Origin of the sequence: Halomonas sp. AOP27-A1-41 (genome assembly GCF_052378605.1) — a bacterium.
GTDB classification, from domain to species: Bacteria; Pseudomonadota; Gammaproteobacteria; order Pseudomonadales; family Halomonadaceae; genus Vreelandella; species Vreelandella citrativorans.
In genome coordinates this window covers 57,672-115,342 of the sequence record NZ_JBQSXT010000001.1, presented here as the reverse complement: position 1 = coordinate 115,342, position 57,671 = coordinate 57,672, and the positions used below count along the sequence as shown (strand labels likewise).

The 57,671-nt window shown below is 49.9% G+C and carries 42 protein-coding genes and 2 pseudogenes (1 of these 44 only partly in view); 4 read left to right on the top strand and 40 right to left on the bottom strand.

The window, feature by feature from the left end; translation table 11 throughout:
- The first annotated feature begins 79 nt into the window (after positions 1–79).
- The 4 genes from ACT3TC_RS00445 to ACT3TC_RS00430 all read left to right on the top strand — a co-directional run bounded on the left by ACT3TC_RS00445 (position 80) and on the right by ACT3TC_RS00430 (position 5,456).
- Positions 80–1,687 carry a gamma-glutamyltransferase family protein gene (locus ACT3TC_RS00445; protein ID WP_444638715.1) on the top strand — a complete coding sequence of 536 codons (1,608 nt, stop codon included), beginning with the start codon at positions 80–82 and terminating at the stop codon, positions 1,685–1,687.
- Positions 1,688–2,842: 1,155 nt separating this feature from the next.
- Complete coding sequence (gene gdhA / locus ACT3TC_RS00440; protein ID WP_444621966.1) at positions 2,843–4,195, top strand: NADP-specific glutamate dehydrogenase; 1,353 nt, start codon at positions 2,843–2,845, stop codon at positions 4,193–4,195.
- A 151-nt stretch (positions 4,196–4,346) separates the two neighbouring features.
- Positions 4,347–4,760, top strand: coding sequence for a nucleoside diphosphate kinase regulator (gene rnk, locus ACT3TC_RS00435; RefSeq protein ID WP_444638713.1), 414 nt, complete (start codon positions 4,347–4,349; stop codon positions 4,758–4,760).
- 186 nt (positions 4,761–4,946) lie between these two features.
- Complete coding sequence (locus ACT3TC_RS00430) at positions 4,947–5,456, top strand: REP-associated tyrosine transposase (RefSeq protein WP_444638711.1); 510 nt, start codon at positions 4,947–4,949, stop codon at positions 5,454–5,456.
- A 601-nt stretch (positions 5,457–6,057) separates the two neighbouring features.
- Here the strand turns inward: ACT3TC_RS00430 and cysQ are convergent.
- From cysQ to ACT3TC_RS00230, 40 genes and pseudogenes are all read right to left on the bottom strand, one after another.
- Positions 6,058–6,819 carry a 3'(2'),5'-bisphosphate nucleotidase CysQ gene (gene cysQ, locus ACT3TC_RS00425; protein WP_444638709.1) on the bottom strand — a complete coding sequence of 254 codons (762 nt, stop codon included), beginning with the start codon at positions 6,817–6,819 and terminating at the stop codon, positions 6,058–6,060.
- Between the two features lie 98 nt (positions 6,820–6,917).
- On the bottom strand, positions 6,918–7,772 hold the full coding sequence (locus ACT3TC_RS00420; RefSeq protein WP_444638708.1) for a UTP--glucose-1-phosphate uridylyltransferase: 855 nt from the start codon (positions 7,770–7,772) through the stop codon (positions 6,918–6,920).
- A gap of 55 nt (positions 7,773–7,827) precedes the next feature.
- A complete protein-coding gene (gene pgm / locus ACT3TC_RS00415; protein ID WP_444638706.1) occupies positions 7,828–9,399 on the bottom strand; it encodes a phosphoglucomutase (alpha-D-glucose-1,6-bisphosphate-dependent) in 1,572 nt (523 codons plus the stop codon).
- Between the two features lie 22 nt (positions 9,400–9,421).
- Positions 9,422–10,495, bottom strand: coding sequence for a glycosyltransferase family 1 protein (locus tag ACT3TC_RS00410; protein ID WP_444638704.1), 1,074 nt, complete (start codon positions 10,493–10,495; stop codon positions 9,422–9,424).
- Between the two features lie 40 nt (positions 10,496–10,535).
- Positions 10,536–12,767, bottom strand: a complete 2,232-nt coding sequence (locus ACT3TC_RS00405; RefSeq protein WP_444638702.1) for a glycosyltransferase family 2 protein — start codon at positions 12,765–12,767, stop codon at positions 10,536–10,538.
- Positions 12,764–15,127 (bottom strand): glycosyltransferase family 2 protein, encoded by a 2,364-nt coding sequence (locus ACT3TC_RS00400; protein ID WP_444638700.1) that lies wholly within the window; start codon positions 15,125–15,127, stop codon positions 12,764–12,766. Before ACT3TC_RS00400 ends, ACT3TC_RS00405 begins: the two co-directional genes overlap by 4 nt.
- A 14-nt stretch (positions 15,128–15,141) precedes the next feature.
- The gene (locus ACT3TC_RS00395; RefSeq protein ID WP_444638699.1) at positions 15,142–16,641 is read right to left on the bottom strand and encodes a glycosyltransferase family 4 protein; all 1,500 of its coding nucleotides are present in this window, start codon (positions 16,639–16,641) and stop codon (positions 15,142–15,144) included.
- 41 nt (positions 16,642–16,682) lie between these two features.
- Complete coding sequence (locus ACT3TC_RS00390) at positions 16,683–18,671, bottom strand: glycosyltransferase family 2 protein (RefSeq protein ID WP_444638697.1); 1,989 nt, start codon at positions 18,669–18,671, stop codon at positions 16,683–16,685.
- 61 nt (positions 18,672–18,732) lie between these two features.
- Positions 18,733–20,100 (bottom strand): acylphosphatase, encoded by a 1,368-nt coding sequence (locus ACT3TC_RS00385; RefSeq protein WP_444638950.1) that lies wholly within the window; start codon positions 20,098–20,100, stop codon positions 18,733–18,735.
- 30 nt (positions 20,101–20,130) lie between these two features.
- Positions 20,131–21,030, bottom strand: a complete 900-nt coding sequence (locus tag ACT3TC_RS00380) for an ATP-grasp fold amidoligase family protein (RefSeq protein ID WP_444638695.1) — start codon at positions 21,028–21,030, stop codon at positions 20,131–20,133.
- 95 nt (positions 21,031–21,125) lie between these two features.
- On the bottom strand, positions 21,126–21,809 hold the full coding sequence (locus ACT3TC_RS00375) for a M15 family metallopeptidase (RefSeq protein ID WP_444638693.1): 684 nt from the start codon (positions 21,807–21,809) through the stop codon (positions 21,126–21,128).
- Between the two features lie 2 nt (positions 21,810–21,811).
- Positions 21,812–22,720: a D-alanine--D-alanine ligase gene (locus ACT3TC_RS00370; protein WP_444638691.1), complete on the bottom strand. Its 909-nt coding sequence runs from the start codon at positions 22,718–22,720 to the stop codon at positions 21,812–21,814.
- Positions 22,713–24,134, bottom strand: coding sequence for a UDP-N-acetylmuramoyl-tripeptide--D-alanyl-D-alanine ligase (locus tag ACT3TC_RS00365; protein WP_444638690.1), 1,422 nt, complete (start codon positions 24,132–24,134; stop codon positions 22,713–22,715). The genes ACT3TC_RS00370 and ACT3TC_RS00365 overlap by 8 nt, the downstream gene beginning before the upstream one ends.
- 54 nt (positions 24,135–24,188) lie before the next feature.
- A pseudogene (locus tag ACT3TC_RS00360) lies at positions 24,189–25,721 on the bottom strand (IS3 family transposase).
- Positions 25,722–25,792: 71 nt separating this feature from the next.
- A pseudogene (locus tag ACT3TC_RS00355) lies at positions 25,793–26,640 on the bottom strand (DDE-type integrase/transposase/recombinase); the annotation flags it as partial.
- A gap of 49 nt (positions 26,641–26,689) precedes the next feature.
- Positions 26,690–28,483, bottom strand: coding sequence for a hypothetical protein (locus ACT3TC_RS00350; protein WP_444638688.1), 1,794 nt, complete (start codon positions 28,481–28,483; stop codon positions 26,690–26,692).
- Positions 28,476–29,525 carry a CapA family protein gene (locus ACT3TC_RS00345; RefSeq protein WP_444638686.1) on the bottom strand — a complete coding sequence of 350 codons (1,050 nt, stop codon included), beginning with the start codon at positions 29,523–29,525 and terminating at the stop codon, positions 28,476–28,478. The genes ACT3TC_RS00350 and ACT3TC_RS00345 overlap by 8 nt, the downstream gene beginning before the upstream one ends.
- Complete coding sequence (locus ACT3TC_RS00340) at positions 29,526–30,932, bottom strand: ATP-grasp fold amidoligase family protein (RefSeq protein ID WP_444638685.1); 1,407 nt, start codon at positions 30,930–30,932, stop codon at positions 29,526–29,528.
- Between the two features lie 20 nt (positions 30,933–30,952).
- Positions 30,953–32,035 (bottom strand): hypothetical protein, encoded by a 1,083-nt coding sequence (locus ACT3TC_RS00335; RefSeq protein ID WP_444638683.1) that lies wholly within the window; start codon positions 32,033–32,035, stop codon positions 30,953–30,955.
- A gap of 100 nt (positions 32,036–32,135) precedes the next feature.
- Entirely contained in the window at positions 32,136–34,040 is a 1,905-nt protein-coding gene (locus ACT3TC_RS00330) for an acylphosphatase (RefSeq protein WP_444638682.1), read from the bottom strand.
- An 11-nt stretch (positions 34,041–34,051) separates the two neighbouring features.
- Positions 34,052–35,212 carry an enolase C-terminal domain-like protein gene (locus ACT3TC_RS00325; protein ID WP_444638681.1) on the bottom strand — a complete coding sequence of 387 codons (1,161 nt, stop codon included), beginning with the start codon at positions 35,210–35,212 and terminating at the stop codon, positions 34,052–34,054.
- A 292-nt stretch (positions 35,213–35,504) separates the two neighbouring features.
- The gene (locus ACT3TC_RS00320) at positions 35,505–36,698 is read right to left on the bottom strand and encodes a sugar-transfer associated ATP-grasp domain-containing protein (RefSeq protein WP_444638680.1); all 1,194 of its coding nucleotides are present in this window, start codon (positions 36,696–36,698) and stop codon (positions 35,505–35,507) included.
- On the bottom strand, positions 36,695–37,918 hold the full coding sequence (locus ACT3TC_RS00315) for a hypothetical protein (RefSeq protein WP_444638679.1): 1,224 nt from the start codon (positions 37,916–37,918) through the stop codon (positions 36,695–36,697). The genes ACT3TC_RS00320 and ACT3TC_RS00315 overlap by 4 nt, the downstream gene beginning before the upstream one ends.
- A 2-nt stretch (positions 37,919–37,920) precedes the next feature.
- On the bottom strand, positions 37,921–38,976 hold the full coding sequence (locus tag ACT3TC_RS00310) for a sugar-transfer associated ATP-grasp domain-containing protein (RefSeq protein WP_444638678.1): 1,056 nt from the start codon (positions 38,974–38,976) through the stop codon (positions 37,921–37,923).
- Positions 38,977–39,003: 27 nt separating this feature from the next.
- Positions 39,004–39,885, bottom strand: a complete 882-nt coding sequence (locus ACT3TC_RS00305; protein WP_444638677.1) for an ABC transporter ATP-binding protein — start codon at positions 39,883–39,885, stop codon at positions 39,004–39,006.
- Between the two features lie 3 nt (positions 39,886–39,888).
- A complete protein-coding gene (gene rfbC / locus ACT3TC_RS00300) occupies positions 39,889–40,437 on the bottom strand; it encodes a dTDP-4-dehydrorhamnose 3,5-epimerase (protein WP_444638948.1) in 549 nt (182 codons plus the stop codon).
- Between the two features lie 61 nt (positions 40,438–40,498).
- Positions 40,499–41,413, bottom strand: a complete 915-nt coding sequence (gene rfbA / locus ACT3TC_RS00295) for a glucose-1-phosphate thymidylyltransferase RfbA (RefSeq protein ID WP_444638676.1) — start codon at positions 41,411–41,413, stop codon at positions 40,499–40,501.
- 47 nt (positions 41,414–41,460) lie between these two features.
- Complete coding sequence (gene rfbD / locus ACT3TC_RS00290; protein ID WP_444638675.1) at positions 41,461–42,354, bottom strand: dTDP-4-dehydrorhamnose reductase; 894 nt, start codon at positions 42,352–42,354, stop codon at positions 41,461–41,463.
- A gap of 506 nt (positions 42,355–42,860) precedes the next feature.
- A complete protein-coding gene (gene rfbB / locus ACT3TC_RS00285) occupies positions 42,861–43,916 on the bottom strand; it encodes a dTDP-glucose 4,6-dehydratase (protein WP_444638673.1) in 1,056 nt (351 codons plus the stop codon).
- 96 nt (positions 43,917–44,012) lie between these two features.
- Positions 44,013–45,182 carry a nucleotide sugar dehydrogenase gene (locus ACT3TC_RS00280; RefSeq protein WP_444638671.1) on the bottom strand — a complete coding sequence of 390 codons (1,170 nt, stop codon included), beginning with the start codon at positions 45,180–45,182 and terminating at the stop codon, positions 44,013–44,015.
- A 61-nt stretch (positions 45,183–45,243) separates the two neighbouring features.
- On the bottom strand, positions 45,244–46,632 hold the full coding sequence (locus ACT3TC_RS00275; RefSeq protein WP_444638670.1) for an MBL fold metallo-hydrolase: 1,389 nt from the start codon (positions 46,630–46,632) through the stop codon (positions 45,244–45,246).
- Positions 46,633–47,310: 678 nt separating this feature from the next.
- Positions 47,311–47,580 carry a hypothetical protein gene (locus tag ACT3TC_RS00270; RefSeq protein ID WP_444638668.1) on the bottom strand — a complete coding sequence of 90 codons (270 nt, stop codon included), beginning with the start codon at positions 47,578–47,580 and terminating at the stop codon, positions 47,311–47,313.
- An 802-nt stretch (positions 47,581–48,382) separates the two neighbouring features.
- Entirely contained in the window at positions 48,383–49,483 is a 1,101-nt protein-coding gene (locus ACT3TC_RS00265) for a chain-length determining protein (RefSeq protein WP_444638666.1), read from the bottom strand.
- Positions 49,484–49,486: 3 nt separating this feature from the next.
- Positions 49,487–50,296 (bottom strand): ABC transporter permease, encoded by an 810-nt coding sequence (locus ACT3TC_RS00260; RefSeq protein ID WP_444638665.1) that lies wholly within the window; start codon positions 50,294–50,296, stop codon positions 49,487–49,489.
- A gap of 181 nt (positions 50,297–50,477) precedes the next feature.
- A complete protein-coding gene (locus ACT3TC_RS00255) occupies positions 50,478–52,211 on the bottom strand; it encodes a polysaccharide biosynthesis/export family protein (RefSeq protein WP_444638664.1) in 1,734 nt (577 codons plus the stop codon).
- Positions 52,211–52,621, bottom strand: coding sequence for a DVU3141 family protein (locus ACT3TC_RS00250; RefSeq protein WP_444638662.1), 411 nt, complete (start codon positions 52,619–52,621; stop codon positions 52,211–52,213). The genes ACT3TC_RS00255 and ACT3TC_RS00250 overlap by 1 nt, the downstream gene beginning before the upstream one ends.
- 262 nt (positions 52,622–52,883) lie before the next feature.
- Complete coding sequence (locus ACT3TC_RS00245; RefSeq protein WP_444638661.1) at positions 52,884–54,149, bottom strand: O-antigen ligase family protein; 1,266 nt, start codon at positions 54,147–54,149, stop codon at positions 52,884–52,886.
- 219 nt (positions 54,150–54,368) lie between these two features.
- Positions 54,369–55,376: a UDP-glucose 4-epimerase GalE gene (gene galE / locus ACT3TC_RS00240; RefSeq protein WP_444638660.1), complete on the bottom strand. Its 1,008-nt coding sequence runs from the start codon at positions 55,374–55,376 to the stop codon at positions 54,369–54,371.
- Positions 55,377–55,388: 12 nt separating this feature from the next.
- Positions 55,389–56,795, bottom strand: a complete 1,407-nt coding sequence (locus tag ACT3TC_RS00235; protein ID WP_444638659.1) for an undecaprenyl-phosphate glucose phosphotransferase — start codon at positions 56,793–56,795, stop codon at positions 55,389–55,391.
- Positions 56,792–57,671: the 3' portion of an O-antigen ligase family protein gene (locus ACT3TC_RS00230; RefSeq protein WP_444638658.1), read on the bottom strand. It continues 407 nt past the right edge of the window; 880 of the gene's 1,287 nt are visible here — the last part of the coding sequence; its start codon lies off the right edge, out of view; it ends in the stop codon at positions 56,792–56,794. Before ACT3TC_RS00230 ends, ACT3TC_RS00235 begins: the two co-directional genes overlap by 4 nt.

Sequence of the window (57,671 nt, the reverse complement as noted above, 5' to 3'; positions counted from 1 at the left end):
CAGAAGACGTTCATAAGATTATCCTGCTAATGTTGAGCCCTACAGTGGCCTGCTTGGCATATCGTACAAGGATAATTCAATGAACCTCGACCCTCATTACTACCCGGCCGCCTCCCGACGCATGGTGACGTTGGGTAAGCGCGGCATGGTCGCCACCTCCCAAACGCTTGCCGCCCAAGTGGGTGCCGATATTCTGCGTAATGGCGGCAACGCGATTGACGCGGCGATTGCAACAGCCGCCGCACTTACCGTGGTTGAACCCACCTCCAACGGTATTGGCAGCGATGCATTTGCCCTAGTATGGGTGAAGGATACATTACACGGCCTTAATGCCAGCGGCAGAGCCCCAATGGGGATTAGTATTGACGCCGTACGAGAGCTTGGCCTGGATGCAATGCCCGCCCACGGACTAACCCCAGTGACCGTACCCGGCGCCCCCGCTGCCTGGGCCACGCTTTCTGAGCGCTTTGGCACGCTTCCCCTTGCGACACTGCTGGCCCCGGCGATTACCCTGGCCGAAGAGGGCTTTGCGGTTTCTCCCGTGGTGAGTCAGCTATGGCACAAAGCCTTCACCCGTTACAAGCAGTACAACCGCCCTGAGTTTGCCCCCTGGTTTGAGCATTTTACACCACACGGCCATGCCCCAAAAGCGGGCGACATTTGGCATTCACCCGACATGACCAACACGCTACGCGCGATAGCTGAAAGCGGCGCCAATGCGTTCTACGAAGGCGTGCTAGCCGATGCCATGGATGCTTTTTCGCGCCAGCATGGGGGCTTTCTACGCAAGGAAGATCTTGCTGCCTTCACGCCGGAATGGGTTGACCCTATTAGCACTCGCTATCGCGGTCATGATATCTGGGAAACTCCGCCCAACGGCAGCGGTTTAATCGCGCTACAGGCACTCGGCATGCTGGAAGCACTGGGCGATGAGCCACGCGATGCGGTTGAGTCGCTGCATCGCCGCATCGAAGCGACCAAGCTGGGCTATGTGGATGGGCTGCGTTATATCACCGAGCGAGAAGACATGGCACCAAGCGTCGAACAGATGCTCTCACCGGCCTACTTGGCACAGCGCAGTAAGCTGATCGGAAACGAAGCCATTGACCCTGTACACGGCAATCCACTTCTGGGCGGCACGGTGTACCTCGCAACAGCAGATGACGAAGGCAATATGGTCTCGTTTATCCAAAGCAACTTTGAAGGCTTCGGTTCAGGTATTGTCGTGCCAGGCACCGGTATCAGCCTGCAAAACCGAGGCTGGTCATTCTCGCTTAACGAAGAAGACGCTAACGTGTTGCGCCCCGGCAAGCGCACCTACCACACCATTATCCCCGGCTTTATCACCAAGGATAATCAAGCGGTCGGCCCCTTCGGCGTGATGGGCGGTTACATGCAGCCTCAAGGCCACGTACAGGTAGTTACCAGCCTACTGGAAGACAGGCTCAACCCACAGGCGGCACTGGACCTACCGCGCTGGAAATGGGTAGCAGGCAAAACCGTTGCGGTGGAACCCGGCTTTCCCGACCACCTCGCCCAAGCATTAGAACGGCGCGGGCATCACATCGTCAGGACGAACGATGCGCTGACCTTTGGCCGCGGGCAAATCATCCTACGCAACGCCGCCACCGGCACATTCCAGGGCGGCACCGAACCCCGCACAGACGGCGCCGCCCTGCCCATATAGCGCCGGTAAACGCCATTACCGCGCCCGATGGTTAAGCCTCGCCACACCAACATGGCAATTGTAGCGCGCGGTAACGCAGGCGAGGAACGAGCCTGCGGCACCCGCGAAAGGCGGCGCCAGCTGCCCGGGTGTGCCGCCCCGGCCTGGAGCCGCACCCAACCCTAACCCCGGCAGCGCGGGGCGCTGCTTTTGCGGGTGCGCTTCGCTTACCGCGCACTACGATTGAGCCACACCGTGAATCACCACCACGATAATAAATGCCGCGCCCGATGGTTGAATCACGCCACAACAGCATGGCAATTGTAGCGCGCGGTAACGCAGGCGAGGAACGAGCCTGCGGCACCCGCGAAAGGCGGCGCCAGCCGCCCGAATGTGCCACCTAGGCCTGGAACCGCACGCAACCCCGGCAGCGCGGTGCGCTGCTTTGCGCCGGGCCGCCGCTGCGGGTGCGCTTCGCTTACACCGCACTACGGTTACAGCACTCTGCATCGACATACGCAGAATTGTAGCGCGCGGTAACGCAGGCGAGGAACGAGCCTGCGGCACCCGCGAAAGGCGGCGCCAGCCGCCCGGGTGTGCCGCTCAAGCCTGGAACCGCGCCCAACCCTCACCCCGGCAGCGCGATGCGCTGCTTTTGCGGGTGCGCTTCGCTTACACCGCACTACGGTTACAGCACTCTGCATCGATATACGCAGAATTGTAGCGCGTGGTAACGCTGGTGAGGAACGAACCTACGGCACCCGCGAAAGGCGGCGCCAGCCGCCCGGATGCTCCGCCTAGGCTTGAAACCGCCCCCAACCCCGGCAGCGCGGTGCGCTGCTTTGCGGGTGCGCTTCGCTTACACCGCACTACGATCGCGTCATATGAATTACCGCACACAATAACAATGCCGCGCCCGACGGCTGAGTCACGCCTCACCAACATGGCAATGATGGCTGGCGCTACGCACCGCATTACGTTTAAATACCGTTTAACTGACTTTGTTAATATCCTGCTTTTTTAAGCAAAACACTGCGACTTTGGTCTAAATTCCACTATTTTTTTACTCATTCCGAAACGACATAGGGTATGCAAGAAAGCGCATTCCTCGTTTAATGTCCCTCAAATAGCTGACCAGCTAACAACGTCTTTAGTAATTACACATGGTATTTTTTCATGCCCTACGTTCACGATACGCTGTCCCGTTTAAAGCTTAGCAGTCCCGCTCAGGTTGAATTTTATCAAGCGGCAGAAGAAGTATTAGAGTGCTTGCGTCCTCTGTTTGAGCGTCAGCCGCACTACCTACAGCACAGCATTATTGAACGTATGGTCGAACCAGAGCGCCAAATCATGTTCCGCGTTTGCTGGTTAGATGATGCTGGCCGCGTACAGGTCAACAAAGGCTATCGTATTCAGTTCAACTCAGCCCTTGGGCCCTACAAAGGCGGCTTACGCTTTCACCCAAGCGTTACGGCAGGCACCATCAAGTTTTTAGGATTTGAGCAAATTTTCAAAAACGCCTTAACCGGACTGCCTATCGGCGGCGGCAAAGGTGGCTCTGACTTCGACCCCAAGGGTAAGTCAGACAACGAAATAATGCGTTTTTGCCAAGCCTTCATGTCAGAGCTTTACCGCCACATCGGCCCTACCCGCGATGTACCGGCTGGCGACATTGGGGTTGGCGCGCGTGAAATCGGCTATATGTATGGGCAGTACAAACGCCTGACAGGTCGCTATGAAGGCGTATTAACCGGCAAAGGCCTTAATTGGGGCGGCTCGCTTGGCCGTAAAGAAGCCACCGGATACGGCGCTGTTTACTTCGCGCAAAACATGCTGGCGGCACGCGGCGAGACCCTGGAAGGCAAAACCTGCCTGGTATCTGGCGCGGGGAACGTGTCCATTTACACCATCGAAAAACTGTATGAGCTGGGCGCCACCCCCATCACCTGTAGCGACTCACGCGGCACAGTCCACGATCCAAAGGGTATCGACCTTGGGCTTCTTAAGCAGCTTAAAGAAGTTAAACGGGTATCGCTTGAAGAGTACCTAAGCGAGCACCCTGACGCGCACTACATTAGCGCACGGGATTATCCACAAGGTGGGCATGCAGTTTGGCACATTCAGGCAGACGCCGCTTTCCCCTGCGCCACCCAAAACGAGCTAACCGAGCTTGATGCCAAAACGCTTCTCGCCAATCAGATTACCTGCGTGAGCGAAGGCGCCAATATGCCTTCGACCACCGAGGCTGTTGACTGCTTCCTGGCCGCTAAAATTGCCTATGGCCCAGGTAAAGCCGCTAATGCCGGCGGCGTAGCGACAAGCCAGCTGGAGATGGCACAGAACAGCAGCATGGAGCAGTGGCCCATGGAAAAAGTTGACCAAAAACTCAAAGAGATAATGGCCAATATTTACCAGCAGTGCGCCACCACAGCGGAAGAGTTTGGCGACCCCACCAACCTGGTACTGGGCGCTAATATTGCCGGGTTCAGAAAGGTGGCGGATGCCATGATTGAGCAAGGAGTAATGTAATCGCCTTCCTCTGCTAGATCGCTTACACTGGTCATGGTGAACAGTCCTCCCTTTTCGGGGAGGACTGTTTTTATTGACAGCTATAAAATCGTTTATTTACTGTAAAATAAAAGTATCCGATTGATTTCATTGCTTTCCAAGGAGAGTGACCATGGGACAACGTCCTCCCATTATTATTAACCGTCTTGATGCAGAGCGCTTGCAGCGCTTGATTGATAACGCTACGGATAAAGAGCTTGCCGTGGCCACGCTGCTTGAGGAAGAGCTATCCCGCGGGGAAGTGATTGATCCCCAGGAAATCCCCGACAACGTGGTCAGCATGAACAGCCAAATCCGCTTCACCGACTTAACCCGTGGGCGCCAAATGGTGCGTACACTGGTTTACCCCCATGCACTCAGCACGGTTGAGGACGGCATTTCGGTAATGGCACCCATTGGCGCGGGCCTTATCGGTCTTAAAGTAGGCGATATTATTGATTGGCCTTTACCCAATAACTCCGAAGTCCGCCTACGTATCGACGCCATCTTGTGGCAGCCCGAACGCGAAAAGCAGCACCATCGTTAAACGCTCTTACCGCCTTTTGGCACCATCGCGGGCGCGTCCAAAGCCCTGCCGCGCACTACATTCACACCTTGTAATGTGGCGTAAGCGTTAGCGCACCCGCGAGAAAAATGCCCTCAAGATGACATACACCTCATAAGCCATTAACCTTACTTCGTAATATTTATAATATTTTAAAGGAAGACAGTAATGGCAATCTATCGGCGAGCCTACGTGCCCGGAGGCAGCTATTTCTTTACGGTCGTGACCCATTCACGCCAGCCGCTGCTCGCCGATCAACTCAATATTAATGCGCTTGGGAGAGCTTTTCGTCGAGTACGCGAGGAGCAACCTTTTGTGATGGAGGCATTTGTACTTCTCCCCGATCACCTCCACTGCCTTTGGACCCTCCCGGAAGATGATTCTGATTACTCTTCTCGTTGGAGAGATATCAAAAAGTATGCATCGAAAGATTTTCTCCTTCCCTCTGGAAACCCAAACGCTTGGCAACGAGGTTTTTGGGAGCACGTTATTCGGGACGAAAACGACTGGCAGCGGCATATCGATTACATTCACTACAACCCGGTGAAACACGGCTGGAGCAGAGCACCTCGCGATTGGGAGTGGTCAAGCTTCCATCAATACGTAAAAAAAGGATGGTACGAAAGTGATTGGGGTTCAGAACGCATTCCCGACGTTTCCACAATGGACTGGGAATAACAGCCTGTGAGTAGTATCTATTGCCGCACCCAACCCCGGCAGCGCGATGCGCTGCTTTGCGCCGGGCCGCCGCTGCGGGTGCGCTTCGCTTACACCGCACTACATGAACCATTTCGCATCTATATGCGCAGAATCGTAGCGCGCGGTAACGCGGGCGAGGAACGAGCCTGCGGCACCCGCGAAAGGCGGCGCCAGCCGCCCGGGTATGCCTCCTTGGCCTACCCCGGCAGCGCGGAGCGCTGCTTTTGCGGGTGCGCTTCGCTTACACCGCACTACGGTTACAGCACTCGGCATCGATATACGCAGAATTGTAGCGCGTGGTAACGCAGGCGAGGAACGAGCCTGCGGCACCCGCGAAAGGCGGCGCCAGCCGCCCGGATAACCGCACCTAACCCCGGCAGCGCGGTGCGCTGCTTTGCGGGTGCGCTTCGCTCACACCGCACTACGGTTGAAGCATGCGCAGAATCGTAGCGCGTGGTAACGCAGGCGAGGAACGAGCCTGCGGCACCCGCGAAAGGCGGCGCCAGCCGCCCGGGTGTGCCTCCTTGGTCTGGAGCCGCACTACCTCTGCATCATTTACGTGATGGTGGCGTTTTTCTCGCTAATGCCCCCAAACAACAAAATCCGGGTTGAGGGTTTCGTTGGGGTTGGCATAACAAAGCGGGGTGCCGTCCAGGGTCACTATCCGTCCACCCGCTTGTTCGACTACCGCTTGAGCGGCGGCGGTGTCCCATAGGCTGGTGGGGCCGAGGCGTGGATATACATCGGCACTGCCTTCGGCGATGATGCCAAATTTCAACGAACTGCCCATGGGCCTTGTCTCATGAGGGCCTAGCTGCTTTAACCAATCTTCCAAATAGGGGCTGGCATGGGAACGGCTCCCCATTACGCGCCACGGGGTACCTTCTTTTGGCCTACCGGAAACATGAATAGCGACTCGCTGCCCATGCTTATCAATCTTAAACGCCCCCACGCCGCTGGCTGCGATATACGCCACGTTGAATACCGGTGCCAGCACAACGCCCAATACAGGCTTGCCGTTCTCGATGAGAGCGATATTCACCGTGAACTCATCATTACGCTTTACAAACTCTTTCGTGCCATCCAACGGGTCCACCAGCCAATAGCGCCCGCTGGCATCCGGCCCGGTGAACGCCTCGCCCCCTTCTTCTGAAAGGACAGGGATCCCCTCTGGAAGCGCTTTCAACTTGTCTAAAATAACCTGGTTTGCCGCGTTATCGGCGGCGGTGACGGGGCTGTTATCCGATTTAATCGCTACGTCGAACGGTTGAGCGTAAACACGTAAAATAGCATCGCCCGCCTCACGAGCAATCACACATACCTCTGTTAACAAATCATTCATACTGCCCCCTTGTCTGCTACATTGTTTTAACCCGCAGCCTAAAACGTAAAAGCCGCCAAACGTGGCGGCTTACGATGCAAACATATTGGCGTGCTAACTTACAGACCGTAGCCCGCTTCACGGGCAAGCGTGTTATTCGCTTGCAGCCAGCCTTCAATATGGCCGCAATCGAAGGTGCGCCCTTGCATGCGGAACGCCTGGACCTGCTGGCCTTCCTGCATTAAGCGGTCAATGGCGTCAGTCAACTGAATTTCATTACCAGCGCCAGGCGGTTGGTCACGCAAAAGCTCCATAATCCGATACGGCAAAATGTACCGGCCAATGACCGACAACCGTGAAGGCGCGTCTTCGGGCTTGGGTTTCTCGACCACGCCGCGCATATCCGCACTTTCACCGGCGCTGGGCTCATCACAGTCAACAATACCATAACGATAAACGTCTTCCTGGGGCACGGCTTCCACCATAATTTGCCCGGCGTTGCTGGCGTCCCAAAGCTCCACCATACGGCCCAGATCACAGGTATTACTGCTTGGCTGAGGCTTTACCAACACATCCGGCAGAATAACCGCAAACGGCTCATCGTTACCCAGTAAATGCGCAGCACAAAAAACCGCATGCCCCAAGCCCTTGGCGTTTGCCTGACGCACGCTGGTAATTTTAAGCTCTGGCGGGGCAATGGCTTCAAGCGTTGCCAGCAATGCATCTTTTCCTTTGCTAGCCAGTGCATCCTCAAGCTCAACATGGGCATCAAAGTGATCTTCAATCGCCGATTTACCTGAACGTGTCACCAGGATAATTTCATTAATGCCAGCTGCCAATGCTTCCTCTATGACGTGCTGAATTAAGGGGCGATCCACAACAGGCACCATTTCCTTGGGAATTGCCTTGCTAATGGGCAACAACCGCGTACCAAAACCGGCGACGGGAATAATCGCTTTACGCACTTGGGTCATTACTTATTTCCTTGTTTCATTTCGTAACGGGCGCCACCTACTAGCGGGTAACGCGCTATAACATATCCGAAAGCAACGCCCTAGCACTTTCGATCAACTCATCCAGATGCTCAGGGCCTTTGAAGCTTTCAGCATATACCTTGTAGAGCGATTCCGTGCCGCTGGGGCGTGCAGCGAACCAGCCGTTTTCGGTGGTCACCTTAATACCTCCAATACTCGCCCCATTACCGGGTGCTGTCACCAGTACAGCGGTAATCGACTCTCCTGCCAGTGTTTGTGCAGTCACACTCTCACTGTTCAGCTTTTTGAAAGCCGCTTTTTCTTCAGGCGTGCAAGCAGTATCGACCCGTTTGTAGCAAGGCTCACCAAAGCGCTGAGTCAACTCGCGATAATAGGCACTAGGGGCTTTACCAGTGACAGCCAGAATCTCTGCCGCCAGCAAGCATAGCGCAATGCCATCCTTGTCGGTTGACCACGCCGCCCCATCGCGGGTTAGCAGGCTGGCGCCAGCACTTTCTTCGCCACCAAAGGCCAACCAGCCTTCATGTAGTCCATCGACAAACCACTTAAACCCAACCGGCACTTCATAAAGCTCGCGGTTATGAGACGCTACCACCCTATCGATCATGGAAGACGACACCAGCGTTTTACCAATTTTTAGCGACGCCGCCCACTCAGGCCGATGCCCCATCAGGTAGTCGATACATACGGCTAGAAAGTGGTTAGGGTTCATCAAGCCATTAGCATCCACAATGCCGTGACGGTCGGCATCCGGGTCGTTGCCGAAGGCGATATCGAAGCGGTCTTTCATCGTTAACAGATTCGCCATCGCCGCCGTGCTTGAACAATCCATACGGGTTTTACCGTCGTGGTCGGGCGGCATAAACGCAAAGGACTCATCAACCTCCATGTTGACCACTTCTAGCGCCAACTCATAGTGCTTTGAAATCGCCTGCCATACCGGCAACGCGGTCCCACCCATGGGGTCAGCGCCCAAGGTTAACCCCGCCCGCTGGATAGCCTGCATATCCACTACGCTATTAAGGTCAGCCACATAGTGAGCGGTAAAATCGTACTCTTGTGCATGAGCAAGCGCCTCGTCCACAGAGGCAAGCGGCACATCGCCCAGCTCACGCAGCAGATACGCGTTGGCGCGTAGCTCCATCCATGATGTCACTTCTGTATCAGCAGGGCCGCCGTGGGAAGGGTTGTATTTAATACCGCCATCTTCAGGCGGGTTATGTGACGGCGTAATAATCAAACCGTCGGCTAACGCCGTGTTGGATGCATTGTGTTGCAAAATGGCGTGGCTAACCAACGGCGTCGCGGTATAGCCGTGATCTTTTTCGATTAGCACCGGTACGTTATTGGCGGCCAATACACGCAGCGCGCACTCCCAGGCAGGCCGGGAAAGCGCGTGAGTATCGAAGCCTAAAAACAGCGGCCCTTGGTAGCCGACCTCCATACGATAATCCACCACGGCCTGGGTAATCGCCATAATATGGGCTGCGTTAAAAGTACGCTCAGTCGCGCGGCCTCGGTGGCCAGACGTGCCAAAGGCCACCCGCTCTTTGGCCACATTGGCATTCGGTACTTGTTCGTAAAACGCGTTAAAAATAGCTTCCATACGAATAGCTCCCTTTTTAAACTTAATTATTGTCTTGCCGAGTCTGCCAAAACATAACGGCCTGTTGCAGGTCGCCAATACGTTGAGCATCGATCGCCGCCTGTTGGGCCATGTCAGCGGCTGTTTGGGGATTATTTACTAACTGCTGTAAAGCAGCCTGCCACGCGGCAGGAGAATCCTCTACCAACAAGCCATTTTCACCGTGGCGAACGATCTCCGTATAGGGGTAGCGGTTTGAGTAAATACCCACCCCTCCCATCGCGGCAATATCTAAAAACTTGATAAAGGATTTGCCTTGGTTAAACGGGGTTTCCAACAGCGGCGCCACACCAATATGTAACCGACAGTTCGCCTGGTAGTGACGAAATGCCTGCCAAGGCAACGGATCGGGCGTTTGAACGCGCGGCAATCCGGCCAATTGGCTAGGCGTATGTTTACCCAGCATTAGTTCAAGTTGCGTGTCTAACCTGCCCTGCTGAATTGCCCATAATGCAGGCGTTATATGCAGCAGATCAGTAAGATGAGCCCGCGTACCGTGAAAACCAATCTTCCACGGTGCCTGCGCTGAAGGCGATAATGTAAAATGCTCACGGGTTGGTAATGGCGCAATCAGTGGCGGCGTTAATACCGAAACATTTCCATGCTGCGCATAAAAACGCTGAGCAAGCTTTTCGCTACAAGCAACCACTTCATCGCTTAGCATCAGCAAGCGGGGCTGAAGATGAGCAATCCGCCGCATACGCTGGCGGTATGCGGCAGGTAGCATTGGGTCGTTGGCAGCAGCAGCAATATCGTCATCAATCAAATAAGCGATATACCCAAAGGCGCTGCGATGGCGCTCTACCCAGCGTAACCAACCAGGCGGTAGCGAGCGACAAAGCAATAAATTGGCGCCCGCATATTGACGCAGAAACGCCCGGCCATGCACCAGAGCAGCACCTAATGAGCGGGAGGCGGTAACACGCTTCACCTTAGTGCCTTGGCGCTGAAGTGCAGGAGCTGCAGACTCCAGAAAATAGATATCTTCTGTTGGCTGTCCACCATCGCTTAGAACGACCCAGGAAGAGGGCTTTCCAGAAACATAATTAATGGCCATTACCTCTTCTTGCCAAGACCTACGAAATCCTCAAGACCTTTTACCTTAACGAGAAATCTTCGTGCGCTAACGTAAGGTTAGGATTATAGGCTGGGTCTTCATCTAGCAAACTGCCCCATTGCTTACGCATATAACGTGCTTCTTTTAATGCACGAGCCCGCTTTTTAGGTGTGTTATCTGCTCCACGAGAAATGGACTCGTGATGGTAAAGTTCAGCATATGGTGTCCAAAGGTTTCTCAGTCCAAGCCTATGAACCTTTAGACATAGATCCACATCATTATAAGCGACTGCTAAATCTGGTTCATTTAGGCCACCAACTTTCTCAAACACATCACGACGAAGTAATAAGCATGCCGCTGTTACTGCTGTTAAATTCTGAATAAGTTGCAATCGCCCAGTATAACCTTCTTCGTTATGCTGAAAAAAACGATGTGCATGCCCAGCAACGCCACCTATTCCTAACACAACCCCACCATGCTGGACGGTCCCATTGGGGTAGTAAAGCTTTGCTCCTACACAGCCTATTTCTGGCCGGGATGCTTGGCTAACCATCTCTGTCAACCATTCACCATCGATAGGTTCAACATCATTATTAATCAGACCGATGATGTCGCCACTTGAATGCTTAGCACCAAAGTTATTAACCGCAGAATAATTAAACTCGTGATTCCAACGAAGCACCTTCACCCGCGCATCACGCCGCTCTACTTCTTCCATATAAGCCAATGTGTTGGCACAACTGGACTGGTTATCCAGAATCAGTAATTCAAAGTGCCTATAGTCGGTCCGCTCCAAGATAGCATCCACGCACGGCTTAAGTATTTCGACACCATCACGGGTTGGCACCAACAAACTCACCAGAGGCTGCGGTGAGGGTACGGGCCACTTGACCCGCGCAGAATTAACCACACGCCCAGGAACCACCTGAGCAGAGCACTGCATTTCCTGGAGGCTAAGGCGCACTAGCGAAGCATAATCGTCAGCTGGCGACAACGTGAATGGGGACGCTCGATGGAACAGTATCCGGCTTATGCGCTTAACGTTCACAGCCTCGGTTTCAGCCCCCATCGCCAATGCATTAAGTGCCAGCTTAGCCTGCCAATTCCCCACAGCGGTAGAATTTGATAAGCCACCGGCAGGCATTAGTCCTGGTAGCTTATCGCCGCGAACCCATACTGCGCAGCCAATATACGGCTGAGAAAGGAGTAAATCCGGGTTCCATTGGGGTTTGAAAAGCGGCGAGTGACGCATTCCATCCGCGCCTACTTCATCTTCATCACTGTAAATTAATTCAGCGCCCGCACTGTCCGCCAACGAGTAAAGCGCATGGGCTGCAAGCCGGTCGCCAGGGCACAGGATAGACACCCACACCGTTGCAGAAAGTACCGTTTGCTGGGGCTCGTCTTGCAACACTGACAGCGTGATACGTGGATCTTGCGCAACACATGTTTCGATGTGCTGCCGAATGTCCGCCGAACACTCTTCTGCAGGCAACAAGACTGCTTTCCAATTACCCAACGATTGATCTTGAAGGCTTGAAAGCGTAGTAGCAAGAGCGTCCGTAGTATCAGCATCCGCGACAGGAATATAAAAATAGTACACACCTGCTGACTCAACGACGGCCTGACGCGCCTGAATGTCCGCCCTCATCTTCGCAGGATCAGGTGTCTCTTCAAACTGACGCACCCAAAGTCGATAGTTACGCCGCGAACATAAGCTGATATAGGTGGATTCATACTCGCGAATAGCCGTTCTACGCCATGATTCGCCTCGCTCACGAGCACGCTCACGGACAATGGCAGATGCAGCTTGCTGGGTAATATCGCGATAATCCTGATGGATATTGATTAAGCGCTGTAATAAACGATCACGCGCAAACGCGGGCGTTACCCATACAAGACGAAAATGCAGTATCGAAAAATGCCCCTTCGCATTCATTGGCCTGAAAGCGATACGCTTTACGCCCCAGGGCGCATACACCAGCCGCTTACTCAATTTGCCTACGCGTAGCGGCATATCGATATTGAAAGTGTGCTTGCCTGCTTCAAAGCGAAAGCTAGCCGCTACCGAGGTGACCGAGCGGTCTACCAGCAGCTCAATCATATACCAGCCGGGTAAATAGATATTGCGCTGAGTGATAAACTCCATCGACTCGTCTAACGCTTCCCAGCGATGGTGAAAGGCATCCCATACCACGTTATCTTTAGGCTCAAGCACTTGCTGAAATGACAGCTTGCCCAGCACCACTTGCATACTGGCTGTTATCGTCACGCGCTAAACCACCCTTCCGGAAGACAATCATTCCATTTAGCTAATCCCCAGTCCGCTAAGGCAGCTTGGTCAGCGGGCATACGTTGAGCAAACGCAGCGGTGTGTTCTTCCATGCTTACGCCTTCTGTTTTTTCAAGAATGGTATCGTGCAACGACCACGTTAATTGTGGCGCCCTCACCATGAAACGTGCGTTAGTCTGCACCAACACCGTTTGAGTTGAGACGGCTTGAACAAGCGATGCATCAATATTGCCAGCGCTATGCACAAAAACCACGCGCCGGAATATTCGTACTAAAAACGGAAACATCATATAGCTTGAAGAAGCTCCCATCACCAAGCAACACTGATCAAGAAACGCATCGCTATTTTCCCACACAATGACACGCCCAAAGTTGGGCAGGCCATTGTCGTAGCGTTTATGTTCCTGATGGTCAAATGAGCTTAAGCGCGGAGTTGCAGCCATGCGCACGGGATTTAACTTGCTCCCCAAATCTCCACGCACCCGCACAACTTTATACTGATCCTCAGCAAACCAACGCTTGGCATCTTCACGTGCCGCCAACCCTAATCTACTTACCGCCTCGCAGGCCACGTGCATAGCACCCTGCTGCGTCCAATGGGTATCCGTCATGTGGTAAGCGTCATCACCCATTTGTTTCAACAGCGCTTCAGGATACAGACAAAAATCATCCGGCAACGCTTCAACAACCTGGTCAACCGGCGTAACGGCTCCCATTGGGTAAGGGTGATAAGCGTGCATCACCCTCTCTTTGTTCGGTGCAACCACCATCAAAACGTTCGCGTTTACCTGACCAGAAAGCGTCGTGAGTTGCTCTGCATAGGTAACCCAATTATCGATAGCTTCTTGACGTAACGATATATAGCCAAGGTGCTGGTACAGGCTTGCGTTAGTATCCTGATCGAGAAACAGCCAGCCCTGTCGGCCAATCAGAGCACTGGCCTGAAGCTCCTGCGCTGAAGCATCAGGCATCAGCGTTAAACGCTCTAGCGGTATACGCTGCTCGCCTGCTTCAGTGGTTAGCACAGCAGATAACGTTACATTGCCGGCCCGAACCGGCAGCTCAACACGGAAATGAACAGTACCGCTTGTACTGTCGCCATCAGTAAATTCAAAGCGAGTAGCAGGAAACACGCATTCGACGCCCTCGTGCCAACGACAGGCAAGCTTCACATTGCTATTAACAGATGATAAACCGGCAGCACTCACGCTAGCCTGGAGCAGCACCCCTCGCTGGGTAAGCAGCACCCGCGATTGTTGGGGCCACGTTCGTTTCCAGCCAGTAATGGGAAGCTGCAGCGGTACAGCATGAGCGTGCACAAACGCATAACGTGCCCGCTTCCACCACGATAAGGAAGCCGCCAGTATTTCACGCCACCGAGATTGCCGAGGTGCATTAACAGGCACCGCAAAGGTGCTTGTGCTGGGTAGCGACAGTGCCTTTAGGTAGACATGGCTGTCCCATGCCTGGGCGGCATAACACTCGCGAGCATTCCGATCAAAACGGGCGAAGTAATCATCACCTTGCATGGCTGTGAATGTGTTACTAGTGCGCTGCAATACCTGGCCTCGCACAAACTCTTCCACTGACTTAACTGCATAATGGTTAATACGCGCCCCTTGCCAGCATACTCGACGACTGACACCAGGACGCCCTTCAACCCATTGTAACGGAGCCCCCTTACTATTAACGTAATGCCCCGTGTTTAACGTCGCATGGTGTTCATTATCAAAGTGCTGCACCCGCGAAGGCCTAACTATGCTTTTGTAGAGTCGATTGTAACGAAAGGTACGAGAAGAGCGTTGAGTGAAACGCTCAATCACCAAGCCATCACCACGAAAGCGCTCTCCAGAAGACCCAAAACAAGCAGAATTAAGCGCCAAAGCGCTCACCGCGGGATCGCTGAATATATCCCTAAGCCAAGTACGCAACTTGTCAGGGTGCACCATGCTATCAGTAGAGCATTTTGTACTGGTTTCTGAATTCTCCTGAGTACTCTCTTCCTCTAGCGGTAATAAAAACTCGTCCACATTAATGAAGGCAACGATATCTAGCATCGTAGGGCAAGCGGCTAACAGAGACTGGTAAGCAAAAGCCGTACTTGACGCATCGTCCACTTTTGATGGACGACGATGCACTAATGTCACTAAACCAAGGCGTGAAAGTTCGCATAAATACGCATAAGAGCCATCGCTACTACCTGCGTCTGCGATAATAAAATGCTCGACGCCGACAGCTAAATGGAAGGCAACCCACTCTTGCAATGCATCCAGTTCATTTTTAATGACTGCCGCGACACCTAATCGGGGCAACTCCTCCGGCGTTAAAATAGTTCCCAACCCCAACTCACTCCTCATCTACTACCATTCGTTTGATTGACTTCCGTGACAACAGTAGGAAATAGGCGGCTTAATGCGTGCGCCATTGCTGCTTGATGAGCTTTGGTACCAAATAAAGCATCAGCACGCTGGCGACCAGCACGCCCCATAGAGGCAAGCAACGCAGGGTTATTGGCCAATACTTCAATCCAGTGTGCTACCCGTTGCACATCCCCCAAGGGGGCTAAAAAACCCGTTTCTCCATGTACTACCAGTTCAGGTAGCGCGCCCCAATCGTAGGCCACGACTGGCCTTGCGGCCGCCATCGCTTCCAATACAGTACGGCCAAAAGACTCCTGGAAATGGGAGAGGTTCACCACAACATCGAGATTTGACAGCGCATCCTTTGGGTCTTGCACATACCCTTTGTGAAACACGCTGCCTTTGTTACCCGACGCCTTATCCACTTTACGCCGCTGATCGAGTAAAGCGTCTAAATCTGGCGTGTTTTCCCCGTACAAATAACACTCTGCCGCAACGTCTTTACGCACCAAGCTATCGGCAAGCGCGACAAAATCTTCCAACCCTTTTTTATGGATCAAGCTGCCCAGCAGCCCAATCCGAAGTGGCCGCTGTCTATCAGGTTGTAAGACTGGAACCGCCTGCCAACCAGACATATCTATCGTATTTGGCACAATAGCGACTGGCGCACCTGTATATTGAAACGCATTAGCCGTGCACTGAGAATTCACAACCAAAAGATCAGAATGGGTAACTGCATGAGCTACAACCCCCTGCGCCGAGCTGTTTAGTGCATGGCAAAGACCATGATCATACACAGGTAGCTCGCGGACGTGCGTCAACACAGGCAAGCCTAAGCGTCTGGCGACTACCGCTGGCGCCTGAAGTGTTAGCGTATTTACATACACAGCGTTTGCATGGCTCGCTTCAAGCAATGACTGAATTGACGCAAGTGTTACAGGATGGTCTGCTTCTCCTTCTCGCCACCAGCCATACGGCACGACATACACCGAACGGCTAACGTGGCGCAACGCATCCAGGTAGCTTGGGTTGCTAACATTTGGCACGACCACTACGGTGGCAACACCCAGCGATTTCAGAGTGGAAAGCACATCCAACAAGCTACGCTCGGCACCATATAACCGAGTGCCCACACTATGAGCAAATACCGCTAAACAAAGCTGACTGCGGCGGCTCATCAGTGTGTCGGTACCCGCGAAACGGGGTAATGGGCTTAACCCCCTCCAACGCCCCCACCACCAGTAATGTATAACGGCTTGGGAAGGCTTCCACGAAGGATGTCCGCAATAACGATAGCCATAACCACTGATGCTGATATGCGGCGAAAGCTCACGACCTTCTGCCAAGCCATATAACAAGCCATGGGCGAAAGCATTTCCCCCTTCCGCCGCCACATCAGGATTATTCTGTAAGTACCATTGCTTATTAAACAGACGGGCGACTGCCCAACATAAAAAAGGGTAGCGCCAGCTATGCAGTCGCCACCCCTTCATATGTTGTGCCCATCCCAAGCTTCTCACCACCCGCCACGCTCTCATAGCACCACTCGGCCACCACCCGCCAAGTAGGCTATTAGTTCTTCGGTTTGCAAGGTCGGCAATGGTTTACCTGCCAAATCACGCACACCTTCCTGTGTGGTTAGCTGCGGCACACTATCAGGCCAGCTAACCGAAGGAGCAAGCGATTGCACACGTATTTCACCGCAGTGTAATTTGATGCCGCCATGAGCAACCGCAATATCTTCCTCGTGGCAAAGTTCCCACATCTCATCCGCTAACCAGCGCGTATTAAAGTCATCAGGCTTGCTCCAAGGGCAAACCACAATGCGGTAGCCTGCTTGGCACAGTCGTAACAGCGTATTCAATAGCTGTAAAAGCTCTGGGTTACGCGCAGAGGCATCGACTACGACAGCAATGTCATAACGAATACAGGGGTGCGGGTAATTACCAAGCGGCGTGGGAAAAAGCCGCCGATGCCCTTGATTAGACATAACCGGCACCACTTGGCGCTTCCGCCACCATGCTGCCGCTTGATGATACAAATGCCGCAATCCACAGTGAATGGTGCGCACATGGGTTATTTTGCGCTGCGTCAACGAAGCTGCTTGCACTAACGAAAAAGCCAAAGGCACGTCAGTCGCCACTTTAAATAGTGCCTCTGCGCCATAGTACCTTTGTAACCGCTCAACAAACTCATTATCCGCTGCAACCGCGACCTCATCCCACAGCCCCAGCGTATCCAGCACTTCACGACGTACCATGACAGAAGCAGGGTTGGGTTCCAGCCAATCAGAACATAGATGCCATGGGCCTAACGGCTGCAAATGCTCATTTACGCGCACCCAAAAAGACTGGGTAGCCATCACCTCAGCATGGCGCATAAGTGTTAATACCTGGCGTTCAATTTTTTGCGGATGTGACCAGTCATCACTATCATGCACCGTTACAAAGGCCCCCTTAGAGGCCTTCACACCCGTATTTCTAGCACTGTAGGCCCCCTGATTTGTCTCATGCCGAATAAGCGTGAGACGGGGCTCTAGACGCGCACGTTTCTCGACTCGTTTAGCCGTGCCGTCGGTACTGGCATCATCGACTACAATAATTTCAAGGTTGGGCCAGCTCTGCGCTAATAACGATTTCAGCGCCACATTAATGGTGTTTGCAGCGTTATAGGCAGGCACCACCACCGATACCAACGGCACACGCCGACGCACCTTGGCTCTCACTCGGCGTGTCTTTAATCGCCCTAAGCCACTTTTTGACTCTAACGGCAGCAACGGCACCAGCTTACGGCGAGCAAACCACTGATTTAACGGGGCTAACCGTTGCTCCAAGGGTAGATTAATCGACGCTAGTTGCAACATCGCCTCATCCAAGCCATTGCCTGAGACGTGCTGTTTATCACGCAGCGCTTCAGGCTCAGCTTGCTTATCCAAGCGTACATAACATTTCAGCAGCGCCTGTGGTATCCACTGCTGGTACCGTTCAGCATCACCTTCCGCAAGCGTTTGTAAATGCGTCAACGCCTCTTCATAACGGGATTGACCATAATACCAGCCTGCCAAGTACCACAGCGCCGCCGATTGCCCCTGAGCAGCCAGCGCATGCAATTTAGGAATTGCCTCCCCCGCGTGGCCATGCCAAGCCTGGTGATGCAGCCAAACCGCTTGCCCTTGGAAGAGAGGAAAATCACTGATATGGCCTTCAAAGGAAGGCAAGCGCCCTTCATGAATGCCATAACGTAAGAAGTGCAGCAGCGGGTTCACTTTAGCCCGCCCGATATCCGCATAGCGAGAGGTGTACCACTGAGCATCAAACCGAGGGCTCGGGGTTAGCCCCTCACGCCACCCCAAGCGCAAGAAATGCAGTTCAGGCCTTACCCACAGCCACCGCTGCAAGGCTGGCATTTGCTGCTGATAATAGCGCCGCTCGAACACACCGTGCTGTGCTAACAAACCTATGTCGCTGCGCTCTTTGGCGCTGGTAAGCGGTAACAGCGCTTTCAAATAAGAAATAATGGCCACTATTAATCAACAGTTATCGGGTAAGTTGAACACATATTAAGCACACTAATGAACAGCATGGTTAGCGAGTTTTCAATATTCTAAAGCCCGAATAGCTGAGAGCGCGACTATGCGAGGTAACAGACACCTTAGCCACAGATGCCGCCTTCGGGCCAAAATGGAGTTTACCAAGCATACGCTCCACCTTAGCAAGGTCGCCTTTCAATACTGCCTGCACTGAGCCATCAGCGCGATTGCGCACCCATCCTTGGATATTCAGCGCTGCTGCCTCACGACGCAACCACTTACGATACCCCACCCCTTGCACTTTGCCTTCAATCGAAACAAGGCGCTGGCAAGGCTTAGGTAACGATGCTTGAATAGGTGCAATCGAAAACGTACCGGCCAACGCCTTCTGTTTTTCATAAGCGCGTCGCCAGATAGGTGTGGCTAAATCACGTGGTGCACCGCGCATAGGAAAATGGTGGCCACCAATCCCAGGGCCTGTATTTACCTCAATAATGTAGGCGGCCGGTGCAGACTTATCCGATGTATCTACCATCACATCGACGCCTGCCCAATCCAAACCAGGAATAGCTGCAACGGCCTCGATAGCCGCCTGTTTCGCTATTTCAGGAACGCTATCGGTGGCATCAAACGAGTCCGCTCCTAACGAAATATTTGCCTCGTGGCGAAGCACTACTTCCACTCCTTCAACCGGTATGCTTTCCCAGGTTAGTGACTGTTTAGCCAGATTCTGCTCCACCCACTCATCTTTGGGGATCAAGCTGGTCATTAAACGGGGGTTTAAGGCGCGAAGTTCGTTCTTCTCATCCACCAATTCACTTACTGATAACGTACCATCACCCACCACATGGGCAGATTTTTTACCCAAAACAGAAAGCACTTGACCGCCCAGTACAAAAAAACGGTATTCGATACCAGAAACCTGTTCTTCTACCAATACGCCAATGGAGGATTTCGCCTTGTGATAAGCATCGACAATCTCGGACTTATCACTCAATCCTAAACTAACACCGCGACCTCGAGTGCCCTTGATCGGCTTAACCACGACAGGCTTGGCAAGCTTAGTAGCAAAATTAGCGGCACCTTGAGCAGAGTGCACTACTTTATAGCGCGGTTTAGAAACATTGCCCCTATCTAAAAAACGGTGAGTAAACAATTTATGGGTAGCAATTTTGGCACCAACAGCAGCTTCGTTAGAGCGCACGTCCCAAAAAAACACCTGCACGCCGTTGAGCGAAGCTAAAAACATAGCCCGGCTAAACCACGTCACCTCAGCACCTTCACTTTCCGCTACCCGGGCAATTAACCAAGGCCCCAGTAAATGTGTTTCATGGACACTACGAGCGAGATTACTTAGCTCATCGGTATAACTGTTCAGGGATTCATCGCCCGTATAACTAGGCAATACTACAGAATTCTTCATTATCAAGCTCTTAAAGGCATGGCTTGTAGGCTATTTATCAGCGGCCGCGTTGTCCAGCTCAAACATCGCCCCAAGGTAAAGATCGGCCTGTTCACCAAAGGCATGGTAAGTACCAGGCACCGGCGTAAGTTCACCCAGCACCGGTCCTTGGCGGGCTTCATATAAATCTACTCGGCAAAAAGGGGTAGGTAACGCCGCCGACACCCGCTCTGCAACGTACAATAGTGCATCAGGGTCGCGCGGGGGTAGCAGCGCTGGGTCAATTGCATCAGCATACTTACCTGTTTCAACAGGGTGCCAATCACGGTCATACCAACGATAATACTGCCCTTCGGGCTGACGAGCTACTTGTAGGATTAAGCCCACACGACCACGAAACGCATAAAACTTAAAATCATCCACCGGGCGAAGCAATCCAGAAGGCGGCAACAATAGCTCTTCCAACTGCCAGTGGTTGGGGAACTGATGCTCGCGCATTTCCTGATAAAGCCGTTCAAGGATATCTACCAAGCGCAAACGGCAGCGCAACTGCAGGCATTCAAAGGTAATCTCATCCACCCGCTTAAGTGAGAGCACCCCTCGGGAGCTATGAGCTTCTTTTGGTTTAATAACACACGCATCAACGCCTTGTAGCACATCCCGAAGATGCTGCAAAGAAAAGTCATCTTTCAGGATCTGCGCGGTGGGCACACCTAACACCCCCATCTGGCTAGCCACCCAGCCACGGTTTCCCGCCAGTTCTGCAAAACTGGTAACTCTTGGCTGTTGTTCTTCACGCTGGTAGCGACGTACTAGCGCATCTACGGCGGAACGAAAGGAAGGGGGCGCGGGCAAAGTACCTTTACGAGCAGGGTGGGAAGCTTGTATCCAAGCCAATTGTTCTGGCTTCAGAAGAAAATCACAAAAAGAAGGAATAACAAGCTCACTCATCGAAAAAGCCGTGGCAAATAGATACAAGAAGGGGGAAAAGGGCCGATATTAAACCACTAAATAATCGAGAAAAATACAGCCCTAAATATTTACAACTAATGTGTGGCTAATGCAGAATATATTTTGGGAAATTTTTCAAAAAGATTATCAGAATAATTTATCATTGGGTCATTGCTGCGAATAATGTCCAATAACACTTGATCTGACGGATCAATATGTTTTAAGAGCAAAGATCGTGTTGAAAAAATCGCTCTACTTTCAGCACAACCATTAAAACACCAGTGCCATGGTTCAAAAATTACACCAAAGATATTATCTCTTTTATAAGACTCATAAAACCCATACTGATACGCATGCTTCTTAAGCCACTTATAAGAGTCTGAACGAGATAAACGCCGGTCCTCTATCTGCTTTGGAAGACGAATATCAATTGCAAATCCAGTATGATGTTCACTATGACCGGGTAAAGCAACTCTGGTAAGAGTTTTAGCAGTACCCAACTCTTTTTTTACACGATAGTATTCAAAAGTTCTGGTTTGGCGCTCATAAGATCGATAGCCATTCTTAATAATAACAGGTACAACGCCATCCTTATGCATAGCATTGCTCATTTCGAAAAAAGCGAAGGCAGTATGTTTATGTAGCCATAACTCATCGTTTAAACATACAAGGTTTTCAGAAGCCACCTCTTGGTAACGCAGATGACCAAAGCGAATTGAAGAATCATTTTTTTCAAACTGCTCTAGCCCTGTGCTGTCAATAACTGTTGATTGGCTCATAATTAAAGGGCCTTTAAACTCGCAGTTTCAAGAATCGATATAACCAAAGTATCAAAATCTGTACCCGCATGCTTAGCTGCTTGAGGGACCAAACTACGCTCAGTCATACCTGGGCAAGTATTAATCTCAATTAACCATGGCATACCTGAATCATCAATAATAACATCTACACGACCCCAGCCTTCACAGCCTATCATTTCATAGGCTTTCTTAGATAGCGCTTTGAGGCGTTCTTCTGTTGCAGGCTCAAGACCGCAGGGTAAGTTATAAACTGTGCCTGAAGACTGATATTTCGCTTCGTAATCATAGAAGTCATTGGAAGGAACCATGCCAATTACCGGCAGCGCCTCGCCAGAAACTACTGCAACTGTATATTCGTTACCTTTAACAAACTCTTCTACCATTACCAGCTTATCGTATTGCAAAGCATCCTGATAAGCTTCAATCAGCTCATTTTGATCTTTTGCTTTTACAATACCGATGCTAGAACCCTCATGAATTGGCTTCACCATCACAGGAAAGGTAAAAGTACCACAAACTCTATCTAGTTCTTCTTTAGAGTGAAGAAGCGTAGCTTTAGGCGTATACAAACCTCCCATAGACCAAACTTGTTTGGTCTTATACTTATCCATACCAATAGCTGATGCCATAACGCCGCTTCCGGTGTAGGGTTTACCAAGCCACTCTAAAACCCCTTGGATACAGCCATCTTCGCCACCGCGGCCATGTAACGCAACAAACGCAACATCAAACTCAGCATCTAGTAGCTGCTGTACTGCATTTTTTTGTAAATCAATGCCAAAAGCATCAACACCAGAACGGAGCAAAGCATTCAGAATAGCAGTACCACTTTTGAGAGACACTTCTCTTTCAGCGGAGATGCCGCCCATTAAAACAGCAATTTTAGTCATGGCTCTTAGACCCTAATTTCTTAACAAGTGAACTTACTAATTTAGTCAAACCTACGCTGTTAGATGACTTCATTAAAACAGTATCTCCATCTTTCATATCACGTCTTAGGAGAGGGAAAATTTGAGTATATTTTGTAAGGGCGGCACCTCTAACTTCTGGATTAAGCCTGGACCAAAGATCCCCCATAGCATTTCCGACTAAATAAACCTTGTCAACCTCAGAACTATTGATTGAGTCTAATAGCTCATCATGATAATGCTTAGATTTCTCACCTAGTTCTAGCATATCACCTAGCACCATTATCTTTCTCCCCTCAGTACAGTCTAAATTAGAAAAAGCCTCTATAGAAGCTTTCATAGACAAGGGATTAGCATTATAGCAGTCGTCTATCAATTTAAACCTTTTACCATTTAATGATAAATCATGGACAACACCACGACCTTTCACAGGCGTTATTTTTGAAAAAGCATCGCGATAAGACTTAAATGAGTAACCCAATGCTGACATTACCGCAATAGCACCAAGTGCATTTATAGCATTATGCTTACCAGCTAGACCAAGTTTAAACCCAACTTCCTCACCGTATATGGAAGCAAGAACTGTACTTTTCTGTGAATTGTAATCCACTAATTTAATATCAGCAAAGCTATCCTCACCAAAAGTAATTAAATTAACACCACTTGCTAACTTACCTCTTACTTTTTCAAAAAAAGGAATATCACAATTTACAACAGCGGTGCCGCCCGATTTAATGCTAGAAAGTAGCCTTGATTTAATCTCAAAAATATTTTCCATGTTGCCATATTTTTCAAAATGCCCCTCGCCTATCGATGTCAAGACTGCAACATCCGACTTAACGATATCCTCTGAAAAATTTAGCGCGTTAGCAGACACCTCAAAAAGTTTAAAATCAAAGCCAGAAAGCAAATAACTTCTTTTCAAAATTCCATAAGACATATTAGACTTTGAGTGACCAATTGAGCCATTTTTTTCAAGCAAAGTCGATATTATTTTTCTTGTAGAAGTTTTACCAACGGTGCCTGTTACAGCAACTAACTTACATTTCTCCTTTTCTGCATTAAAATTCAACAGGTCAACAACTGACTTAGCTACAGAAGGTACAACAATTCTATTATTAGAGGGAAGTTCATTAAAATCGTAATTTTTATCAATTAAAAACACAACTTTATCTAAAGACAAGGATTTAACATCCTCTGGCAAAACCCCCCTTCTTCCATTAAAAAAACTCTTAACCCCCTTAGGAACCACTAAAAAATAAGAACCATCTTCACCATCAAGAACTAGGCTCTTATCAAAACCAATACCTTTAATTCTTTGATCAGTATCCAAATTATGATACGCAATATCGCCCAACGCATCTTTTAATTCAGAAAAATCATTAAAAGTAAACACAATTAAACCTCACTATATCGGTGGTTTTCAACCCAGTTGTCCAAATAGCTGTCTCTAAGCAGCCTGTTTATTACGCTCGACTTCCTGCAACTTGCCAGGGTTGAGTGATACCGAACCGGATATCTCCCAGTTTCGGGTGTTACCTGACCAGCGCTGTGGATGTCGACGCTTAGCGCTTTCATAAACCGCTTTACGGTACTCAAGACGTTCACGGTCGACACTTTGATGCCGATCAGCGGGCGTCACGTACCGAATGCCACTGTGCAGATGTTGTTCGTTGTAAGCCTGATCTAACGCCAGCATCCAGTCACGTACCGCGTTTAGCGATGCAAAGCCCTTTATGGACCACGCCGGGCAATATTTGACAGTGCGGAACAACGCTTCCGAGTAAGGGTTGTCATTGTTCGCTCTCGGTCGGCTGTAAGAAACCAACATCCCCAGCTCTGTTAACCTTGCTTTAAGCGTATAAGACGTATTGGCGCACCGTTATCCGAGTGCAGCACTGGAGGCTGGTGCCAGCAGCCTTCTCGCAATAAAGCGCGTTCTAGCAGGTGTTTCGCTAACTCACCTGATTCCGCCTAGTGGACTTCCCAGACGATGATTTTGCGACTGTAGATATCCATGATCAGGTAGAGATACCAGTGCTGGCCGCGCACAACGGAAGAACACTAACTAATGTCCTAGCTCCAGACCTGGTTCGACCCTGTCGTCGTAAAACTGGTCGTCGCGGACACTGTGTGGCGTGCTTTCGCACGGCCTCGATGGTGATGCTGACGATACTTATTCAATACACGATAAAACGACGACTCGGAGGCCAGATAGACGCCGTTGTCTACCAGTAAAGGCACGATTTGAAACGGCGGCAAGTCTGATACTCGGGGCTATGACAAAGTGATCAAAATGGTCTGCTCTTCCTCATGCGTCAGCTGATGCGGCTGCCTGCCTTGCCCCGCCTGTGGACGCTGATCGCCAACGTTTTAGTGTGCGCTCGCTTACATCGATAATACCAGCGAAGCGCCACCCACAACCGCTTCGTTAAATAGCGCGATGAGCCTTGCACGTTCGTCGAGAGGCGTTAGTCGTCCTCGCCGCTGTCGAAATCTTTGCTGTACAAGACATCGAACTTTTTTTAGAGCACCAACAATGATGTCGTCTCTGCCAATACCTTGTCTTTGCGCCGCACTTCCACTTTAAGCTGCTTGATGGTCTTACGGTCTTCTTTACGCTGCTTGCGCGCCACTTTTTCCTGATCCTCTTGCCCACACTAGCGCCTTCGAGAAAAGCCGCTTTCCACTGCTGAATTTGCTCGGGATAAAGGGCTTTTTCGCGGCAGTAAGCGTCAAGCGCAGCCTCTGACAGGGTGGCGGTTTCGATGACCCCGGCTAGCTTAGCGTCAGGCGACCATTCGTTGTCGCCTTGGGTGTAACCCGACACAGGCACTCCTTTTACTCGACACTGTTTTAACCAACTATACAGTGTCGCATCAGAGATGCCTTCCTCTGTCGCTATCGATGCCACGCTGTGATTATGGGGTGGTAACAACTTCTTCAGGACGGCTGATTTACGCTCTGCAGAATAACGTGGCACAAGGGCTCCATGCCGCAGATTTAAGCAATATCACTAGCCGGACAACTAGGCTGACAGAGGGGGATATACTATATTTCAATGTTTTCCTGTTTCGCCCAGTTGATCAACTTGCCGCTGATATACTCACTCCAGCCCGTTGTTACAGCGAATGACATTGGGCTTCCCTCGCCACTCGATCAGTTGGGTTAAAGGCCGTATCACGCGTTCTGCTGGCAGGGATAAATCTGCATCAATCATCAGGCCTTCCCGATTGTAATCATCAATCACGTTGAACAGTCGGTACGTTCTGCCACCGGACAGTTGGTCATGCATAAAATCCATGGACCAGCAATCACCCTGTGACTGTGGAACCGCGAGCGGTTCCGGCTTTTCTCGAACGAGGCGCATCTTAGGCTTGAACCGTAGGCTCAGTTCCAGCTCCCGATAAATCCGGTGATGAGCTTATGGTTCTAGGCAAAGCCTGTCACATTGCGCAGGTACAGATAACACATTCCAAAACCCCAGTTGCGATGGTGGTGCGCATCAGTCAATCATCGATGACCGTATTCTCATGGCTCAGCTTGGCCTGGTAGCGATAGCAGGCCTCGCTAATGCCAAAAAACCACACAGGCGAGTCGAATACTGCACCGGCCTGCCTCAACGACATGCTTCGACATCTCTCGGCGTTGAGATGGCTTTACCTCTTTCCCTCAAGGGCCTCATGGCGTAACTCGGATTTGAGTCGTTCCTCGGCGTACATCTTCTTGAGGCGACGGTTTTCGTCTTCCAGTTCCTTGAGGCGCTTCATCATGGAGGTGACCATGCCGCCGTATTTGGCGCGCCATTTGTAGAAGCACTGCTCATGCCGTGCCGGCACACCGGACTCGGCCTGCTTGAGAATCGCCATGAACTGGCTGTCGGTGAAGAGTGGTTTGCGCATGTGAAACTTCCTGTTCATTCAGGTTACAAAATTTCACTACTCTCCACGATTATTTTTCGCGGGGATTGCCGACTTTAGAGAAAATCTCTCCAAAGCTAAAAAAGCCGTTTAAAAAAACCGACAAATCAGGATTGGCATCCAGGCTATCAGGAACAAAAGAGCCATTTTCAAAGATAATAAAAGATATAGAAAAAAGATCAGCCATAGGTATTTTTTTCTGAATAAAGCTAACCATGTCGATCATTTGAAACTTATTTATCTTGGAAAGAATCTCCACCTCAGTATCAGTACTGAAAGAATCAATGGAAAACCCTGATGACAATCCATGAATTGAGAGAATACTGACTCTTCCTAAAACACCTGAGAAGTCATCGACATAGAGTCCTTTTGCAACAGCTTTTTTAACACTTACCTCGCGTTTAATTATATCTCTAAGCCTTAAAACTCCACCCTTGGCGCTAGGTATAATTCTAACATCAGAATTAAATGGATATATAGAGTAAGATCTCAACCTACCCGCATAAGATTTAATTTCACCAATATCTTTTAATGCGAAAGCCTGACCTGTGATAACTGGAAGCTCATTATGAAGCAAAAAATCTCTGAAAAAAAGCTGGTTAGATAGTGCTTTTTTTAACAGACTCGGAGTTGTCCGCTTAGAAGCAAAAGAGAGCGTATGTGATTTTTTTGAACCGTCTACTCCACTATCAGTTTTATTCGAAAGCCCAAAAGAGTCCTCCTTTACTTTTTTATTTTCTTTAAAATCCAGCCCTGATGCCGCATAAGCATACATTTCATTAGTCAAATTCACTTTTTCATAACTAGCACATGCTAAGCTTTCTAAGGCAGCGTCAACTATATTAGGGATTACCCACTTTGGATTACCAAAAGCAGGGCACTGATGACTTCCAAGCCCTGGTTGAGCGTTTATTTCAATAACGATATATTCATCGCTAGTCGTGTCATCAAAGTGGCTACGTGCCATTAAGTCAACGCCAATAACGTCCATGCCTGGAAAAATTGACCCGGCATTTTCTGCTGCTTTTTTTAAATTCGGGTGAACATACTCGGTGATCTCTATCGTTTCGCCACCTGCAGAAATACTTGACATATAATCAATATAAATTTTCGTACCCTTTGAGGGTATGTCATTAATATTAACCCCCTGCTCTTCTAAAATACTTTCTCTATGTGAGTTAATTTTTATCAGCTTTGACTTTAAGCTCGGATTTTCATTTCTAATCGCATTTTTTTCTAGTAACAATTCAGAAATATTTTTAACACCGTCACCAACTACAAATGGCGGCACACGCTTAGTTACTGACAAGCACTTTCCACTTACAACTAAATACCTAGCCTCTTCTCCAAAAAACTCTTCTTCTATAAGGATTTTTCTTGCCCCAATAGACACAACATTTTCCCAAGCACTGTCAAACTGCTTTTCTGTTTTAATACCAACAGATACGCCTTTACCACGTGCACCACTAAGAGGTTTTAGCACAGCAGAGGGCAATGACAGCGCAAAGCTTCGAGCTGCATCAACTTCATGATTAGCGAACACTGAACCTTTTGCAGTATTAACACCGACACTCGTAAGTAGATTCTTTGTAGCTTGCTTATTGTTTATGGCTCTTGAGGCCACGCCATTAAAACAAGAACTAAATGCCTGATTATAGTAAAGAGGAGCTCCATTTATATATGAGCATGCTATTCTTCCTAACTTTTTTGCTGGTATAGATCTAGACTTAAGCTCTTCAATGATAAAGTTAGTTGCTACATGATTACTCCAACCTGGATATTTATTTCCAACTTTCAATACTTCCTTTAGAATATCATCAGACACCTTCAATCTCCAACCAGCCGCCTACTGAATTTTTTAATGAAAGATTTTTAGATAAAGCATCATTTTTTTTATAAAAGTACGTAAAACGTTCTGACGCTGACTTTGGTGTTGTAATAAAGGAGGTCTCCCTATTATTAGTATTTAGAGGTAAAACAAAAACAGTTGGAAGTCCAGAGCTCTTAAACATTGAGAAATCAAGCTTAACAATCACTCCTAACGAAGCCGCTCCTGTTTTGTAAAACTGTCCTTGAGTATTGAACACCATATTACCGATAGAGTGAAATATAAGCGATCCTTTATAGCTCTCTATATTTCCAATGGTATGCGTACCATGTCCAATAATTAAATCGACTCCATTATCAACTCTGTCTCTACAATACTGTGCAATAGCGTCAGTCACATTTCCGTAATCACAGCCCTGCCAATGCGGATAATAAATTATAAAACCGTTGGGGTCTTTTTCCTTTATATTTTTAACAGCCTCATCAATCCTTGAAGCTGTTGATCTAGCCAAACCAGCCTTATTGCCTTTTGCAAAAAAACCATATTCAGAGTACCTTTTAGAAGCCCGTAATGCTCCTAAAACATATACATTCCTACTTTTGTCTGAACCCTCATTAACTGTAATTACTGCAGGTTTTAATGACTGTCTGCGGCTAGTACCAGCACCTATAACCTCCATACCGGCTGATCGGAGATGGACAATGGTTTCTAAAAGCTTTTCGACTCCAAAATCCATAGCATGATTATTTGCTAATGATACCGTTTTAGCGCCAACATAATTAAGGCATTTTATTGTATTTTCAGGATCATCAATCCCACAATATAGCTTGCCTGGGGCTGCAATACCTTCAGTTTCGGAAATAACTGTCTCTAAATTGACCACGAGATGGTCAACCCCTTCTAACGATGGTTTTACCTCACTGAAAAATGAAATCGGGTCATTTTTAACTCGTTCTAAGACAGGTCTCCACTTAGGATTTTGAAAATAACGATAGCCGAGACTTGTATCCCCACCAAAAGCAATTGTTTTAATACCCATTTATTTTTTGCCTTCCATAAGTTCTGAAAATTCAGTAAATTTTTTGCCTTGAATCAAATCTAACAAAATTCTGCTGCGTGCTTTGACATGCTCTTCGCCAAGCCAACGATCATAATCTTCTGAGAATCGATCCCACTGTCCCGGCCTAGGAGTGAACTCTCCAAGTACCATATCACCCTCACTTTTAAGCATATCAATACGCATAAATGGAACAGGGATTTTTAAACTTGCCGCCTCTACGCTTTCTATTTTACTAAGTGAAACGCCCTCCCCGATCCAATCTTCATCAATGTACTGTCCAGTGTCCGCTAAGCGCTTACCATCTCTAGACCAAAAGCAGTGTCTAACCTTTTCGCCTCTTACTATTTCTAAAATAAATACCACTTTTCCGTAGAAAGTGAAAAACTTTAAATCCCGTCCTGGCGTTTTTCTTTCCTTATCTTCTAATATCAACTCTTCTAACATCCACTTATCACGTATACCCTGAAAGTTATCCTCATGTTTTAAAACATATTTTTTAGTATATTCTGAAAACTCTTCCCAGGAAAAAAATTTCTTATTATCCCTTAGCAATACAATATCATTTTCCGAGTAGAAAAAAGCAACGCCTCTAGAGCCTGTTGATTTAACCGGCTTTAAAACCATTGGTTTTGTGGGCTTCTCAATCTCCTCAAATGTATAAGTTTGATTATTACAGTCTGGCCGTCTTAGCCCTATTGAGTCAGCAAAATTATAAGCCTTTGTTTTTTCATCAAGCTGCCACCCCAGTACTGGCGAACCAATACGTCTCTCTTCAGACTCCTGCATCATTATTGTGTGAAATGATAACGCTCTTTTTACTGAAAGTTTTCTCCTTTCAATATGCCTTAGCATAATATGGCTAATCTGGCGGGGGTGCGCCAAAGAGACCAATGTGTTTAATTGATTTGCACTGTAGCCTCTTTGTTTATCAAGATTTTCTCTTGTTATCCGGTACTTGTAGAACTGTTGGCTTTTTTCTTCAATTATATCTGAAATAACTTTAGGCAAATCCAAGCGCAAACCTGCAGCACGAGGGCTTTCATAAAGCTCATCGACGTATTTTAACAATAATGATTTTTTAATCTCCCCATTATTACTAATAGCTCGCATCTTACGAATTTTAAAGCCGTCAGTTACTTTAAGACTCGATTCGTGCCTCTCAATGGAATCAACTTTAAAACCACTAGCTTCTTTCATAACCGCAATGTAAAAACTTTCTATATTATTTTCATTGCCTTTAGCAAGAACCTCAACGCGACCATCGTCTAGATTTCTAGCCCATCCAGATATATTTAATTTATCGGCTTCACTTTTTAAATATTTCCTAAAGCCAACTCCCTGAATCTTGCCACTGACAAATATTTTTCTGATGATTATGTTATACATAGCACTTCCTAAATAAAAAATTATGAAACTGTTACACTTGTGGGCACTTCATTTATGCCCAAGCCATTTGCATAAATCCACGTCAGGCTAGCAAGCGCCCAAGTAGGCCCACTTAGCTCGAAATGGACTCGACCAGTCACTTCATCTAAGTCATCAAGTTTTAATGCAAGTGCTAATACATTAGTAACGTCGGTTAGCTCCTGCTTTAACCGCTGCCCGTTACTCACCCCTGAAAGCTCAACATGTATCGTAGCTTCCTTTGATAAGTCAGGCATTTTACACTCTGCTACCTGCTCTAAAATTGCTTGTGTGGCATCAAAATGATCGCTGATGAGTTTGTAGCATTTAAGGTGTTCAGAAAGTGCGATGACCACATAATTGTCATTGTTTGCAGGTTCGGTAGGGTTATCGACGATTAAGTCGACCCGCAAAAAATCCATTCCCTGCAATACTTTTGCTACCTTTCGGCCAACTGCTTCGTAGCTTTCATGGATATCAGCGCTTTGCTGCCACTGCTTGGCGCCTGCAGGTTTGGTAAGTACCGCGACGACTTTACCAAATGCCACAATAAGACGTAGTTGCTCGCCTTCCTGTTGTTTTTCAACCATATAACGTACGCTTAACGGCAGAAACTTACGGCCGTGCTCGTCTATGTGGTCTTCTGAAAGCCGTGTCATGGCATAAGGCGATGCAGATAAATCACTGGCTTTTTGCTTTTTAAGCTCTCTAGACTGCCTAAAAAGAAACTCCAGTTCAGCATCGTTTTTAATATCTTTTATGTACTCTTCAAATAGCGTGTTACGGATAACGGGCTTGAGTACAACAGGGTAGCCAATTTTCCGCGCGTAACGAATGTGATCGCGTATTGAGCGACCCGAAAAAGATGCGGCTTTTACAACTTTAACCCCGGCACGCTCTAGCCTGGCTCGCCATGCACGAATATCCTGGCAGAAGTTAACTTCAGGTAGCAGATTGCGGCCACTTACACCGCATACATAGCCACTTGGCTTAGCGTTTTCCGCACCTGCTTCAGGATTGGGTATTTGCTGGTAGTAATAGGCCAACTGGCGGGGTAACAGTAATGATTGGGCGCTGGTGGGCATACGCAACGCATGCACTAACAACCCTTCCCGCGTAATGCTAGGCAGCTTGCCAAGTAGATCTATGAAGTTTTCGAGACTTGCATCCATCACGGGTTAGCCTTCAGGGAATGAGAGTGAATTCATCGAAGTGAGCTGATTCGAGATGCGTTGTGCGAACCGAGGTTGGCAGCGCTTCGGATGGCCCACGAATACACGCAGTGGTAAGCGCGGTGATACCTACTAGCGATCCTTGCAACACCGTTTCTACCTCCCTTGGCCCTACATTTTTCACGTGTCCCTTTAGCCCACTACGCTGCGCGTGACGAGCCAGCCACTTACGGTAGCCAACACCGGTTACTTTGCCGCGAATATTTACTTTTACTGCGATGTTATCTTCAGGCAATGGCGTCAATGGTAAATTATGCTTGACCAGCGCTTCTTCAATAGCATCTCTTGGAACGTTTACCGGCTCACCAAACATGGTGTAACACGCGGTTCCAATCGCAGCATGGGCATTAAGTTCGCAAATACCTATATCGGTTTCGCCTACGGGTTTACGGTGGTCTTCGATCAAAAAGTCGATACCACAGTAATCAAGCCCTGGCACAGCTTTAACAGCATCCTCGGCCACTTTAATAATACTTGGATGCATTTCATGTAGGATATTGACGCTGTCCCCGCCTTGGGAGAGATTACATGAACCAGACAGGATAATCTGCTTGCCAGCCGTTGGTACGCTATGAAGTGTTAGCCCCTGTTTATCCAACTGATAACGGGTAGCTTCGCTAAATACAATAGGTCGTGATTTCAGGTGCGGAATGTTTTGGCGGTAGCGGTTTTTGATCAGTATCAATTCGGCAATATTATGTTTTCCATCGCCTGTTACATTCGCGGGTGCCCTTAGCGTTGCAGCACGCACCGTACCGCCAATTACCATAATCCGGTAGTCTTCACCGAATATGTGTTTTTCTACGATAAAGTCGTCATGGCCTAGCTTACTGCTTTCAAGCACATGGAAAGCACTTTTTAATTCTGTATCGCTGGTAATGTTCGGCACAACGCCAATACCTCGAACCCCTGTCGCAGGTTTTACAACAACGGGGTAGCCGATCAGATTGGCAAATTTCGTCGCATTGTCATAATCACCGGCGGGGAACATTCTCCCACGAGGAACAGGAAAGCCGAGTGGCGCTAAAAATTCACGCGTCGCTTCTTTGTGGGTACATAGCGAAATAGCATCAATACTCACCAACGGCGAACGACTTAATTTGAAATAGAATCGCTGGCCGTTGTTATCCGCCGTAAAAACACCTTTACCAGTGCGCAGGACGTTGTAGCCCTGACGTACACACTCACGCTCCATTAAGTGGCTTTTTGCATCCATCGTTCCTAACGGAAGCATAAGCACGGTGTCGTTAGAACTGTTGGGAGATAGCGGTTCTGAAGGGGTCTGAGGCTTACCCTTGATAGTGGGCTGATAGGTATACGTCGGCGGCGCGGCCTCGGGCAGGTACAGAACATTCTGTGCCCGTGAGAACAGTGCTTCTACTAACGCAGCATCTGAAGCAGCCTTTTCGACTGCCTCTTCCTGTGCCAGCGCTTTGAATACCTTGCCAAGTAGCTTGTAGGTACTGGTAACAGCAGACTGTATCTTGCTCCACTGACGTTTATCGAGCGGACCTGCGTTATCAATCAAGCTCTCGGTGGCTTCTACCCACTTTCTAGCGGCAACTGGCATGTTGCCGCTCTGCAGAGATTCAGATGTCAGTTGGCTGCCCATTAGGCGTGACGCCACTGTTTCCAGGTAATCCCAGTAACGGGCAGCCATTGGCTTACCGCGTCGCTGTCCCAGCCCCCCCTCTATAGCAGTTACACGCTCTTCACCCGCACAGTCAACAGCCACTTTAAGGTAAAAATTTACCTGCTGTGCACCACTTGCCTTTACGTTGTGCGCAACAGGCTCATTATATGGCTTGTCATAGGCGATTAGCTCGATGCGTGTAACATAAAAAGGGTCTTGCGACATTTACAACACCATTAATGAGTCGAGTTGAGGGTGGTTTCAAGCGCTTTGTCAGAGTAACTGTAGCGCTCTTGCTCTGCCAGTTCGCGGTCAATAAATCGATCATCATAGACGCTTTCTAACAGTGCCTTACGCATCTCACGCTTATTGGTACGGCCGTCCACGTTAAACGCGTGCAATGCCTGCAAGCGCTTGCGCGCTCCCGAACGGCACAGGTTGGTTGCAAAACCTGGCCCTTCTGGGATTTGTAGCTTGTTATTCTCAAGCGTAACACACGGATACACTAACCGCGTTTTTCCCTCTTTCTTGAATGAAGTTGAGAAATAACGATTAAAGCGCATTGCACTTGCCAACGATACCATAGCGATAGTGTTATGGTTGGTAGTGCCATTAATACCCGCTAGGAAAATGCCTTTGCTGAAGCCGTGTTGCTCTGCTTCTTTTTCAGCTTCCAGCACTTCGTGGTAGCCGCCTGCTTTTTGAGGAGTAATTTTAAGCTCAACATGGGGTAAGTAAGCAGCGAGACGGTTAATGGACTCGCGACCCCATACTGGCTTAGATAGCATAATGCTTACTGGCGTGCCTTCCATTTTGGCGAATGCTTGCTGATAAAAAGCATCAGCGTCTTCGTGGAAAGGATCTTCTACAATAACGTTTATATTTTGCTTAGCTGCCAAGCCAGTAAGGGCAACTTCATCGCAGAAATCGCTCCACTCATCTGTTGACCAACGCTGACCAGCATTAAGGATAATACCGTTAAGATCGTGAGTATGGCCAGATAGTGCGAATAGCAGTGAGTTCACTAGAGCACTGGCATCCTTTCCAGTGATACGCTTACCACGACGAAGCCAGCCACTCACTTGCTTTCCTTTAGCAATAGAGCGCAACAACCGCTCAGGGTTCTTGAGAGGCTCATTGTATACATTGCGCTCAACAGTGACTGGCTCATCTGAGCAGGTTAACTGTGCAACGCTAACGCCCTGCTTTTTAGCAATCAAATCCAGCAGTGCGCATTCAGTTGCAAAACAAACAGAAGGGCTTGGGCGCTGCTGACTTGCGCCATTGCCACTAATACCAAAAATATCACTGATGACGTTTTGGACAACGTCATTCACTTGCTCGGTAGGCGTTTGGGATGTCAGGTCTAGCTGCTTACCGATAAGGCGTCTTGCCATTTTTCGAGCATAGCGCAAGGCGCTGTTCAGCGATTCACCGCTGGCACTTGTTGGTCGCGCTTCACCTAAGCCTATTAAGGAAGCCCCATCATGCTCTCCTGTTATTCTTATGAAAATCGAGTAATCGCTTGGCTCGCGTGCCGGTGTATCTTGTGCGCTTGCCTCGCGTTCAGAACGGCTTAGTGGTTTATTTTTCAAAAGAACCACTTCTGTATTACAAATTTTCATACGTCCACCTCTGGTACAGTTTTAGTTACAAGTTAATAAAGCAAGCAACAAATGCTAATCAAACTTAACACTGTTGAATGATATCATACTTAGCATATAGCTCAGTAACTTTCTCATTGCTAAACAGGGGGTCATGCATTTGAAAAAGTCTCACCTGACTATAGCTGTTTCCCTCTAACACAACAAAATCATCATCTTGAAGTATTAAGTCGAAGCCACAGTACTTTAGGTACGTTAGTTTATTGAATATTGTTATTAATTTATTCTTATATGCATTCCAGTTAGGAATATAAGCACCCATGATTTTCTCACCAGTATCAGGGTGTGTTGTCCATCGCTGCCCGGTAAACCGCCCAGCTGCTGCTACAGCATGGCCTAACTCTCCTGTTTCTTTATTAATATCTATGCTTAACCCGCCTAGCGAAAAGTTATCGATGGGATAAGACTCGCTATTACCTACTCTTAACACTGCCCGTACTAAACAAGGCTCGCCAGTTGTTGCGTTACGAACAACTAAAGCACGCACTGTATTAACCGTAAGTGGATAAAGCCGTTTGGAAAACTCGCCTTGTTGTACATATTCATTAATGATAAACGGCACCCGTTGCCGACTAAACACTTCTCCTAATGCTTCGGCTTTTACACTAAAGCGTGGGTTTGTTGCATCGTTGGTTTCTACTACGGCATGGCGCTTATCTATACGAATAAAGTAAACACTGCCGCCGCCCCCACCGCCCAAGGGTTTGGCGACTAACATTAGCGGGCCTGCTTGGCCTGCCTCGACCTGCTGCCATAGGTCAGTATGAGGGATTACTCTGCCCTGTCGGCATACCGCAACGGTACGTGGTACGTTGCAATATTGGCCGAACACCTGATCAAATAGTATTTTATTATTGAAAACAACACTATAAGGGCCATTGACTAGCCGGGTAAGCCAACGCTGAACATCGCTTAAGTAACGGTCGATGTTGTCGCGGTTGAGCCCATAAAGCCTTGCCTTTTCAGGTAGAAAGCCACGCTCGTAGAAGAATTGAGCGTCTTCTTCACTAAGGCTTGCCAAATCAGGGTCGGCATGAAAATCCAGCGTAAAGCGCTTTAACAGTGTAAGCTGGTCGGTTTCTTTAAGACTTTCCATTAAACGCTTGTGATGATCCTTCGGCAGCACTGTATCGCTCAGTTCTACCGCTTGCGCTTCCCGAGTGTCTGGGGTGGTTTTAGATGAGTGCCTGGGGGCCCAAAAGGTGGTGTCTCGCTTCATATTCCAAACTCACGCATAAAGTCGATAGCTGTTTGGCTTTGCATTAACGGGCCGTGTACCTGGAAATCTTCCACCGTAGGAGCAGCTGCAAGTCGAATCAGCATTGGGTTCGGCGTTGAAATATCGATATCCACTTGAACAAAAGAGTAAAGCGACTCTTTTTGAATAGGAAAAATAATGTCTTTACTGGCTTGTTGCCAAGCAGCTTTGTAGCGGTATTTTTCCCAAGGTACCGGTTTTCTAGGCCCGACGATCGTCCCACTGGTGTTAAAACGTACAACGCTTCGGGTGCGGCCGCTATTGGGCGATAGCTGCATGCTAAGCGCCATACCCACGGTGGCAGCCGTCGCTTTTTTGGTAGCCACGACTGCGAGAGGCACCAGCCCAGCGCCTGCGGGGTCCATGATTAATATAACTTTAAGAACCGGCCCTGTGGGCTGTGCTTGCTTCGTCATTACGGGATTGGCAACCATCGGTATGCGCTGGCTGTAGAGCTGCCACTGGAGTTCTGTGTTTTCCAACAACGGTTGCATTGACCCGTTTGTTTGGGCTAGCAAACTAACCTGAAGGTCGCTGATATAGGCATCTACCCGCGTATCTGGCAGCTTGTAAAAGCGCTTTCGGTTGGGTAGAAAACCACGATTATGTAGGTATTCTGCTTCCTGCTGGGAAAGGCTTCCCTGCTGCCCCCGAAAAGTGTGGCTAAATTCGCGCCAGGTTTGCACGCCCTCAAAGTGCTCTAGTCTTTTGACGCGGCCAACATGGCTTAGGTCTACGCTTCTGCGTGTTTTGTAAATCACGCGATGCTGGTTTGCGCTTCCTTGCTTGTGCATCATGCTTTGCACACCGCCCAGAAAGGGCGTTGGCCTGCGGTCTTCTTCACGGCCAAAACGCAAATAGTGCAGTAACGGGTTCATGGAAGCGTTACGCACATCATCGTACTCTTCCAGATACCACTGGGTATGAAACCCCGGCCCAGGGTTGTGACCTTGCTGTATCCCGCTAGCCAGGTAATAACCTAGTGGGTCTTTTACGGCGCTGGGCTCATTGAGCAACTCGGGGTAATTAGCAAGATACCATTCTGAATGGAAGTAGCCACTTTGCTCTACCTCTGCTCGTATTATAGCCTCTTGATAACCCAACCGCCTTTTTAGGCGCCACTCAAGCGTTTTGAATAGCGTTGACATATAGTGCGTTGGCACGACGTGTTGCGCTTGCATAACTAGCCACTCACCTTGCTCAAGTGATTAGCAATGCTGGCATGTTCAAGTAGTGGTTGATGCATTTGGTGTGCTGCCATAACGTCGGTGTTGGTACCAAAGAAAGATACGCCTGTTTCGGTAATCACAAAGCTTAGACTGCAAACGTGCAAATATGATGACTGATCAAAGAAACGCAGCAGGGCTTTTCTTATCGCTTCCCAGTTAGGCAGGTGTTCGCCGGCAAGGGTTATGGCAGTGTCAGGATGTTGCACATAGGTGTCTATCGTGCCCTGCTGGTTAAGCCCGCGGCATGCTGTTATTAAGCCCGTTTGAGGATTGATACTGGCACTGAGCGCGCCTTCTTCTACCCGCGCGGGTGTGCTGGAGAGGGTTGCTGCACGGCCTATTGTTAAGCTGGCAGCGGCTATTTCAGGTAACCCTTCATCGGGCTCACGTACCAGTAAGACATGCAGCAAATGGTAGCCTTCAGGGCTTACTTTTGTTAGCCAACTATGCTGGACTGGCGCTGTGGAAATGATCAACGCTTCGCTGTGTTCTTGCGCTTCTTCAACCAACTGGTTAATAAATGCTTTTTGAAACACTTGCGAGTCACTGCTCTCAGCCAGCTTTATTTTGCGGTACTGCGCATGGCTATCCGGTGCGAGCGAATGCACGTGCACCTCGCCAGGCGCTGTATTTCCGGTTGTCCACCACGGTGACTCTAACCACTGGGCACCATTCTTGGAAATGATGCAGATGTTTTTTTCAACGTCGAAGTAATTGGCCAACACATGGCCACATAGCACACGGTCGGAGAGGACGGTTTGGTATTTTTGGTTAATCGATTGCAGCCTAAGTGACTGGTAATCACTCAGGTAGGCATTAAGGTCGTTTTCCGTTAAATCGTACAGGCCTGCTCGGCTTCTGTAGAACCCGCTGTGAAATAGCTGGCGGCTTTGCTCTTCTTTTATGGTTGGCGCATTATCTTCCCAGAACCTGAACGTAAAGTCTTTCCAGGCTTGTAGGGAGGCGATGTCGTTGGCGTGCGCAATACTGTCTGTATGTGTTGAGAACATAGTGTTTAATAGCCACCTGTAAAGAATCTATTCGTCGTCGTTGGCTTCTTGAAGCGACTTCAGCTCAGCTTTTTGTTTCCGCCATGTGCGAAGTTTGGCATTCATGTCGCTTTTTAGTTCTACTAACTCTTTTGGTGACACACTGTTGCTATCTTTTGCCTCTTTATAAATAATCTTGGCTTCTCTAAACACTTTTCTTGATGCAGTGACCTCTTGACGCGTTTTTTTGAGCCGCTCAGACTCAACCAGACCATATGCCTTGTGATAAGCATCAATCGCATCGTCGATGCTATCAAACCAGGTGGCTTCGCCTTTGTTAATAAATATACCTGCCTGGCAAAGCTCTCTGAGTATGCCTTCGCTATGCGAGACCATGATAAGACTGGCCTTGCCCGTTTTTTCCCGAAAGGCGGCTTTTGCTTTGGCTTTAAAGTTTTTATCGCCCACGGCGGTTGCTTCATCAGAGATGTAGACATCAAAATCAAATGCGAGCGATAAGCCAAACGAGACACGCGAGCGCATCCCTGAGGAAAAGGTTCTAACAGGTTCGTCGAACGCGGTGCCTATGTCCGCGAAGTTTTCTACATGCTTAATGACTCGCTTTACATCTTCGCTGGAACTACCGTGAACCCGAGCAACGAATTTTACATTTTGTCGTGCTGTCATATTTTGCTGCATACCACCTGACAGCCCTACGGGCCAAGAAACCTTGCTATGACGAATCACTTCGCCTCGTTCAGGTTTATCCATACCCGCAATTAAGCGTAGTAACGTTGACTTGCCCGCACCATTGGCACCTATCAGGCCCACGCTCACCTTGGGGGGAATGGTAAGGTTGATATTTTTCAATACCCAATCGCTACCGTGGTGGTTGTGGTAGCGCTTATAGAGGTTGCGTATCTCAATCATGTGCTACCTGAAATATGGTGCATCAATAAATAATAGGCCCTGCTGATCCTTGCTTGAAAGCTGCGGCGGTTGATTAGTGAGCAGCGGCCATTGAATATCGAGCGCAGGGTCGTCCCAACGTAGCGATACTTCATCCCCCGGAGCGTAGTAGTCCGTACATTTATACTGGAATTCTGCTTTTTCACTAGTCACGTAAAAACCATGAGCAAACCCCGGCGGTACCCACAGCATTTGCTTGTTCTCTTCGCTTAGCATAGCACCTACCCACTGGCCGAATGTGGGCGAGCTTTTGCGCATATCGACGGCCACATCGAACACTTCACCACGAGTGACCCGCACGAGTTTTCCCTGGGGCTGGTGCAACTGGTAATGCAAGCCGCGCAAAATGCCCTGAGCCGATTGGCTATGGTTATCTTGCACAAACTGATAGTTGCCGCAATGGGCTTCAAATTCATTTTGGCGAAAGGTTTCCATAAAGAAACCGCGTTCATCACCGAAAACGTTAGGGGTAAGAAGAACGACATCCGGTATGGCGAGTTTTTCGTAGTGCATAGTTAAACCGTGAGGAGTGAGGGGTAAAATGTGAGGTGTGAAGGGCAAAACGCCTCACTCCTCATGTCTTACTCCTCACTTTTAAAAGACGTTGCAGGTATTGGCCGTATTGGGTTTTAGCCAGCGGTTTGGCGAGTTCTACCAAGCGCTCATCGCTAATCCAGCCATTTTGCCAGGCGATCTCTTCCAGGCAGGCGATTTTGAGGCCTTGGCGATGCTCAATGGTTTGTACGTACTGGCTGGCTTCTAACAGGCTATCGTGGGTGCCTGTGTCCAGCCAGGCAAAACCACGCCCCAAGCGTTCGACGTTTAGGTCACCCCGCTTAAGATACGCGTTATTGATGCTGGTAATTTCAAGTTCGCCGCGCTCAGAGGGTTCAACCGCTTTAGCGATGTCTACTACGTCATTATCGTAAAAATAAAGGCCGGTAACGGCATAGGCAGACTTGGGCTTTTTAGGCTTTTCTTCTATCGAGATTGCCTTGCCCGCCTCGTCAAACTCTACAACGCCAAAGCGTTCAGGGTCTTTTACCAGGTAGCCAAACACTGTGGCGCCGTTAGGCTGCGTACTGGCTCGTTTAAGCTGGTCTGAAAAGTGCTGGCCGTGAAAGATGTTATCGCCCAACACAAGACAAACCGGGCTTTTTCCGATGAATGCTTCGCCAATGATAAAGGCTTGCGCCAGGCCATCGGGCGATGGCTGCTCGGCGTATTCAAATTGCAGGCCGAAGTCTTCGCCGCTGCCAAGAAGGTTTTTATATTGGGGCAGGTCTTCTGGTGTAGAAATAATTAAAATTTCACGTATGCCTGCCAGCATCAGCACCGAGATAGAATAATAAATCATCGGTTTGTCGTAAACAGGCAACAACTGTTTTGAAACACCGCGTGTAATGGGGTGCAGACGCGTACCGGAGCCACCCGCCAGAATAATGCCTTTTCTTTGTGATGGGTGAGGTGTGAGGGGTGAGGTATTCATTCCTGAAATCCTGATTTTATGAGGTGTAATGCTTGGGGTGTGACATCTTACTCCTCACAATACTCCTGCAGTGTTAGGGCAAGCTGGCTTTGCCAGGTAGGCATGATGATGCCTAGTGCATTTTCCAGTTTGTTGAGCGCTAAACGCGAATTAAGCGGGCGCTGAGCGGGCGTAGGGTAATCGCTTGTGGGTATTCCACTTACACGCCCTGACTGAATGGTCAGCTTTTCATTTAACTTGCCCGCTTGCTTGAAAATTTCACAGGCAAAGCCATGCCAGCTGGTTTCACCCCGTGGCGCAAGGTGGTAAACGCCGGATATTACGTGAGGGGTGACGTGTGAAGCGTGAGGAGTAAAAGCCAGTGCTGTTACCTGGGCGATTAGGCGTGCGGGGGTGGGCGCGCCTATTTGGTCATCCACAATGTTGAGCGCATCGCGATCGCGCCCAAGCCGCAACATGGTTTTCATGAAGTTATGGCCGCGCGCGGCGTATACCCAGCTGGTGCGGAAGATGAGGTAGTTGGCGCCGCTTTCAGCGATGGCGTTGTCCCCTTCCAGCTTAGTTTGGCCGTAAACGCTTAATGGGCCAGTGGGGCTATCTTCTTGCCAAGGCTCGGTGCCATTGCCGGGGTATACGTAATCGCTTGAGTAGTGCGCCAGGGGAATATCGTGCTGGGCGGCATAGTGTGCCAGTTGGGCGGGTAATTCAGTGTTTAAGCGCTTTGCCTGCTCTGGCTCACTTTCAGCTTTATCAACGGCGGTATAGGCGGCGGCGTTTAGGATTAATGCGGGCTTGTGCTCGGCAAGAAAAGCATCAACGGCTTGGGCATTGGTTAAATCGAGTTCCTGGCGTGTGGGTGCCAGGATGTTGCCGAAAAGGGCAAATTGACGCTGGAGTTCAAAGCCGACCTGGCCATTGCTGCCGGTGATGAAAATGTTCATGGAAAATCCTTTTTCGCTTTTGGAGCCTTGATTGTTGCCGTGGTGGCCTTCGGCACCGCTGCGCGGTGCTCCTGCGGGTGCGCTGCGCTTACCACGCACTACAAGAATCCCCTAACAGATGGCTGCACACATTGTAGCGCGTGGTAACGCGCCGTGAGGAACGAACGGCAAGGCACCCGCGAATGGCGGCGTCAAGCCGCCCCGGATGCGCCACCGCATTTCAACCCCGGCACCGCTGCGCGGTGCTCCTGCGGGTGCGCTGCGCTTACCACGCACTACAAGAATCCCCTAACAGATGGCTGCACACATTGTAGCGCGTGGTAACGCGCCGTGAGGAACGAACGGCAAGGCACCCGCGAATGGCGGCGTCAAGCCGCCCCGGATGCGCCACCGCATTTCCAACCCCGGCACCGCTGCGCGGTGCTCCCGCGGGTGCGCTGCGCTTACCACGCGCTACAAAATATCGCTACCATGCCTTTATCAACGCATTACAAAACATACTTTTATCATGCCTTACCCAAGCGCTCACCTTGGTAACTGCCATCTTGAACGCGCTTCCACCAGGTTTCGTTGGCGAGGTACCATTCAACGGTTTTGCGCAGGCCAGTTTCAAAGGTTTCTTGCGGTACCCAACCTAACTCACGTTCGATTTTGCTGGCGTCAATGGCGTAGCGCACATCGTGGCCTGGCCGGTCAGTGACGAAGGTAATTAACTCCCGATAGGAAGCATCTTTTGGCACCAGCTCTTGCAGCAAGTCGCAAAGCGTTTCGACTACAGTAAGATTAGCTTTTTCATTGTGGCCGCCGATATTGTAGGTTTCACCTACCTGCCCTTCCATTGCTACCTTGATGAGCGCACGAGCGTGGTCTTCAACAAAAAGCCAGTCGCGGATTTGCTGCCCATCCCCGTATACCGGCAGCGGTTTATCTGCCAAGGCGTTGAGAATCATCAACGGAATCAGTTTTTCCGGAAAGTGATAGGGGCCGTAGTTATTAGAACAGTTGGTTATCAGCGTGGGCAGGCCGTACGTGCGTTGCCAGGCACGTACTAGATGGTCTGAGCTGGCCTTGCTGGCGGAGTAAGGTGAACTGGGCGCGTAAGAAGTTTGTTCGGTAAACAGGTCTCTCGTCCCGTCCAGGTCGCCATACACTTCATCGGTACTGATGTGATGAAAGCGAAAGGCATTGCGACGCTCGCCTTCCAAACTATTCCAGTAACTGCGTGCCGCTTCCAAGAGTACGGCAGTGCCCACGACGTTGGTTTGAATAAATTCGGCGGGGCCGTCGATGGAACGGTCTACATGGCTTTCAGCGGCAAGATGCATCACTATATCAGGCTGGTGCGCTTCAAAGAGTTGCTGCATCGCCGCAGCATCGCAAATATCCGCTTGCACAAATGTATAGCGGGCATTGCCTTCAATGCCGTTGAGCGATTCCAGATTACCTGCATACGTCAGCTTATCAATATTTATCACCTGGTGCGGTGTGTGTTGAATGAGTTCACGCACTACTGCTGAACCAATAAACCCCGCACCGCCGGTAATAAAAAAAACTTTATTCATTTGAATATTTATCCAAAAGCAAAATTGATACTTTTACATGTTCAAGGCTGACAAATGAGTCTTTAAAACCACAACCCGCTTACTTCTAATACTTAGTTAGTCGCTACCAAACAGGTCACGCGTATAAACCTTCGCTATAACATCATCCAAGTCGCTAACAACACGATTACTCAGGATAAGATCCGACTCCTCTTTAAATACTGCCAAATCATTAACAACGCGTGAATTGAAAAAAAATTCTTCTTGTAGTGTGGGTTCAAACACAATGACTTCAATTCCTTTGGCTTTCAATCTCTTCATAACACCTTGCATAGCGCTGGCCCGAAAATTATCAGAGCCTGCCTTCATGATAAGTCGGTACACACCGACCACGTGAGGGTTGCGCTTCAGTATGGACTCAGCAATAAAGTCCTTGCGTGTACGGTTAGCATCCACAATTGCTTGAATCATATTGCTGGGCACATCTTGATAGTTAGCAAGCAGTTGTTTCGTGTCTTTAGGTAGACAGTAGCCGCCGTAGCCAAAACTAGGATTGTTGTAGTGACTGCCTATACGTGGGTCTAACCCTACCCCCTCAATAATCTGCCGCGTATCCAGCCCGTTAGTTTCAGCGTAGGTATCAAGCTCGTTGAAGTAGGCTACACGCATGGCCAAGTAGGTGTTGGCAAACAATTTGATGGCTTCAGCTTCTGTACTGTTAGTCAGTATTACCGGCACTTCTTCTTCAATGGCGCCCTGTTTGAGCAGGTTAGCAAAGTGCTCGGCTCGCTCTGAGCGCTCACCTACAATAATGCGTGAAGGGTGAAGGTTATCGTAAAGGGCTTTACCCTCGCGGAGAAACTCCGGCGAGAAAATCAAATTTTTGGTATTAAAACGTTGACTGGCTTTAACTGTAAAACCTACCGGCACAGTAGATTTAATAATCATTAGCGCACTGGGGTTAACCTTGATAACTTGGCATATCACCGCCTCAACACTTTGAGTATTAAAGGTATGGGTGGTGGGGTCATAGTCGGTTGGCGTAGCAATAATCACAATGTCCGCTGCCGCATAGGCACGTTCGGAGTCGCTCGTTGCGCTAACGTCAAGATCATCGCGTTTAAGAAAGCTGCTAATCTCCGCATCAACAATCGGTGATTGGCGAGCATTAATTTTGTCTACTTTCTCTTTAACAATATCTACCGCTATAACGCTGTTATGCTGGGCCAGCAGCATAGCATTTGAAAGGCCAACGTAACCAGTACCTGCTACCGCTATCTTTTTCATGGTGTCTCAGTATTAACATTGAGATTACTAATTTTTTGATCGTTTAACCTATCTGTGCATTTCAGGAGAAATTTACGATCCTCAAATGCTTGTCTTTACGCCGATAGAGCGCTTCCAGTTCTTTTTTTAACTCAACACGAGCCGCTTGGTCACCATGTACCAAGCGGATGGTGTGGGGCCAGCGGCGCATGCGTTTTACGAAATTGAGCAGGTCTTTTTGGTCGGCATGGGCCGAGTAACCACTGATGGAGGTGACGCCTGCTTTAATGTCGATTCGCTCGCCGTCAATTTCTACCCAGCCGCCTTGGCCGTATTGCTGTATAGCGCGGCCTGGGGTGCCAGCGCCCTGGTAGCCTACGAACAGTACTTGGTGGCGGGCATCACCCAGCATGGCTTTTAGGTAATTCATAATACGCCCGCCTGCACACATGCCGCTGGCGGCGATTACCACGGCGGGCCTGCCGGTTTTGGCTAAATATTCAACCGTTTGCTCGTGTTCGGTGTGGCTTTCTACGGTGTAGAGGCTGGCAAAGTTGAGCGGGTGTCGGCCCCCTTTTAGCCGCTTTTGGGCTTCATCGTCCCAGTAGGGTTTGAGCTCGCGGTATACCTTGGTAAAGCGGGCGGCCAGCGGTGAATCGACGATAATTTCGAGCGTGCTCCACTGGCTGTTTTTGGCTTCATGAATAATGCCTTCCAGCTCGTAGAGCAGCTCTTGGGTGCGGCCTATGCTGAAGGCGGGCACCATCACCGTGCCGCCGTTGGCTAGCGCTTGTTCTATCGCTTTTCTTAAAACAGCACGGCGCTGGCGGCGGTCCGGGTGGGTGCGGTTGCCGTAGGTGCTTTCCAGCACTAGCTGGTCGCAGCCGTGGGGCGATGTAGGCGCGGGTAACAGCGGCGCGTGGGGAGCGCCCAAGTCGCCAGAGAAGACGATACGCTCTTTTTCGCCATTGGCCGCCTGGTGTGCTACTTCAACGTAGCAGGAGCCTAATATGTGCCCTGCCCGTTTGAGCTTGATACGGGTGGTGCCATTTTCATCTTCAACGATGCGGTGCCATGTTTTGTAAGGCACGCTAACAATTTGCTTTTCCAGCTGTTCCTGAAAGCGTTGGATCAGTTGTGTGTTGCGGGTAAAGCCAATTTTTAGCGCGTCTTCAATGACCAAGGGCAGTAGCTTGGCAGAAGGCTCGGAACAGATGATGGGGCCTTTGAAGCCAGCTGCCAGCAAGTAGGGTAAACGGCCTACGTGGTCAATATGTACGTGAGTGATAACAAGCGCCTGTACGGTGCTGATATCAAATTCGATTTGGAGCTGTTCAAAGCTGTCTTCTTCCGCGTCTTCGCCTTGAAAGAGGCCGCAATCGATGAGTAGTGAATGCTCGTTATTCAGTATCAATTGGTGGCAGCTACCGGTTACGCCTGTTGCGCCACCGTGGTGAATAATATCGAGCATGAGGCTCCTTTTTTGGTGTTGCTAGGGGCTTCACCGAAGCCAAGTAGCGGTGCCGGGATTGAACATTGGGGGCACATCCGGGCGTCGTTCCGCCGCCATTCGCGGGTGCCGTTTGCTCGTGCCTCGCAAAGCGTTACCGCGCGCTACACAACCAGCAGGGTAGATATTTCGTAGCGCGTGGTAAGCGCAGCGCACCCGCAGGAGCAGCGCGAATCGGTGCCGGAGTTAGGCATGGGGGCACATCCGGGCGTCGTTCCGCCGCCATTCGCGGGAGCCTTTTGCTCGTGCCTCGCAAGCGTTACCGCGCGCTACACAACCAGCAGGGTAGATATTTCGTAGTGCGTGGTAAGCGCAGCGCACCCGCAGAAGCAGCGCAGAGCGGTGCCGGGGTTAGGCATTGGTGCCACATCCGGGGCGGCGTTTCGCCGCCTTTCGCGGGTGCCTTTCGCTCGTGCCTCGCAAAGCGTTACCGCGCGCTACACAACCAGCAGGGTAGATATTTCGTAGCGCGTGGTAAGCGCAGCGCACCCGCAGGAGCATCGCAAAGCGGTGCCGGGGTTAGGCCTTGGGGCACATCCGGGGCATCGTTCCGCCGCCTTTCGCGGGTGCCTTTTGCTCGTTTCTCGCAAAGCGTTACCGCGCGCTACTCGAAGGTGTGCCTAGCATCTACTAGCGACCCTAGCTTGAATAATTTTTTGATAATAACCGCTTAGTTGTTTCTTTTTCTGCCTTAACGCATCGATTTCGGATCTCGTCAGCGGTTCTAAAGCCGACGAGATAACTTGCTTCGTTGGCGGTGAGGGCTGAGGTTTGTATTCCGAAGATATTTTTGATTTCATCACCAAAGCGCTCCTCCAATAATTGGATATGCTTTTTTACTGCGCGAAAACTTGTTGATCGACCAGCATTTACCAGCAGTATAGACCCAATTGCGTTTCCGCCGTTCATTGAAGAGTACTGCTCAAGGACGTGCATTTTTATGCCGCGAGAGCAGCGCACCCGCGGGAGCAGCGCGAAGCGGTGCCGGGGTTGGGCCTTGGGGCACATCCGGGGCGGCGTTCCGCCGCCTTTCGCGGGTGCCTTTTGCTCGTGTCTCGCAAGCGTTACCGCGCGCTACACAACCAGCAGGGTTGGTATTTTGTAGCGCGTGGTAAGCGAAGCGCACCCGCGGGAGCAGCGCGAAGCGGTGCCGGGGTTAGGCCTTGGGGCACATCCGGGGCGTCGTTCCGCCGCCATTCGCGGGTGCCTTTTGCTCGTTCCTCGCAAAGCGTTACCGCGCGCTACACAACCACCAGGTAGATATTTCGTAGCGCGTGGTAAGCGCAGCGCACCCGCGGGAGCAGCGCGAAGCGGTGCCGGGGTTGGGCATCGAGGCGCATCCGGGGCGTCGTTCCGCCGCCATTCGCGGGTGCCTTTTGCTCGTGCCTCGCAAGCGTTACCGCGCGCTACACAACCACCAGGTAAATATTTTGTAGCGCGTGGTAAGCGCAGCGCACCCGCGGGAGCAGCGCGGAGCGGTGCCGGGGTTGAGCGTTGGGGCGCATCCGGGGCGTCGTTCCGCCGCCTTTCGCGGGTGCCGTTTGCTCGTGCCTCGCAAGCGTTACCGCGCGCTACACGACCAGCAGGGTAGATATTTCGTAGCGCGTGGTAAGCGCAGCGCACCCGCGGGAGCAGCGCGAAGCGGTGCCGGGGTTGGTTTTCACCGTTCGCCGTTCGCCGTTCGCCGTTCGCCGTTCGCCGTTCGCCGTCATCAGTCTCGGTGATCTTTTACGATCATGATGATCATGCTGAGGATGAAGGCGAGGAAAATGGTGATGATGGCAAATACGGTGCTGTTGTATAGCCGCCTGGGTTCGGTTGGGTATTCGGGGTATAGCGGGCTTTGCAGTACGCTTACCTGCTTGAGCTGGCGTGCCGCTTCCAAGCGAGTGTTTTCCAACGCGGCTAAAGCACTAGAGTAAGTCTCTTGAGCAAACTGCGCTTGCAGTTCCAGTGTTTCGTACTCGGCAGAAACGCGGTTGAGTGCGCCACCTGCGGCCTGGGCCAAGCGCTCGCTCTGTTCGCTGATCTGATCTCTTAGTGCCGTAATATTGCGCTCTACCTGGCGTAGTTCAGAAGATTGCGAGCTTTGGAAGCTGGCCATAGCATCGCGTTGGGCTTGCAGGCGGGCCAAGTCCCCTTCCAGCGTGGCAACCACTTGGTTCAAGCTTTCAACGGTGGCGGTGGGAGATACCAGGCCATACTCGTTTTGAAAATCCAACAGCTCCGCACGGGTTTCGCGAAAACGATCCTCTAGCCTTACCATCTGCTGTTCCAGAAACAGCACTTGCTCCTCGGCCAAGCGGTGCCCCATCTGGTTCATGTGATCTTCGCCCGCTTTTAGAAGCAACTCTGTCATGTCGTACGCAAATTCTGGCGTAAATGCTTGTACGCTGATATTCAGTACGCCCGCGTATTCATCCAGCTCAACATCTACGCGGCGCAGGTAATACTTGTGCAGCTCTTCAATGGGCGCATCAGCGTTACGTAGTCGGGCAAAAAAATCACCGTGTTCACTGTAATGCTGACGAATATTCAGCGCTTCATTCAAGTTGCGCAGCATGTCTACCGAGAGCAAGTGCTCACGCAATAACAATAAATCGTGTGTATTACCGCTCCCGCCCCCTCCCATTATGGATGCAAAGCTGATTTCAGGCGCAGCTACCTGGGGGCTTTCCAGCACCACCGTTGCACTGGACACATAGCGAGACTGCGCCCAGACAAACCAATAAAAGGAAACCAGAAGGATAGCAACAAGCGCGGTCGCCCATTGAGGGTGTTGGGTAAAAAAACGGCGTACAGAGCGCTGCATGGATTATTTTGCCTTTAAACGGTCAACAAAACGTAGGTGCATTAATAGACCTACCGACATCAAAGTGAGGGTAAACAACCAAAAATAGAGCATGCTAGTACCGTGGACCACTTGGTATTTATCGAAAAAACCCAGCCGAAGTGTTTCTAATCCATGCGGGATAGGGTTTAGCATCAGGTACTCAAGCAGCCAATGCGGCAAACTATTGAGTGGCAAAATCACCCCGGAAACGATTAACAATGGTAGTGATAACATGCGTATCACTTTACCAACTTCAGGTACTAGTGAAGCGGCCACAGACGTTACCAACCCGGCCCCCAGCCCCAAACACCAAAGCGAGAGCCATGCGTACATCGCCCGTATAGCGTTATCAGGGTACATGTCCAGCCCTAGCATTAACCCGCCGCAGATAAATACCAGAAATACCAGGCTGCGTAGTGCACCTTCTAAAAAATTGCGTACGAGAACAGGATCAACGGGCTGCACTTGGCGATACGCAAATAGAGCACTATTGGCGTCGACAGCCCCCATGCCGCGCAGCATTCCTTCTCGTACCAAGCTAAAACCCAACAAGCCGGCAATCAGCCACGGAATAAACTCCGCGTTGATGACCAACCGGTCACCACGGATAAAGCTGCGCACGCCAACCATAATGCCGACAAACGCAACAGGCTCAAAAATCATCCAGAACCAGCCCATACGATCTGCCATGGTGCGTGAGATTGCCTCGCGCATGAACATGGCATACCACACGCTGCGGGTCACTTGCCAAGGCGTACGGGCACCCCGGGGTGTTGCTTGAGTATCAGCCATGGCGTGTTGCTGCCTTAAGGTACGTGTTGTTTGTCATGAATTTTTGCATGTGCGGGTGCGGCTTCGGGCGGCGGGCGCCGCCTTTCGCGGGTGCCTCGCTGCGCTCGTTACCGCGCGCTACAAGGGCACCCGAGAATCCTTCTACTTACTCCTCACCCCTCACTATTCACCACTCACTTCTCTAGAGATCAAGCGCGACGCGGGTGGTTACGGCGATCTGGAAGAGCATCTGGGTAAGCGTAGAGGCAAGCTGCAAGTTGTGTACCGGAGCCCTGGGCATGACGAGGATTTCATCACCAGGCCGCAACGGTGAGTTTTTGGCATGCTCTACGGCACCGTTTTGGCGTACCAATAGAATCTGATTTTCATTGGCCCGTTCAGTAAAGCCACCGGCGCCATTCACATAGTCGATCACGCTCATACCGGGGCGGTACACCACGGCTTGGGGCACCACGATTTCACCGCTGATCAGGACAGAGTCGCTGATTTCAGGAATGGTAATCACATCGCCATCCTGGAGGCGGATATCTGAAATTTTGCCGTCTTGCGCGACCACCAAACGGCCACTGGGCTCAAGATCCCGTGCGCGCTCGATAAAGCGCTCGATAAGCTCGGCTTCGCGAAGGCGAATTTGCGCTTCTTCGTCGGTGCGTGATGTCGCGCCTAAGTACGTGGTTTCCAGGCGACGCAAGCTATCTTCAAGCGCCTGCTCTTGCTGCTCGCGGACGCTTTCACGATGCAGGGAGACACTCTCGACAGCGGTTAAATTGGGAGGTACGGCAATGGCATCAAGCAGTTCACTTAGGCGAGCATTGCGCGGCAAGGCGTAAAGTGAAGGCCCGAAGTAGCTGCCTTCTATTTCGACCACGATGGTTTCACTGCGCTGGTCGGCGGTGAAAGTGACTTCATCGCCACTGCGAATAGTTTGGCCAGCAAACAGGGCGATAGGGAAATAGTGAGCGATAGGACCATCGGTACGATGACCACGCAGTAGCACGTTGGAGACACCGCTTTTCAACCGCGCCAGGTTTAAAAGCTCGGCGCCGCTAAGCGTGTTACTGGTTAGCTCGTAGCGCATCTCGCTGTGCACGTCTCCAGTAACCGCAATCGCCGGGCCGCGCTCTTCCACAACGATGGTGTCGCCATCCTGGAATTGCGGGCGTGCAATGGTGCCGTTAAGCAAAAAGTCGTAGAGGTCCACCGTTGCAACCAGGCGATCGTTGCGCATTACGCGCACTTGGCGATAGCTGCCCAGGTTTTGTTCGATCCCGCCTGCCTGGTCAAGAAAGTAGAGCAGCGAGTCATCGGGCGTACCGGCATAGCGCCCGGGGTTTTGCACATAACCTGTGACATAAACGGCGACGGGCTGGACGCCTTGCAGGTTGGTGTACACCTCTACATTATCTGGATAGACGGAGGTAATCGCTTGGCGAACGCTGTTGTCAACCTGCTGGCTACTTTGGCCTTCTACATTTAGGGGGCCAGAACCAGGAATAAAAATATTGCCTTGCGCATCAACCGGGAGCACGCGGTCTAGCTCAAAAGCACCCCAGGCACGCACGGTTACCTGGTCGCCCGGCTTGATTCGGTAATCGGCATTCAGTCCATCGCCCATGGCGCCGCGAAAGCCACCTGTGAAGAGGTTATATCCAAAGGGGGGCAGTGCATCCGGGTCGCGGGGCGGTGTGGCAATTGGCCCGTAGGTACCACTGCGCCAATCGGCTCGTGGCATGTCCTCCACTTGCCCTTGGCCCGATGATGACTGCGACTGACCACTTTGCTGGCCTGAGAGCTCATCAGGCAGGCTAAGAATTTGCGCATAGACAGGTGCACTAAACGCGGCGAAACAAGCTAGCGAAACGATGGTCAGCGCTTTCGATAAGTATGTGCGCTTACGTGCGACAAACAGATTCATTAAAGGCGCCCTTCTGCTGTTTGCGTTATGACTCGCTGATTTACCCAATTTTCTGAAACTTTACACACCAAGGCACGTCGTGCCTCACCGCCCATGGCAATAATTTGCAAGCGTCGACATTCGCGACCACTGGCAGCCATATAGGGTTCGTCGGCTACGATCTCAATATTGTCACCCCACGGGCTTGTGGCAGCACTCACGATACCGCCTGCCGGTGCCTGACTTAAAAAGCCATTAATATTTTCATCAAGGATAGGCTTGGCAGCATCACTGCTCAGCACATAGTGGGGCTGTTGAGAAGCGCTGCCGGAAGGATAATTCGTCGCGCATCCACTGACTGCAACGATACCTAGCGCGGCCAGCAGCATGCGAGCCGGTCGCGCTATTAAAAAAATAGAGGTATTTGGCATAGTAATTTCCAAAAAAAGGCACGCTACCGCCCAGGGATTGTAACGGGCGTATTCCCTTGCCCAACGCTGTGCGGATGTAGTTGATTTACATTTACTTCGAAATTTACCAAGAACATTGTAAGGGATTAGGCGGCCTGGCTCTACACCGTCAGCGTACATATAGCTGTTCATTTCTTTTAGCGTTATAACCTAGCGAATAAAATCAAAAAAAACCGACGCTTAACGTCGGCTTTCTGACAGTAGTTCTCCTATTACCCAATGATTACGATACTGCCTCCTGAGGAGTTCTTCGCTTTTGATTCGTATAAACTCCCCACAATACAGCCAGCAAAAATGCATACATCATCACCCCGCTGTTGTGGGTTAAAAACGCCTGAGATAACCCAAAGTCTATATACGTAACAGGTAGCAGCACACCGGCGGTAGCAACCGCCCTCGTTGCCAGGTTTTGTGCTTTTAGCTGCTTGGCAAATAAGCGCATTGGTACAAGAAAGAGCCCTAGCAGAACAATTAAACCTAACAACCCTCGTTTTGCAAATGCATCCATGAATTCATTATGAGCGTGACCATATTGCGTGACTCGCTCGTCAATAACGCCCTGCTCACCCAATTCTTGCATTGCCTTGATGTAGCCTTGCGTACCCCAACCGGTTAGCGGTTTTTCAGCTATTAAATGACTGGCTCCACGCCACATTTCAAACCGAGCGCCCAAGGAGTTAGCGCGGTTCTCGCCCGTTATATAATTGTTAAGATCAATAATGGTATAGGCTACTCGATCTTGCACCCCTGTTTGAGGTATTGAATAGACGCCCACACACGCCAGCAATACCGAGCCAATGATGGCCAGCTTTACCCAGGTAGCCAGATAATTCCCATAGGCACGATAGAGCACAAGCATGACAAACGGAAAACCAATCCAGCCCCCTCGGCTCCCGGAGAAGAGAGACCCCAGCACACCACCGAAGAATCCACCCAGTAGTAGGGCTACCCAAAATGCGCGGTATTGATCTCGACTATACGCCCACCCCAAGCCTGCCAGGCAAAGCACCCCTAACAGCATACTCAGGTTGCCAAACTGGATAACGTGCGTAAATCCCTGCGCTCTTTCAATACCTTCAACCAACTTCTGCCAACTGGCCCAACTGCCCGCTCCTATCCCGCCAATGGCAATACCCACCCACATAACGGATAGCCTGGGCGGGTAGCGCAACACCCACCACAGAGCGGGAACGGCCAGCACAAAACGTATCGGTTTATCTATTCCACTACTGCCCTGCCCATCCCATAGCGCTTCAATTATCTCAACTAGCGCATAGGCGCAAAGCGACGCAACAATCATCCAATCTTCTCGTGTCAGCGTTGGGAGACGCCACCGAACTAATAAATAAGTACCCGCAAGCACCAGGATCAAAGCGCCTAACGAGTAACCGCTAGGCACTATAAGGGCAATACTGGTAAGCAGAAAAACGGCGATATCGCTCAGGATGAGAGGAAAGGCAGGTGACGCATGGGGTACATGCGTATTCATGACAGGCTTCAAGACAGGCATCCTTCGTTAAGCGCTGCGACAAGTGGCAACAGAAAGAGCGAGAATGCTACCACAGCTAAAACCCGAACCAGAAAGAGGTTATCGCCTCTTACCTCGCCTGCCGTTCTACTGCACAGGCGTTGGCTTACAGATCTGCAACTTATTACGTCATTTCCATGGGCATTGATCGCGTCGTGCCGGGCTTCATTATCACTCTACTTAATGGCCGTGAACAATGGCGTACTGCTGCCAGCGCCATGTATCCGACAACATATCATTCAGTGTTTTTTCAGCGCGCCAGGCTAGCTCATGCTCGGCTTTGGATACGTTCGCCCAAAATGCCGCCAAGTCCCCTTCGCGGCGTGGCGCAAACTGATAAGGGATATCGACACCGGTGACTTCAATAAAGCTTTGCACCATATTTAATACCGAGGTCCCACATCCCGTGCCCAGATTGTAATAATGCATACCCGGGCTGTCCAGTACCCGCAGCGAGGCACGGTGACCGACGGCAAGATCTACCACATGCAGGTAATCACGCACACAGGTGCCATCCGAGGTTGGATAATCATTACCAAAAATCATTACCTTTGAAAGTACTCCAGCCGCTACCTGGCTGATAAAGGGCATCAGATTATTGGGCGTGCCTTGGGGAGATTCACCAATTAACCCTGTCGGATGCGCACCAATGGGGTTGAAATAACGTAGCACGACAATCGACCAATCAGGGTCACTCGCACCAAGGTCTTCCAGCACTTTTTCTACCATTCCTTTGGAGACACCATACGGGCTAGTAGCCACGCCCCTCGGCATACTTTCCAAATAAGGCACCTCGGCATCAGGACCATAGACAGTCGCCGATGAGCTAAAGATCAGCTTTTTTACATTGGCTTTTTGCATTGCCTGGCACAGACATATAGAGCCGTAAACATTGGTGTCATAATACGCCAGCGGCATGGTGACACTCTCGCCCACCGCTTTTAACCCTGCGCAATGGATCACCGCCTCAATTGGGCACATCTCAAAGATTGAAGCTAGTAAAGCAGCGTCTCGGATATCGCCTTCGTAAAATACAACCGGGCGCTGCGCAATGCTTTCTATACGCTCAATAACACTGCGATTGCTATTACAGAGGTTATCGACAATCGCTACCTCTACCCCCATCTCCAGCAGCTCTACTGCAATATGAGAACCGATATAACCTGCGCCGCCTGTTAATAAAATCATGACAACATCTCATTAATATGCATTTTTATGCTTAAACCCCTTAAAAACAGTCATAAAAATGATTTTAAGATCGAGCCAGATAGACCAGTTATCGACATACCATAAGTCGTACTCAACGCGTCTTTGCATTTTTTCCAGCGTATCGGTTTCGCCTCTTAACCCATTCACCTGAGCCCAACCTGTAATCCCTGGCTTTACCTTGTGCCGCCGCATATAGGACTCCACAAGCTCTTTGTAATACTCATTGTGAGCTAGTGCATGAGGACGTGGCCCCACTATCGACATCCTTCCTTGCAACACATTATAAAATTGCGGTAATTCATCTAATGAGGTTTTGCGCAGAAAGGCGCCTATCGGTGTAAGACGGCTATCTCCTTTGGTCGCTTGCGTCACGACGCCTTGCTTTTCTTTATGAATTTTCATAGAACGGAATTTATATACTTTAAAAACCTTACCACTTGAGCCTGTTCGGTACTGCTTAAACAAGACAGGCCCCGGTGATGTCATTTTAATGATGACGGCAATAACAGCACACACGGGCAAAATCATTAGTGTAATGAGCGTACCCAATACAATGTCTTCTGCGCGCTTAAAAAAACGTGCCATACCATTTATAGGCGACACACTCAGGTCGATGGCCAAGTGTCCGGCCATTTCGCTGGTGCGATGGTTCAGTAGGCGCATATCTTTAAAGTCAGGAATTAGCCGAATATCCTCGGTATGGTTTCTTAGCGCATAAAACAGGGCATGTACGGTCTCCCCCATTTCTAGCGGGGCACATATCCAGACTTCAGCAGCACCAGAGCGGCTAATCCTATCCGATATATTTCTTAGCTGATTATCTGTAGGGGGCGATACTGTATGAAAGCGCTCTACCCCTGCGATAGAGTGCCCCTCCCAGGCAGCAGTTCTCATTCCCTTGGCAACCTTAAGCACGTTTTGACCAGGGCCCACTAAGAATATCGGCCGCCGGGCCCCTCCACGAAGACGAATACTATGCAGGCCAAACTGCACAAGCACCCGGGCGATTGCGGCCAGCATAAAGGAACTCAGCAGCGTGAACCCCACCCATAATCGAGAGTAACGCTCCGATGCATCTGCAAAATATATAATTGATGTAACGACGATCCCCACGGCAAGCCATACAAATAGCAACTTACTGAGTAAATCTATTGTGGAAGATACGCGCCAACGTTTATAGCTGCCTGTGGAGCTATTAACCATGACGACTATTAGCGATATACATGTCAAAGCGAGAACATAACGTTCATGCAAAGCGATGGTGTCAAATCTCAGTAGATAGACCCCTACCCCACAAAGAAAAATAATCAATATATCCAGCGCTGGAAATATGACTTTTGGCGGGAAGCGCTCTGAAAAGACAACCCCCTTTTTTTGTCGATTGGCTTCGACACTCATTTATTTACCACCCTATTCAGATGCTTCTTAATATAATCTAAAGGAAAAACACGAACCTTCTTGCTGCCACTATCGCTCATAAAAATAAATGCTGCGATGTACACAAAAAGAAAATTAATGACATTAGTAGATTTAGTTGTATAGGATTCCGTTATATTTGAAAGCAAAAAAAGTGTCAAAATTGCGAAGCAAACTACCATTTCCTTGAATCCAAAACAATCGTTTCTTACAAGGCTTTTTATAATAAGATAAAATATAACGCCATACAGCACTACTCCCAACAGGCCACCTTGAATAATGATATCAACATAGCCGTTATGAGCATCTTCTGGGAAAAAATCGCCCATTCCTTGTATCGGACCAAGCAAATAAAAATTTTCTCTTGTCCAGAACCCATCCAACCCATAACCAAACCAAAAATGCACACCACTCAAATGAGTGAGCGCAAACTCCCAAATCGTTAGGCGCCCCGTCAAAGACAAAAACTTACCATAAACACTAATTCCATCTTGCCCTGAGAACAAACCAACCACTTCAGTATTCATAGCCACAAGCAATGTCGCTATTGAAATTTCCGCACCTAAAATCGCTAAAAACGTTTTCTTATAAACATAGTCACTTTTCAAGACATAATACGTTAAACCGAACGCAAATGTAATTAGAGCGACCAGTACTCCCGTGGCAAGGCCAGTGCGTGATCCTGCATTTAACGTAACTATCGCAGCAGATATCAAGGCAAAAACGGAATACAGTTGAACTGCTCTATCTTTGCTATAAAAAATCAGCAACATAGAAAACACTATCAGCAGTGCTCCAACTCTTCCCAACGCATTTTTTTGATCGTAAATTCCTTTCCAGTCCCCTTCAAACTTGCCA

Excerpts from the sequence above, each read along its gene's own strand:
- ACT3TC_RS00445 (WP_444638715.1), top strand. The coding sequence starts at position 80 with ATGAACCTCGACCCTCATTACTACCCGGCCGCCTCCCGACGCATGGTG.
- gdhA (WP_444621966.1), top strand. The coding sequence starts at position 2,843 with ATGCCCTACGTTCACGATACGCTGTCCCGTTTAAAGCTTAGCAGTCCC.
- rnk (WP_444638713.1), top strand. The coding sequence starts at position 4,347 with ATGGGACAACGTCCTCCCATTATTATTAACCGTCTTGATGCAGAGCGC.
- ACT3TC_RS00430 (WP_444638711.1), top strand. The coding sequence starts at position 4,947 with ATGGCAATCTATCGGCGAGCCTACGTGCCCGGAGGCAGCTATTTCTTT.
- cysQ (WP_444638709.1), bottom strand. The coding sequence starts at position 6,819 with ATGAATGATTTGTTAACAGAGGTATGTGTGATTGCTCGTGAGGCGGGC.
- ACT3TC_RS00420 (WP_444638708.1), bottom strand. The coding sequence starts at position 7,772 with ATGACCCAAGTGCGTAAAGCGATTATTCCCGTCGCCGGTTTTGGTACG.
- pgm (WP_444638706.1), bottom strand. The coding sequence starts at position 9,399 with ATGGAAGCTATTTTTAACGCGTTTTACGAACAAGTACCGAATGCCAAT.
- ACT3TC_RS00410 (WP_444638704.1), bottom strand. The coding sequence starts at position 10,495 with ATGGCCATTAATTATGTTTCTGGAAAGCCCTCTTCCTGGGTCGTTCTA.
- ACT3TC_RS00395 (WP_444638699.1), bottom strand. The coding sequence starts at position 16,641 with ATGAAGGGGTGGCGACTGCATAGCTGGCGCTACCCTTTTTTATGTTGG.
- ACT3TC_RS00385 (WP_444638950.1), bottom strand. The coding sequence starts at position 20,100 with ATGAAGAATTCTGTAGTATTGCCTAGTTATACGGGCGATGAATCCCTG.
- ACT3TC_RS00380 (WP_444638695.1), bottom strand. The coding sequence starts at position 21,030 with ATGAGTGAGCTTGTTATTCCTTCTTTTTGTGATTTTCTTCTGAAGCCA.
- ACT3TC_RS00375 (WP_444638693.1), bottom strand. The coding sequence starts at position 21,809 with ATGAGCCAATCAACAGTTATTGACAGCACAGGGCTAGAGCAGTTTGAA.
- ACT3TC_RS00370 (WP_444638691.1), bottom strand. The coding sequence starts at position 22,720 with ATGACTAAAATTGCTGTTTTAATGGGCGGCATCTCCGCTGAAAGAGAA.
- ACT3TC_RS00345 (WP_444638686.1), bottom strand. The coding sequence starts at position 29,525 with ATGGGTATTAAAACAATTGCTTTTGGTGGGGATACAAGTCTCGGCTAT.
- ACT3TC_RS00340 (WP_444638685.1), bottom strand. The coding sequence starts at position 30,932 with ATGTATAACATAATCATCAGAAAAATATTTGTCAGTGGCAAGATTCAG.
- ACT3TC_RS00335 (WP_444638683.1), bottom strand. The coding sequence starts at position 32,035 with ATGCCCACCAGCGCCCAATCATTACTGTTACCCCGCCAGTTGGCCTAT.
- ACT3TC_RS00330 (WP_444638682.1), bottom strand. The coding sequence starts at position 34,040 with ATGTCGCAAGACCCTTTTTATGTTACACGCATCGAGCTAATCGCCTAT.
- ACT3TC_RS00325 (WP_444638681.1), bottom strand. The coding sequence starts at position 35,212 with ATGGCAAGACGCCTTATCGGTAAGCAGCTAGACCTGACATCCCAAACG.
- ACT3TC_RS00320 (WP_444638680.1), bottom strand. The coding sequence starts at position 36,698 with ATGAAGCGAGACACCACCTTTTGGGCCCCCAGGCACTCATCTAAAACC.
- ACT3TC_RS00315 (WP_444638679.1), bottom strand. The coding sequence starts at position 37,918 with ATGCAAGCGCAACACGTCGTGCCAACGCACTATATGTCAACGCTATTC.
- ACT3TC_RS00310 (WP_444638678.1), bottom strand. The coding sequence starts at position 38,976 with ATGTTCTCAACACATACAGACAGTATTGCGCACGCCAACGACATCGCC.
- ACT3TC_RS00305 (WP_444638677.1), bottom strand. The coding sequence starts at position 39,885 with ATGATTGAGATACGCAACCTCTATAAGCGCTACCACAACCACCACGGT.
- rfbC (WP_444638948.1), bottom strand. The coding sequence starts at position 40,437 with ATGCACTACGAAAAACTCGCCATACCGGATGTCGTTCTTCTTACCCCT.
- rfbA (WP_444638676.1), bottom strand. The coding sequence starts at position 41,413 with ATGAATACCTCACCCCTCACACCTCACCCATCACAAAGAAAAGGCATT.
- rfbD (WP_444638675.1), bottom strand. The coding sequence starts at position 42,354 with ATGAACATTTTCATCACCGGCAGCAATGGCCAGGTCGGCTTTGAACTC.
- rfbB (WP_444638673.1), bottom strand. The coding sequence starts at position 43,916 with ATGAATAAAGTTTTTTTTATTACCGGCGGTGCGGGGTTTATTGGTTCA.
- ACT3TC_RS00280 (WP_444638671.1), bottom strand. The coding sequence starts at position 45,182 with ATGAAAAAGATAGCGGTAGCAGGTACTGGTTACGTTGGCCTTTCAAAT.
- ACT3TC_RS00275 (WP_444638670.1), bottom strand. The coding sequence starts at position 46,632 with ATGCTCGATATTATTCACCACGGTGGCGCAACAGGCGTAACCGGTAGC.
- ACT3TC_RS00270 (WP_444638668.1), bottom strand. The coding sequence starts at position 47,580 with ATGAACGGCGGAAACGCAATTGGGTCTATACTGCTGGTAAATGCTGGT.
- ACT3TC_RS00265 (WP_444638666.1), bottom strand. The coding sequence starts at position 49,483 with ATGCAGCGCTCTGTACGCCGTTTTTTTACCCAACACCCTCAATGGGCG.
- ACT3TC_RS00260 (WP_444638665.1), bottom strand. The coding sequence starts at position 50,296 with ATGGCTGATACTCAAGCAACACCCCGGGGTGCCCGTACGCCTTGGCAA.
- ACT3TC_RS00255 (WP_444638664.1), bottom strand. The coding sequence starts at position 52,211 with ATGAATCTGTTTGTCGCACGTAAGCGCACATACTTATCGAAAGCGCTG.
- ACT3TC_RS00250 (WP_444638662.1), bottom strand. The coding sequence starts at position 52,621 with ATGCCAAATACCTCTATTTTTTTAATAGCGCGACCGGCTCGCATGCTG.
- ACT3TC_RS00245 (WP_444638661.1), bottom strand. The coding sequence starts at position 54,149 with ATGAATACGCATGTACCCCATGCGTCACCTGCCTTTCCTCTCATCCTG.
- galE (WP_444638660.1), bottom strand. The coding sequence starts at position 55,376 with ATGATTTTATTAACAGGCGGCGCAGGTTATATCGGTTCTCATATTGCA.
- ACT3TC_RS00235 (WP_444638659.1), bottom strand. The coding sequence starts at position 56,795 with ATGAGTGTCGAAGCCAATCGACAAAAAAAGGGGGTTGTCTTTTCAGAG.